At 71.0% G+C, this 41,057-nt stretch carries 31 protein-coding genes; 17 read left to right on the top strand and 14 right to left on the bottom strand.

The window, feature by feature from the left end; all coding sequences use genetic code 11:
* A partial coding sequence (locus tag NS331_RS09135) for a GGDEF domain-containing protein (protein ID WP_058641695.1) occupies positions 1-1,216 on the bottom strand: 1,216 nt, incomplete at its 3' end.
* A gap of 191 nt (positions 1,217-1,407) precedes the next feature.
* Between NS331_RS09135 and NS331_RS09130 the strand changes: the two genes are divergently transcribed.
* Positions 1,408-2,445 carry a homocysteine S-methyltransferase family protein gene (locus NS331_RS09130; protein ID WP_058641694.1) on the top strand — a complete coding sequence of 346 codons (1,038 nt, stop codon included), beginning with the start codon at positions 1,408-1,410 and terminating at the stop codon, positions 2,443-2,445.
* 304 nt (positions 2,446-2,749) lie between these two features.
* Here NS331_RS09130 and corA read toward each other — a convergent pair whose 3' ends face one another.
* Positions 2,750-3,736 carry a magnesium/cobalt transporter CorA gene (gene corA, locus NS331_RS09125; RefSeq protein ID WP_058641693.1) on the bottom strand — a complete coding sequence of 329 codons (987 nt, stop codon included), beginning with the start codon at positions 3,734-3,736 and terminating at the stop codon, positions 2,750-2,752.
* A gap of 249 nt (positions 3,737-3,985) precedes the next feature.
* Here corA and NS331_RS09120 point away from each other — a divergent pair, with 249 nt between their 5' ends.
* The 4 genes from NS331_RS09120 (at position 3,986) to hprK (ending at position 8,378) form a co-directional block, all read left to right on the top strand.
* A complete protein-coding gene (locus tag NS331_RS09120; RefSeq protein WP_082702352.1) occupies positions 3,986-6,106 on the top strand; it encodes an ATP-dependent helicase in 2,121 nt (706 codons plus the stop codon).
* 253 nt (positions 6,107-6,359) lie between these two features.
* Positions 6,360-6,689, top strand: a complete 330-nt coding sequence (gene hpf / locus NS331_RS09115; protein WP_058641692.1) for a ribosome hibernation-promoting factor, HPF/YfiA family — start codon at positions 6,360-6,362, stop codon at positions 6,687-6,689.
* A gap of 224 nt (positions 6,690-6,913) precedes the next feature.
* On the top strand, positions 6,914-7,381 hold the full coding sequence (locus NS331_RS09110; RefSeq protein WP_058641691.1) for a PTS sugar transporter subunit IIA: 468 nt from the start codon (positions 6,914-6,916) through the stop codon (positions 7,379-7,381).
* A 43-nt stretch (positions 7,382-7,424) separates the two neighbouring features.
* Positions 7,425-8,378 (top strand): HPr(Ser) kinase/phosphatase, encoded by a 954-nt coding sequence (gene hprK / locus NS331_RS09105; RefSeq protein WP_058641690.1) that lies wholly within the window; start codon positions 7,425-7,427, stop codon positions 8,376-8,378.
* 76 nt (positions 8,379-8,454) lie between these two features.
* On the opposite strand, the gene fur is transcribed toward hprK, so the two are convergent.
* Complete coding sequence (gene fur / locus NS331_RS09100) at positions 8,455-8,871, bottom strand: ferric iron uptake transcriptional regulator (protein ID WP_058641689.1); 417 nt, start codon at positions 8,869-8,871, stop codon at positions 8,455-8,457.
* Between the two features lie 113 nt (positions 8,872-8,984).
* On the opposite strand from fur, the gene NS331_RS09095 reads away from it, so the two are divergent.
* The 4 genes from NS331_RS09095 (at position 8,985) to NS331_RS09080 (ending at position 11,860) form a co-directional block, all read left to right on the top strand.
* Positions 8,985-9,542, top strand: a complete 558-nt coding sequence (locus NS331_RS09095; protein ID WP_058641688.1) for an outer membrane protein assembly factor BamE — start codon at positions 8,985-8,987, stop codon at positions 9,540-9,542.
* 213 nt (positions 9,543-9,755) lie between these two features.
* Positions 9,756-10,589: a 4-hydroxy-tetrahydrodipicolinate reductase gene (dapB, locus tag NS331_RS09090; protein WP_058641687.1), complete on the top strand. Its 834-nt coding sequence runs from the start codon at positions 9,756-9,758 to the stop codon at positions 10,587-10,589.
* Between the two features lie 31 nt (positions 10,590-10,620).
* A complete protein-coding gene (locus tag NS331_RS09085; RefSeq protein WP_058641686.1) occupies positions 10,621-11,319 on the top strand; it encodes a MotA/TolQ/ExbB proton channel family protein in 699 nt (232 codons plus the stop codon).
* Positions 11,320-11,398: 79 nt separating this feature from the next.
* Positions 11,399-11,860 (top strand): ExbD/TolR family protein, encoded by a 462-nt coding sequence (locus NS331_RS09080; protein ID WP_058641685.1) that lies wholly within the window; start codon positions 11,399-11,401, stop codon positions 11,858-11,860.
* A gap of 69 nt (positions 11,861-11,929) precedes the next feature.
* Here NS331_RS09080 and NS331_RS09075 read toward each other — a convergent pair whose 3' ends face one another.
* From NS331_RS09075 to glgB, 7 genes are read right to left on the bottom strand one after another with little or no spacing between them, the layout of a single operon-like run.
* Positions 11,930-14,398 carry a glycogen/starch/alpha-glucan phosphorylase gene (locus NS331_RS09075; protein WP_058641684.1) on the bottom strand — a complete coding sequence of 823 codons (2,469 nt, stop codon included), beginning with the start codon at positions 14,396-14,398 and terminating at the stop codon, positions 11,930-11,932.
* A 53-nt stretch (positions 14,399-14,451) separates the two neighbouring features.
* A complete protein-coding gene (gene glgA, locus NS331_RS09070; protein WP_058641683.1) occupies positions 14,452-15,927 on the bottom strand; it encodes a glycogen synthase GlgA in 1,476 nt (491 codons plus the stop codon).
* Complete coding sequence (gene glgC / locus NS331_RS09065; RefSeq protein ID WP_058641682.1) at positions 15,927-17,246, bottom strand: glucose-1-phosphate adenylyltransferase; 1,320 nt, start codon at positions 17,244-17,246, stop codon at positions 15,927-15,929. The genes glgA and glgC overlap by 1 nt, the downstream gene beginning before the upstream one ends.
* Before the next feature lie 56 nt (positions 17,247-17,302).
* On the bottom strand, positions 17,303-19,345 hold the full coding sequence (gene glgX / locus NS331_RS09060) for a glycogen debranching protein GlgX (protein ID WP_058641681.1): 2,043 nt from the start codon (positions 19,343-19,345) through the stop codon (positions 17,303-17,305).
* A gap of 8 nt (positions 19,346-19,353) precedes the next feature.
* Positions 19,354-19,539: a hypothetical protein gene (locus NS331_RS09055; protein WP_058641680.1), complete on the bottom strand. Its 186-nt coding sequence runs from the start codon at positions 19,537-19,539 to the stop codon at positions 19,354-19,356.
* Positions 19,536-20,057: an ATPase gene (locus tag NS331_RS09050; protein WP_058641679.1), complete on the bottom strand. Its 522-nt coding sequence runs from the start codon at positions 20,055-20,057 to the stop codon at positions 19,536-19,538. Before NS331_RS09050 ends, NS331_RS09055 begins: the two co-directional genes overlap by 4 nt.
* The gene (gene glgB, locus NS331_RS09045) at positions 20,050-22,182 is read right to left on the bottom strand and encodes a 1,4-alpha-glucan branching enzyme (protein ID WP_058641678.1); all 2,133 of its coding nucleotides are present in this window, start codon (positions 22,180-22,182) and stop codon (positions 20,050-20,052) included. The genes NS331_RS09050 and glgB overlap by 8 nt, the downstream gene beginning before the upstream one ends.
* A 210-nt stretch (positions 22,183-22,392) precedes the next feature.
* Between glgB and leuS the strand changes: the two genes are divergently transcribed.
* The 5 genes from leuS to NS331_RS09020 all read left to right on the top strand — a co-directional run bounded on the left by leuS (position 22,393) and on the right by NS331_RS09020 (position 28,612).
* Positions 22,393-25,026, top strand: a complete 2,634-nt coding sequence (gene leuS, locus NS331_RS09040) for a leucine--tRNA ligase (protein ID WP_058641677.1) — start codon at positions 22,393-22,395, stop codon at positions 25,024-25,026.
* Between the two features lie 89 nt (positions 25,027-25,115).
* Positions 25,116-25,586 carry an LPS-assembly lipoprotein LptE gene (locus tag NS331_RS09035; RefSeq protein WP_058641676.1) on the top strand — a complete coding sequence of 157 codons (471 nt, stop codon included), beginning with the start codon at positions 25,116-25,118 and terminating at the stop codon, positions 25,584-25,586.
* 10 nt (positions 25,587-25,596) lie between these two features.
* The gene (gene holA, locus NS331_RS09030; protein WP_058641675.1) at positions 25,597-26,643 is read left to right on the top strand and encodes a DNA polymerase III subunit delta; all 1,047 of its coding nucleotides are present in this window, start codon (positions 25,597-25,599) and stop codon (positions 26,641-26,643) included.
* Positions 26,634-27,398, top strand: coding sequence for a 5'-methylthioadenosine/adenosylhomocysteine nucleosidase (locus NS331_RS09025; RefSeq protein WP_082702349.1), 765 nt, complete (start codon positions 26,634-26,636; stop codon positions 27,396-27,398). Before holA ends, NS331_RS09025 begins: the two co-directional genes overlap by 10 nt.
* 305 nt (positions 27,399-27,703) lie before the next feature.
* Positions 27,704-28,612, top strand: coding sequence for a hypothetical protein (locus NS331_RS09020; RefSeq protein ID WP_058641674.1), 909 nt, complete (start codon positions 27,704-27,706; stop codon positions 28,610-28,612).
* Positions 28,613-28,688: 76 nt separating this feature from the next.
* On the opposite strand, the gene NS331_RS09015 is transcribed toward NS331_RS09020, so the two are convergent.
* Entirely contained in the window at positions 28,689-29,708 is a 1,020-nt protein-coding gene (locus tag NS331_RS09015; RefSeq protein ID WP_058641673.1) for an LLM class flavin-dependent oxidoreductase, read from the bottom strand.
* Between the two features lie 182 nt (positions 29,709-29,890).
* Between NS331_RS09015 and NS331_RS09010 the strand changes: the two genes are divergently transcribed.
* Entirely contained in the window at positions 29,891-32,131 is a 2,241-nt protein-coding gene (locus tag NS331_RS09010; RefSeq protein ID WP_058641672.1) for a TonB-dependent siderophore receptor, read from the top strand.
* Between the two features lie 970 nt (positions 32,132-33,101).
* Here NS331_RS09010 and glgX (NS331_RS09005) read toward each other — a convergent pair.
* On the bottom strand, positions 33,102-35,243 hold the full coding sequence (glgX, locus tag NS331_RS09005; RefSeq protein WP_058641671.1) for a glycogen debranching protein GlgX: 2,142 nt from the start codon (positions 35,241-35,243) through the stop codon (positions 33,102-33,104).
* A 208-nt stretch (positions 35,244-35,451) separates the two neighbouring features.
* Between glgX (NS331_RS09005) and NS331_RS09000 the strand changes: the two genes are divergently transcribed.
* Positions 35,452-36,351 (top strand): NUDIX hydrolase, encoded by a 900-nt coding sequence (locus NS331_RS09000; RefSeq protein ID WP_058641670.1) that lies wholly within the window; start codon positions 35,452-35,454, stop codon positions 36,349-36,351.
* A gap of 72 nt (positions 36,352-36,423) precedes the next feature.
* Here the strand turns inward: NS331_RS09000 and NS331_RS08995 are convergent, their stop codons facing one another.
* The gene (locus NS331_RS08995; RefSeq protein ID WP_058641669.1) at positions 36,424-37,191 is read right to left on the bottom strand and encodes a coniferyl-alcohol dehydrogenase; all 768 of its coding nucleotides are present in this window, start codon (positions 37,189-37,191) and stop codon (positions 36,424-36,426) included.
* A 37-nt stretch (positions 37,192-37,228) separates the two neighbouring features.
* Complete coding sequence (locus NS331_RS08990; RefSeq protein WP_058641668.1) at positions 37,229-38,710, bottom strand: aldehyde dehydrogenase family protein; 1,482 nt, start codon at positions 38,708-38,710, stop codon at positions 37,229-37,231.
* Positions 38,711-38,938: 228 nt separating this feature from the next.
* Between NS331_RS08990 and NS331_RS08985 the strand changes: the two genes are divergently transcribed.
* Positions 38,939-40,861, top strand: a complete 1,923-nt coding sequence (locus tag NS331_RS08985) for a sigma-54-dependent Fis family transcriptional regulator (protein WP_058641667.1) — start codon at positions 38,939-38,941, stop codon at positions 40,859-40,861.
* Positions 40,862-41,057: the final 196 nt, after the last annotated feature.

Below are 41,057 nucleotides of genomic sequence, written 5' to 3'. Positions count from 1 at the left end.
GCTCGGCGATGGCCTGCGCCTCGGCCGGCGACACGCCGGGCAGCACCACGGCGAACTCTTCCCCGCCCATGCGTCCCAGCCGGTCCTGCGGCCGCAGGGTTGCGGCGGTCACGCGGGCCAGGGCGCGCAGCACCTGGTCGCCCACGTGGTGGCCGTGCCGGTCGTTGATCTGCTTGAAGTGGTCCGCGTCGATCATCAGCACGGCCATGCCCCCGCCGTCGGCCACCGACTGCCGCAGGCCCAGGTGGCCCTGCTCCAGCAGCGCCTGGCGGGCCAGTGCGCCGGTCAGCCCGTCGTGCCGCACGGCATGGTCCAGCCGGCGCAGCGTTTCCGCGCCCGCCGCGTTGGCGCAGGCCACGGCCAGCGGCCCGAGCGCCAGCAGCGAGATGCCCACGCGCAGCGAGAGCACCTCGCCCGCATGCGACGGCGTGAAGTTCAGGTCCAGCAGCCCCAGGGCCACCGCCACCAGCAGCCAGCTGCAGACGATGGCCGACACCAGCGCGGAGGTGAACATCCGGTAGCTCATGGCACACCACAGCAGCCCGGGCAGCGGCAGCACCAGCGAGCCGGGCCCGCTCACCAGCAGGCGCAGGCCTTCGCCGGCCGCGAGCGCGCCCCAGGGTGCCAGGCGCAGGGCGAGCGGCAGCTTGCGCGGGGCGGGCGGCGGGTCGTCGGCATGCGGCGCGGCCAGCACCAGCGGCAGCAGCAGCAGGTAATTCATCAGCTGGGTGCTGAACCACATAGCCAGCACCTGCGTCCAGGGCGCGTCGAAGAACACCGGGCCGGCGCCGCTGCCGGCCAGGGCACCGATCGCGCTGCCGGCGCTGGACGCGAGCAGCAGGTACAGCGCCGACGTGGCGCGCTGCAGGCGGCGGTTGGGCTCGTCCAGGCGGTGCAGCAGCTGCCAGACCACCACGATGTCCACCAGGTTGGCCGCGTTGAGCCAGAGCGCCATGGCCCAGGACGCGCCGGTGGCCAGGTCGGCCGCGACGAAGCCCACGGCGCCCGCCGCCCAGGCCGCGGGGTGCCGGCCCAGCGCCGGGTAGCGCACCAGCAGGCCCGCCATCACCGCGTTGGCCGGCCAGAAGGCCGAGAGGTAGCCTGTCGGCCGCGCCAGGATGCCGAGCAGGCAGGCGACGAAGACCAGCAGCCCCACCCCGGCGCACTGCAGCGGCAGGGAAGGGGCGCGGGGCAGGGACAGGAATCGGGTGGCCATCGCGGTCGTCAGGAGTGGGGGGCGGGGCCACGCCCGCAACCCGCCAGTGTTGACGGAAATGGATGGTCCAGGTAACGATTTAACAATTTACTCACATTTGCACACATTTGCGTGCAGTGCCCCCGGGCCCTTCGGGTGCCGCGACCGCGGGGGGCCGCCGCCCGCCGGGACGGATTTCTACAATCGCGTGGATGAACCTGCCCGCCTACACCCGCGCCCGCCAACTGCCCGCCATCCTGGGCGAGCGCATCGCCATCCTCGACGGCGCGATGGGCACCATGATCCAGCGCTTCAAGCTGACCGAAGCGCAGTACCGGGGCGAGCGCTTCAAGGACTTCCACAAGGACGTGAAGGGCAACAACGAGCTGCTGTCCCTCACCCGGCCCGACGTCATCCGCGACATCCACGAAGGCTACCTGGCGGCCGGCGCCGACCTGATCGAGACCAACACCTTCGGCGCCACCACCATCGCGCAGGAGGACTACGACATGGCCGATCTGGCGCGCGAGATGAACCTGGCCAGCGCCCGCCTGGCGCGCGAGGCCTGCGACAAGTTCAGTACGCCCGACAAGCCGCGCTTCGTGGCCGGCGCCCTGGGCCCGACGCCGCGCACCGCCAGCATCAGCCCCGACGTGAACGACCCCGGCGCGCGCAACGTGGACTTCGAGACCCTGCGCGCCGCCTACTACGAACAGACCGCCGCGCTGGTCGAGGGCGGCTCGGACGTGCTGCTGGTCGAGACCATCTTCGACACCCTCAACGCCAAGGCCGCCCTCTTCGCCATCGACGAATACTTCGAGGCCAGCGGCGAATGCCTGCCGATCATCATCAGCGGCACCGTCACCGATGCCTCGGGCCGCATCCTGAGCGGCCAGACCGTCACCGCCTTCTGGCACAGCGTGCGCCATGCGCGGCCGCTGGCCGTGGGCCTGAACTGCGCCCTGGGCGCCGCGTTGATGCGGCCCTACGTGCAGGAACTGAACCGCGTGGCGACCGACACCTTCATCAGCTGCTACCCCAACGCCGGCCTGCCCAACCCCATGAGCGAGACCGGCTTCGACGAGACGCCCGAGGTCACCTCGCGCCTGGTGCACGAATTCGCCGCCGAGGGCCTGGTCAACATCGTCGGCGGCTGCTGCGGCACCACCCCCGACCACATCGCCGCCATCGGCGCGGCCGTCGGCCCCATCGCCCCGCGCGGCGTGCAGGGCGCGCGCTTCTATCGCTGAAATGAAACACCCCCCATGCCGCTTCGCGGCTCCCCCCTCTCTGGCGCCTTCGGCTTGGAGGGGGGCGCACCCCACGGCCTGGCAAAGCCAGTTCCGTGGGTGCCCTGGCATGGCCTGCTCCGCGGCCATTTGATTGCTGTTGCTGCGTCGGTTTCATGCGGCGCAGGCGACGCGCGGTGCCGTGGAAAGTGAAATCGCACGGCCGCGGAGCAGGCCATGCGGGAGCGCGCGCGGAACCGGCTTTGCCGGGCCGCTGCGTGCGCCCCCTTGAGGGGGAGGCGCCGCAGGCGCCACGGGGGTGGGCCTACTTCAACCAGCCGCGTTTGCGGAAGTACAGCATCGGGCCCACCGCACTGGCCACCATCAGCGCCAGCACGTACGGATAGCCCAAGGTCCACTCCAGCTCCGGCATGAACTTGAAGTTCATGCCGTAGATGCTGGCGATCAGCGTCGGCGGCAGCAGCGCCACGCTGGCCACCGAGAAGATCTTGATGATCTTGTTCTGGTTGATGTTGATGAAGCCGACCGTGGCGTCCATCAGGAAGTTGATCTTGTCGAACAGGAAGGCCGTGTGGCTGTCCAGCGACTCGATGTCGCGCAGGATCTGCCGCGCCTCCTCGAACTGGTCGGCGTTGAGCATGCGGCTGCGCATCATGAAGCTCACCGCGCGGCGGGTGTCCATCACGTTGCGGCGGATGCGGCCGTTCAGGTCTTCCTGGCGCGCGATCAGGCCCAGCACCTCGCCGGCGATCTCGTCGCTGACGTTGCCCTTGAGCACCAGGTTGCCGGCGGCTTCCAGTTCGTCGTAGATGCCTTCCAGCGTGTCGGCCGAGTATTCGGCGTCGGCATCGAAGAGCTTGAGCAGCACTTCCTTGGCGTCCTCGATCAGCCCCGGCGCCCGGCGCGCCCGCATGCGCAGCAGGCGGAACACCGGCACGTCCTCGTCGTGGATCGAGAACAGCACGCCGCGGCTCTTCAGTTCGGCGTTGTGCTGGTTGAGGATGAAGGCCACGCGCACGCTGCGCGGCTCGTCGGCGTCGGCGATCAAGAAGTCGCTGCGCACGTGCAGGTCGCCGTTGTCCTCTTCGTAGAAGCGGGCCGACTCCTCGATGTCCTCGTCGGTCACGTCCTCGGGAATCGACAGGCCGTAGTACTGCTTGACCCAGCGCTTCTCGTCCGGGCTGGGCGACTCCAGGTCGACCCAGATGGGCTGGAAGCGCGACAGTTCCTCCAGCGACTCGATTTCCTCCTGGACGAGGCGGCCGTTGGCGAGCGTGAAGATGTTGAGCATGGCGTGCTCCCCTGAAAGCGAAGGCGTGGCGGGAAAAAGGGCGACGGAAACGGGGATGGGGCGCTTTCAGCCGCCACCCGCGCACCGGCCGGCACGCGCGACGCGAAGGTCAGAAGGGGGCTGAAAGCTGCCGAGACGGGGAGGTGTCCAAGGTCGGTACTCCGGTGGCAAGCAGCGGGCGCGATTATGCACCGCAGCAGGGCATCCACCGGGCCGGTCTGGATGGACATCCAGTACATTCTTGGCTTCATGTCCACCCTTGTGAACGAAGCGTCCACGGTCGCCGCCGACACCGTGGCCGGGCGCCTGGAAGCGGCCCTGGCCGGCCTCAACGACGAGCAGCGCGCGGCCGTCCTGCACGGCGTCGGCGAGCGCGCGGCACCGGGCGGGCCCCTGCTGGTCATCGCCGGCGCCGGCGCCGGAAAGACCAGCACCCTGGCCCACCGCGTCGCCCACCTGCTGGCCGCCGGGGCCGATCCGCAGCGCATCCTGCTGCTCACCTTTTCGCGCCGCGCCGCGCAGGAACTGACCCGCCGCGCCGGCCTGGTCGCCGCCCGCGTGCTGGGGCTGGCGGAAGGCAGCCTGCCGGCGCTGCCCTGGGCCGGCACCTTCCATGGCGTCGGCGCCCGGCTGCTGCGCGACCATGCGGCCCAGCTGGGGCTGGACCCGGACTTCACCGTCCACGACCGCGGCGATGCCGAGGACCTGATGGGCTGGGTGCGCCATGCGCGCGGCCTGTCGCAGACGGCCCGGCGCTTTCCGCTCAAGGGCACCTGCCTGGCCATCTATTCGCGCGTGGTCAACACCCGGCTGCCGCTGGCCGAGGTGCTGCGGCAGTCCTTTCCCTGGTGCGCCGAATGGCAGGAACAGCTGCCGGCGCTGTTCGCCGACTACGTCGACGCCAAGGCCCAGCAGAACGCGCTGGACTTCGACGATCTGCTCCTCGCATGGGCCACGATGATGGAAGAGCCGGGCCTTGCCGCACAGGTGAGCGCCCGCTTCGACCATGTGCTGGTCGACGAATACCAGGACACCAACCGGCTGCAGGACGAGATCCTGCGCCGCCTCAAGCCCGACGGCCGCGGTGTGACCGCGGTGGGTGACGATGCCCAGGCCATCTACGGCTTCCGCGGCGCGACGGTGCGCAACATCCTGGACTTTCCGGCCGCCTTCGACCCGCCGGCGCGCGTGCTCATGCTGGAGCGCAACTACCGCAGCACGCCGCCCATCCTCGACGCCGCCAATGCCGTCATGGACCACGCCCAGGAGCGCCATGCCAAGCGCCTGTGGACCGACCGTCCCGGCGCCGGCCGGCCGCAGCTGGTGCTGGTGCCCGACGAGGCCCACCAGGCCACCTGGGTGGCCGACCGCGTGCTGGCCCACCGTGAAGGCGGCCTGGCGCTCAAGCGGCAGGCGGTGCTGTTCCGCACGGCCAGCCACAGCGCCGCGCTCGAGCTGGAACTGGTGCGCCGCAACATCCCTTTCGTGAAGTTCGGCGGCCTCAAATTCCTGGAGGCGGCGCACGTCAAGGACCTGCTGGCGCTGATGCGCTTCGTGCACAACCCGCGCAGCCGGTTGGCGGGCTTCCGCACGGTGCAGCTGATTCCCGGTGTCGGTCCCGCCACCGCCGGCCGGCTGATGGACGCGATGCAGGCCGCCGCCGACCCGGCCGCCGCGCTGGCCGCCTTCGTCCCGCCGCCGATGGTGCGCGAGGCTTGGCAGGACTTCGCCCGCGCCTGGCAGGCGCTCAAGGCCGGCAGCGAGGGCTGGCCGCAGGAACTCGCCACCGCCATCGACTGGTACGCCCCGCACCTGGAACGCCTGTACGAGGCCGCCCCGCTGCGGCTGGGCGACCTGCAGCAACTGGCCGAACTGGCACGCGGCTATGCCTCGCGCGAACGCTTCCTGACCGAGCTGACCCTGGACCCACCCGACGCCACCAGCGACCGGCCCGGCCCGCCGCTGCTCGACGAGGACTACCTGATCCTCTCCACCATCCATTCCGCCAAGGGCCAGGAATGGAATTCGGTGCACGTGCTCAACGTGGTCGACGGCTGCATGCCGGCCGACGTGGCGCAGGGCGCGCACGAGCTGGAGGAGGAGCGCCGCCTGCTCTACGTCGCCATGACCCGCGCCCGCGAACACCTGCACCTGCTGGTGCCGCAGCGCTTCCACGTGACGCAGCAGTCGCGCTTCGGCGACCGGCATCTGTACGCCGGCCGCACCCGCTTCATCCCCGATGCCGACCTGGTCCATTTCGACCGCGTGACCTGGCCGCCACCGCCGCCCGCCGTGCCCCATGTCCCTGCCCCGCCCGAGGTCTTGGACCTGCGACAGCGCCTGCGTGCAGCGTGGCGCACGGGCGCCTGAACACGCGCCGCGGCGCTATCGAAGATGCAGCGCGATGGGCCTTTGCTGACCGGGCTCAAGCATTCCGCCATTGCAATTCGATGACGCCACGCGCATAGTGAATTCAACGCGCCGACGCGCCTTCTCCCACAGCCCCACCTCCCGCCCGCCGACATTCCGCACCGCGTCACGCCACCCCTTGTGTTCCGCCGGCCGGCTGCTTCCACCTGAAGCGCAGGCCAATTCCCCAACCGTCAATTCCAGGAGGTCATTCATGAATTTGACGATCAGCGGCCATCACCTCGACGTCACGCCTTCGCTGCGCAGCTACGTCACCACCAAGCTCGACCGCATCACGCGGCATTTCGACCGCGTGGTGGATGTCAAGGTGATCCTCACCGTGGAGAAGCAGAAGGAAAAGGAACGCCGGCAACGCGCCGAATGCAGCATCCACGTGAAAGGCAACGACATGTTCGCCGAGTCCAGCCATGCCGACCTGTATGCGGCGGTGGACGAACTCATGGACAAGCTCGACCGCCAGGTCGTCCGCCACAAGGACCGTATCCAGGACTACAGCCATTCCTCGCCCAAGCGCCTGATGTGAGTGCGTCCCGCTGTCGCGCCCGCGACAGCGGCCTTGCACCGTGCGACGGGCCTGTGCCCCGTGAAGAAGCCGCCTCCGGGCGGCTTTTTCGTGCCCGTCCACTGGATGATCGATGGGCGGCCCTCATGCCGCGGGCTGCATGGTTCGTGCGCCAGGCGACCTTTTTCCATCACTGGTACAAGGGTTAGCCCGGGTGCATAATCGCGCCCCGATTCGCCCCCACCATGAACCGACTCGCATCCATCCTGCCGTCCGCTCAAGTGCTCGTGAGCGTCGACGCGACCAGCAAGAAGCGTGCTTTCGAGGAAGCGGGCCTCCTTTTCGAAAACCTGCATGGCCTGGGCCGGGCGTTGATCACCGACAGCCTGTTCGCCCGCGAACGGCTCGGCTCCACGGGGCTGGGCCACGGCGTCGCCATTCCCCATGGCCGCATCAAGGGCCTGAAGTCGCCCATGGCGGCGGTGTTCCAGCTGGCCCATCCCATCGGCTTCGATGCGCCGGACGAGCAGCCGGTGGCGCTGCTGATCTTCCTGCTGGTGCCCGAGACGGCCACGCAAAAGCACCTGGAGATCCTCTCCGAGATCGCCGAGATGCTGAGCGATGCGCCCCTGCGCGAGAAGATCAAGACCAGCAGCGACGCGGGCGAGCTGCATTCGCTGATCGCCGGCTGGCGTTCCGCGCAAGTCGTCTGAACCCTGGCTGCGGCCAGCGGAAGGGGACGGAGACAATGGGCGCATGAAGCCCACCGTGATCAGTGCCGATGCGATGTTCGAGGAATTCCGCGGCTCCCTGCGCTGGGAGTGGCTGGCGGGCCTGGGCGCGTCGGAGCGGCAGTTCGACCCCGAGGTCATCAGCAGCGCGCGTTCCGCCGCCGACCTGGTCGGCTACCTGAACTACATCCATCCCTACCGCGTGCAGATCATGGGCGCGCGCGAGATCGCCTACCTCACGCGCGGCACGGCCGAGGACTGCGCCCGGCGCGTGGCCCGCATCGTGACGCTGGAGCCGCCGATGCTCGTGCTGGCCGACGGCCAGGCCGCACCGGACGAGCTGCTGTCCATCTGCGAGCGGGCGCAACTGCCGCTCTTCGCCACGCGCGAGTCCTCGGCCTTCGTCATCGACGTGCTGCGGGCCTACCTGTCCAAGCATTTCGCCGAGCGCACCTCGATGCACGGCGTGTTCATGGACATCCTGGGCATGGGCGTGATGATCACCGGCGAATCGGGCCTGGGCAAAAGCGAGCTGGGCCTGGAGCTGATCTCGCGCGGCAACGGCCTGGTGGCGGACGACGCGGTGGACCTGTTCCGCATCAACCAGACCACCATCGAGGGCCGCTGCCCCGACCTGCTGCAGAACCTGCTGGAGGTGCGCGGCATCGGCCTGCTGGACATCAAGGCCATCTTCGGCGAGACGGCGGTGCGCCGGAAGATGCGGCTCAAGCTCATCGTGCACCTGGTGCGCCGCGACTCCTTCGAGCGCGACTACGAACGCCTGCCGGCCGAGCCGCTCACCCAGGACGTGCTGGGCGTGCCCATCCGCAAGGTGGTCATCCAGGTCGTCGCCGGCCGCAACATCGCCGTGCTGGTCGAGGCCGCCGTGCGCAACTCCATCCTGCAGTTGCGCGGCATCGACACCTATGCCGACTTCGTGGCGCGCCACCACAAGGCGATGGAGAACGGCGGGACGTGAGCCGCGGCGCGGCCGGCCGGCCGGCGCGCGACGATCCACGGGAGGAAATGGACGTCCGGAGGGCGGTCGCCGGCGGCTATTTGTTCCTGCAATCCGAACACACGCCGTAGAGCGACATGGCATGGTCCTGCATATCCCAGCCCTTGTCCTTGGCGATCATCTGCTGGCGGCGCTCGATCTCGGCGTCGTAGAACTCCTCGACCTTGCCGCAGATCGTGCACACCAGATGGTCGTGGTGCGTGCCTTCGTTGAGTTCGTAGACGGCCTTGCCGCTCTCGAAGTGGCTGCGCTCCAGGATGCCGGCCTGCTCGAACTGCGTCAGCACGCGGTAGACCGTGGCCAGGCCGATGTCCGATCGTTCGTTGAGCAGCACGCGGAACACGTCTTCGGCCGTCATGTGGCGCTGGCCGCCGCTCTGGAAGATCTCCAGGATCTTCAGGCGCGGGAGGGTGGCCTTGAGGCCGGTGCTCTTCAGTTCTTCGATGTTGCCCATGGTGCTTCCCTGCGAGGCCGGCCGGGGATGTCCGCACTGCCGGTGGGTGGCCGCCGCGCCCGCCGAGGGCCCGCCGCTACAATGACCGGATCATATCGCCACGCTTTTTCCCCATGCCTGGACCCCTTCTCAGCGCCAGCACCCTTCGTCTGGCGGCCGTCCTGCTGGTCGGTGTCGGCATCGCCGGCTGCAGCAGCACCAGCGAGCGCATGCGCGGCGCGCTCAACGCCATCACGCCCTACAAGGTGGAGGTGGTGCAGGGCAACTTCATCTCCAAGGAGCAGGTCGAGGCGCTCAAGACCGGCATGTCGCGCCAGCAGGTGCGCGAGATCCTGGGCACGCCGCTGCTGACCGACGTGTTCCATGCCAACCGCTGGGACTACGTGTTCACCATCCGCCGCCAGGGCGTGGAGCCGCAGCAGCGCCGCCTGACGGTGTTCTTCGACGGCGACACGCTGGCGCGCTTCAGTGGCGATCCCATGCCGTCGGAGCAGGAATTCGTCGCCCAGCTCGACACCCGCAAACGTTCGGGCAAGGTGCCGGAACTGCAGGCGTCGGAAGACCAGCTCAAGAAATTCAGCCCCGGCCCGGCCGCGCCCGCGCGCAACCAGGCCGTGCCGTCCGCCACCCAGCCGCTGCCGCCGAGCTATCCGCCGCTCGAGTCGCGCTGAGCGCTTCGCAGCTGCCTGCGCGACCGCGTGCCTGCGCATCCGCCGGGCAGGCGGCGAAGCCGCTGGAGGGTGGGTAAAGGCAGGCCGCTCGCTTCCCTGGGCCGTCGCCGGGCCAGCATCCGCGCTGCCCGGCGGCGTGCATCCTCCAGGCGGGCCGGCGTTGCGGGCGCCGCCCTCGTTCCGTCCCATTTCCCGTCCCGAAAGCGATTGCGCATGACCGCCGACTCTTCCACGCCGTCCTCCGCCCCCCACCGCATCGCCATCGCCGGTGCCTCCGGCCGCATGGGCCAGATGCTGATCGAGGCCGTGCGCGCCGCGGACGACTGCCAGCTGGCGGGCGCCCTGGACCGTGAGGGCAGCCCCACCCTTGGCCGGGACGCCGGCGCCTCGCTGGGCTATGCGTCGGGCGTGCCCGTCACCGCCGACCTGCGCAGCGGCCTGGCCGGCGCGCAGGTGCTGATCGACTTCACCCGGCCCGAAGGCACCCTGGCCCACCTGGCCGTCTGCCGCGAACTGGGCGTGCAGGCCGTGATCGGCACCACCGGCTTCAGCGAAGCGCAGAAGGCCGAGATCGCCGAGATTGCGAAAGACATCGCCATCGTCCTGGCGCCCAACATGAGCGTGGGTGTGAACGTCACCTTCAAGCTGCTGGAGATGGCGGCCAAGGCGCTGGCCACCGGCTACGACATCGAGGTCATCGAGGCCCACCACCGCCACAAGGTCGACGCGCCCTCGGGCACCGCGCTCAAGATGGGCGAGGTGCTGGCCGAGGCGCTGGGCCGCGATCTGAAGGACTGCGCCGTCTACGCCCGCGAAGGCGTCACCGGCGAGCGCGACCCGTCGACCATCGGCTTCGCCACCATCCGCGGCGGCGACATCGTGGGCGACCACACGGTGCTGTTCGCCGGCACCGGCGAGCGCATCGAGATCTCGCACAAGTCCAGCAGCCGCGCCGGCTATGCCCAGGGCAGCCTCCGTGCGGTGCGCTTCCTGGCCGGCCGCAAGACCGGCCTGTTCGACATGTTCGACGTGCTCGGCCTGCGCTGAGCGCCTGCCACGCACCGCACGGGCCGCGACGATGGGCGCCCTTTCCCTGCTGACCCAGGCCGACGCCGTCGGCCGCATGGTGGCCCTGCTGCTGCTGGCGATGTCGGTGGCCAGCTGGGTCACGCTGCTGTGGAAGGCCTGGGCGCTGCGCGGCGGGGCGGGTGGCATCGCGCGGGCCGTCGCCGCGTTCTGGCAGTCGCCGGACGTGGGCGAGGGCGTGGCCCGCATGGCGGGCGCCGATCCGCGCCGGCATGCGCTGCCCCTGGCGCAGGCGCTGCAGACGCTGCCCGCGCGCACCCTGCCGGACACGTTGCAGGCGCTGGGCCAGCCCCAGGCGCCGCTCACCCGCGCCTTGCGCGACGCCCTGCAGGCCGTGCTTCGGCGCCTGCAGGCGGGCCAGATTCTGCTGGCCACCATCGGCGCCACGGCGCCCTTCGTCGGCCTGCTGGGCACGGTGTGGGGCATCCACGGCGCGCTGGTCAGCATCGCTGGCCAAGCGGGCGGCTTCACCATCGACAAGGTGGCGGGCCCCGTGGGCGAGGCGCTGATCATGACGGCCTTCGGCCTGGCCGTCGCCCTGCCCGCCGTGGCGGCCTACAACGTGTTCGGCCGCCGCATCGGCCACATGGAGGCGGAACTGGAAGGCTTCGCGCACGACCTGCTGGCGGTGTTCGCGCCCGAGGCGCCTGCGTCGCTGCCGCCGGCACGGCCGATGCCGGTAACGGCCTGAGCGCCGGCGCCGCACGCCTTCCGGTTCACGCCGCCCGGACCGCCTTTTCCATTCGCCACATCCCAGGACGCCGCCCACCATGGCCTTCGGCCGCAGCACCGACCGCCTGAACCCGCGCACCGGCCCCGCCGCGCGGCCCATGGCCGACATCAACGTCACGCCGCTGGTGGACGTGATGCTGGTGCTGCTGGTGACCTTCATCGTCACGGCCCCGCTGATGGCCAGTTCGATCCGCCTCGACCTGCCGGCGGCCGGCGCCGCCGCGCCGGTCGAGCCGCCGCGCGCCATCACCGTGGCGCTGGACGGACAGGGCCGCCTGTTCGTGGACGACCAGCCGGTGGCCGACGCCCAGGCGCTGGCGCAGCGCCTGCGCACCGCGGCGGCCGGCGTGCCGGACATCGAGCTTCAGCTGCGCGCCGACCGCAGCCGGCCCTACGGCGAGATCGTCACGCTGATGGACGCGGCGCGTGAGGCCGGCATCCAGCGGATCGGCTTTGTGGCCGAGCCGACGGCTGATCGCGCCGCTGCGCCGCCGCGCTGACCGGCGCAGCGGCGGCGGGCAGAAGGATCGCGGACCTGGGCCCGGCGCTGCCGTGCCCAGCGGCCAGGGTCAGCCGGCCTTGCCCAGCATCACCGGCCTCGTGCGCCAGATCTCGTGCGCGTACTCGGCGATGGTGCGGTCCGACGAGAACACGCCCATGCCCGCCACGTTGAGGATGGCCTTGCGCGTCCAGGCCTCGGGGTCGCGGTAGAGCGCGTCCACCTCGGCCTGCTTGGCCACGTAGGCGGCGTAGTCGGCCAGCAGCAGGTAGTGGTCGCCCCAGTTCACCAGGGTGTCGAACAGCGACTGGTAGCGGCCCGGCTCGCCGGGCGAGAAGGCGCCGGACTGGATCGCGTCGAGCACGCGCCGGAGTTCGGCATCGCCCTCGTAGAAGCTGCGCGGCTGGTAGCCCTTGGCGCGGATCTCGGCCACCTGCGGCGTGGTGTTGCCGAAGATGAAGATGTTGTCGTCGCCCACGGCATCCTTCATCTCCACGTTGGCGCCATCGAGCGTGCCGATGGTCAGCGCGCCGTTGAGGGCGAACTTCATGTTGCCGGTGCCCGAGGCCTCGGTGCCGGCGGTGGAGATCTGCTCCGACAGGTCGGCCGCCGGCATGATGATCTCGGCCAGGCTCACCGAATAGTTGGGCAGGAACACCACCTTCAGCAGCTTGCCCACGCGCTCGTCGGCGTTGATGACCGCTGCCACGTCGTTGATGAGCCGGATCACCTGCTTGGCCGTGACGTAGGCCGAGGCCGCCTTGCCCGCGAACACGACGACGCGCGGCACGTGGTGGCCGTGCGGATCGTCCAGGATGCGGTGGTAGCGCGTGATGACGTGCAGCACGTTCAGCAGCTGGCGCTTGTACTCGTGGATGCGCTTGACCTGCACGTCGAACATGGCGTCGGTGTCCACCACCAGGCCCATGTGCTGCTCGATCCAGTTGGCCAGGCGCAGCTTGTTCTCGCGCTTGGCATGGCGGAAGGCGCGCACGAAAGTGGGCTGGTCAGCCATGGGCTTGAGGGCCTCCAGCTGCGCCAGGTCGCGCCGCCAGCCGCGGCCGATGCGCTTGTCCAGCAGCGCGGCCAGCGGCGGGTTGGCCTGGCCCAGCCAGCGCCGCGGCGTCACGCCGTTGGTCTTGTTGTTGAAGCGCTCGGGGAAGAGCCGCGCGAAGTCCGCGAAGATGGACTGCGTCATCAGCTCGGAATGCAGGGCCGACACGCCGTTGACCGAATGGCTGGCCAGCACCGCCAGGTAGGCCATGCGCACGCGGCGCTCGCCGGATTCGTCCACCAGCGACAGGCGGCGCATCAGGTCGGTGTCGGGGCCCACCTGCGCGGCCACCTCGCCCAGGAAGCGGGCGTTGATGTCGAAGATGATCTGCAGGTGGCGCGGCAGCACGCGGCCGAGCATCTCCACCGGCCAGGTCTCCAGCGCCTCGTGCATCAGCGTGTGGTTGGTGTAGCTGAAGACCTTCTGCGTCTGGGCCCAGGCTTCGTCCCAGTTCACGTCGTACTCGTCCACCAGCACGCGCATCAGTTCGGGCACGGCCAGCACCGGATGGGTGTCGTTGAGGTGGATGCTGACCTTCTCGTGCAGCTGGCCGAAGCCCTCGTGCGTGCGCAGGTAGCGGCGCACCAGGTCCTGCACGCTGGCGCTGCAGAAGAAGTATTCCTGGTGCAGGCGCAGCTCCTTGCCCGAGAGCGTGGAGTCGTCGGGATAGAGCACGCGCGAGACGTTCTCGGAGTGGTTCTTGCTCTCCACCGCCTCGAAGTAGTTGCCGCGGTTGAAGGCCGACAGGTCGATCTCTTCGGTGGCGCGGGCCGACCACAGGCGCAGCGTGTTGGTGGCCTGCGTGCCGTAGCCGGGAATGATGGTGTCGTAGGCCATGGCCAGCACGTCGTGCGTGCCCACCCACTTGGCGGCGCCGTAGGCCTGGCGGCCTTCGACATGGCCGCCGAAGCGCACCCGGTACTTGACCTCGGGCCGCTGGAATTCCCAGGGGTTGCCGCGCGTGAGCCAGTAGTCGGGCGTCTCCACCTGCTGGCCGTCGATGATGCGCTGGCGGAACATGCCGTATTCGTAGCGGATGCCGTAGCCCATGCCCGGCACGCCCAGCGTGGCCATGGAGTCCAGGAAGCAGGCCGCGAGCCGGCCCAGGCCGCCGTTGCCCAGCGCCGCGTCGGGCTCGCGCTCGCCCAGGGCCGCCACGTCGATGTCGAAGTCGGCCAGGGCCGCCTTGACGGTGTCGTACAGGTCCACCGCCAGCAGGGCGTTGGTGAAGGTGCGGCCGATGAGGAATTCCATCGACAGGTAGTACACGCGCTTGACGTCCTGCGCATAGCTGGCGCGGGTGGTGGCCATCCAGCGCTCGACCAGCAGGTCGCGCACCGCCAGGGCGGTGGCATGCAGCCAGTCGTCCTGGCTGGCGGCGAAGGGATCCTTGCCCACGGCGTACATGAGCTTGGTGGCCACGGAGCGCTTGAAGGCGGCGACATCGCGATCGGGATGGTCGTATTCGAAGGTGGCGGGTGTCATGGCGTTCTTGGAGGCTTGTCGTGGAATGGAAGCCGGGGGCGGGCGAAGGTTCCCTAGGCGGCCAGCGCCTGCTGGTAGACGGCCAGGTAGCCGGCGGCGGCGGTGTCCCAGTCGGCGGGGCGGCGCATGGCGGTGGCGCGCACCCGGCGCCAGTCGGCCGGCCGGCCGTACAGGGCGAAGGCGCGGCGCAGGGCGCGGGCATAGGCGTCGTCGTCGAAGCGCTCGAAGACGAAGCCGGTGGCGCTGCCGTCGGCCAGGTTCTCCAGGGCGCAGTCGACCACGGTGTCGGCCAGGCCGCCCACGCGGTGCACCAGCGGCAGCGCGCCGTAGCGCAGGCCGTACATCTGCGTCAGGCCGCAGGGTTCGAAGCGCGAAGGCACCAGCACCACGTCGGCGCCGCCGAAGAGCCGGTGGGCCAGCGGCTCGTCGTAGCCGATGCGCGCGGCGATGCGCCGGGGCTGCGCGGCGGCGCGCTCGCGGAAGGCCTGTTCCATCCAGCCGTCGCCGCTGCCCAGCACGGCCAGCTGGCCGCCGTGTTCGAGCAGCGCGTCGATGCCGCCGAGCACCAGGTGCAGGCCCTTCTGCTCGGTCAGGCGGCTGACGACGATGAACAGCGGCGCCCGCTCGTCCACCGCCAGGCCCAGCTCGTGCTGCAGCGCCGCCTTGCAGCGGGCCTTGCCGGCCATGCGGCGACCCTCGGGCATGGAAAAGCGCTGGGCCAGATGGGTGTCGGTGGCGGGGCTCCACACCGTCTCGTCCACCGCGTTGAGGATGCCGTGCAGCGCACCGCTGCGCGCGCGCAGCAGGCCGTCCAGGCCGAAGCCCTGCTCGGGCGTCTGGATTTCCTGCGCGTAGCTGGGGCTGACGGTGGTGATGCGGTCGGCATAGAACAGGCCGGCCTTCATGAAGGACACGTCGCCGTGGTATTCCAGCCCCTCGACCTGGAAGGCCTCGGGCGGCAGGCCCAGTTCGGCGAAGGCCCAGCCGCCGAACTGGCCCTGGTAGGCCAGGTTGTGGATGGTGAAGACGCTGCGCACGTCCCCGGCCTGGCCGCGCTGGCGCGCGAAGGCCAGGTAGGCGGGCGCCAGGCCGGCATGCCAGTCGTGGGCATGCAGCACGTCGGGGCGCCAGTGCGGGTCCAGCCCCTGCGCCAGCAGCGCGGCGGCCCAGCCCAGCATGGCGAAACGCCGGTGGTTGTCGGCGTAGGGCAGCTTGCCCGGGCCTTCGTACGGGTTGCCGGGCCGGTCGTACAGGCCGGGCGAATCGATCAGGTAGGTGGGCAGCAGCCGGCCGGCGCCGCCGTCGATGTAGCCGAAGCGCAGCAGCCCGGGCTCGCCCCAGGGTGCGTGGAAGGGAGCGACGGGCCGGGCGTCGGCGACGCCGGCGGCGATGGCCGGAAAGGCGGGCAGCAGCACCCGGGCGTCGGCGCCGGCGGCGGCCAGGGCCAGCGGCAGGGCGCCGGTCACGTCGGCCAGGCCGCCGGTCTTGAGCAGCGGGAACAGTTCCGCGCTCACTTGCAGGATGCGCATCAGGCCGAGCCACCCTTTCCGTAGCTGGGCAGGTTGGTCGTCGGCTGCTGCAGGCCGAGGCGGCGCAGCATCTCGCGCGTGATCAGCACCACGCCGCCAGCCGTGCGCTCGAAGCGCTCGGCATCGGCCACCGGGTCCTCGCCCACCACCAGGCCCTCGGGCAGCACGCAGGCGCGGTCGATCACCACCTTGCGCAGCTTGCAGCCGCGGCCGATGGTCACGTCGGGCAGGATCACCGCCTCCTGGATGTTGCAGAAGGAATGCACGCGCACGCCGGAGAAGAGCACCGAGTCGCGCACCCCCGAGCCCGAGACGATGCAGCCGCCCGAGACGATGATGTTCACCGCCTGCCCGGGATTGCCGTCGCGGTCGGGCACGAACTTGGCAGGCGGCAGTTGGCGCTGGTAGGTCCATATGGGCCAGTCGTCGTCGTAGATGTCCAGCTCGGGCGTGATGGAGGCCAGGTCGAGATTGGCCGACCAGAACGCATCAATCGTGCCTACGTCGCGCCAGTAGGGCACCACGTCCTTCGTGCGGCTGACGCAGGACATGCCGAAGGGGTGCGCCAGCGCCCGGCCCTCGGCCACGGCGCGCGGGATGATGTTCTTGCCGAAGTCGTGCTCGGAGTCGGGGTTGTCGGCGTCTTCCTCGAGCAGGCGGTAGAGGTAGTCGGCGTCGAAGACGTAGATGCCCATGCTGGCCAGCGCCACCTCGGGCTTGCCGGGCATGGGCGGCGGATCGGCCGGCTTTTCGATGAAGGCGGTGACGCGGCGCGCCTCGTCCACGGCCATGACGCCGAAGGCGGTGGCCTCTTCGCGCGGCACCTCGATGCAGCCGACGGTGCAGCCGCCGCCGTTGGCCACGTGGTCGCGCAGCATCAGCGAGTAGTCCATCTTGTAGATGTGGTCGCCGGCCAGCACGACCACGTAGTCGTGGCGGTGGGAGCGCGAGCGGATGATGTCCGCGTTCTGGTAGACGGCGTCGGCGGTGCCGCGGTACCAGTGGTCCTCGCTCACGCGCTGCTGGGCGGGCAGCACTTCGACCATTTCGCCGAATTCGGCGCGCAGGAAGTTCCAGCCGCTCTGCAGGTGGCGCATGAGCGAATGGGACTTGTACTGCGTGACCACCGCCACCCGGCGGATGCCGGAGTTGATGCAGTTGGACAGCGCGAAATCGATGATGCGGAACTTGCCGCCGAAGAAGACGGCCGGCTTGGCGCGCCGGTCGGTCAGCTGCTTGAGGCGCGATCCGCGGCCGCCGGCCAGGACCAGGGCGATGCTGCGGCGCACCAGTTGATGGGTTTCGAGGGAATGGTCCACTCTGGGGTGTCTCCTGCGCGAGCGCGTGTCGTGTTGTGTGAAAAGAGAAAACGGGGTCAGTCCCGCGGACCCGCCACCCAGAGGCTGCCGGGTGGCAGGGTCTCGCGGCCGGCCAGCGGGCGGGGCTGCGTGGCGCCCTCGTCCTCGCTGGCCAGGTGCAGATGCCAGTCGCCAGGGGGTAGCACGAACGGTGCCGGGGCCTCGCCGGCGTTGGCCAGCAGCAGCCAGTCGCCTTTGCCGGCCTCGCCGCCGAAGCGGATGGCGAGCGCATGCGCATCGCCGCGGGCCCAGTCGGCGGGGGTCATGGCCTGGCCCTCGGGCGCCAGCCAGTCGATGCCTCGCTCGCCGGCGGCCGGCGTGGGCGGCCACCAGCGGGCGCGGCGCAGCGGCGCGGCGCGGCGGCGCAGGGCAGCCAGGCGGGCGGTGAAGTCGATCAGCGCCTCGTCGGCGCCGGCCCAGTCGATCCAGGTGGTCGCGTTGTCCTGGCAGTAGGCGTTGTTGTTGCCGCGCTGGGTGTGGCCCAGCTCGTCGCCGGCCAGCAGCATGGGCGTGCCCTGCGAACACATCAGCGCCGCGAGCAGCACGCGGGCGAAGCGGCGGCGGCGGGCCAGCACGTCCGCGCCCTGCGTGTCGCCTTCCACGCCCTGGTTGTGGCTCAGGTTGTGGGCATGGCCGTCGCGGTTGTGCTCGCCGTTGGCCTCGTTGTGGCGCTGGTCGTAGCTGAGCAGGTCGCGCAGGTTGAAGCCGTCGTGCGCGGTGATGAAGTTGACGCTGGCCGTGGGCGCGCGGCCGTCGTGGGCGAATTCGCCGCTGGAGCCGGTGAGCCGGTGGGCGAAGTCGCCCCGGCCCACCGCGCGGTGCAGCCAGAAGGCGCGCTGCGTGTCGCGGAAGCGGTCGTTCCATTCCAGCCAGCCGGGTGGGAAGGCGCCCAGCTGGTAGCCACCGGGGCCGATGTCCCAGGGTTCGGCGATCAGCAGGGCCTGCGACAGCACCGGGTCCTGCAGGCAGGCGGCCAGGAAGGGCGCGCGGGCATCGAAGCCGCCGCCCGGCCCGCGGCCGAGCACCGGGCCCAGGTCGAAGCGGAAGCCGTCGACGCCGAGTTCGGTGACCCAGTGGCGCAGGGCGTCCATGGCCAGCTGCACCACGCGCGGCTCGGAGAAGTCCAGGCAGTTGCCGCAGCCGGTCCAGTTCTCGTAGAAGGCCGGATCGTCGGCGCGCAGGCGGTAGTAGAGGGCGTTGTCGATGCCGCGCAGCGACAGCGTGGGGCCCAGCTCGTCGGTCTCGGCGCTGTGGTTGAACACGACGTCGATCACCAGTTCCATGCCGCGCGCATGCACCGCCTCGGCCAGCGCCCGGAATTCGGCCATGGGGCTGCCGCCGTCGCTGGCGTAGCGGGCCTCGGGCGCGAACCAGCCGATGGGGCTGTAGCCCCAGTAGTTGGCCAGGCCCAGCGTCTGCAGCCGCGCCTCGTCGGCGCGGTGCTGCACCGGCATGAGGCTCAGGCTGGTGACGCCTAGGCGCTGCAGGTGGTCGAGGACGGCCGGCTCGGCCAGGCCGGCATAGCGGCCCCGGTGCGCCGGCGGCACATCGGGGTGCCGCATGGTGTGGCCCTTGGGATGCAGCTCGTAGAGCACCCGGTCGGCCGCCGCGATGCGCGGGCGTGGCGTGGCGAGCGGCGGCATCGGCGCCGTCACCCGGGCCTTGAGCGCGACCGCGGCGTTGTCGCGCGGGTCGCGCGCGTCGGGCTGGCCGGGGACGTGGCCGAGGGAAACGTCCTCCCCCCGGTAGCGGCCGACCACCTCGCGGGCATACGGGTCCAGCAGCAGCTTGGCAGGGTTGAAGCGATGGCCGTCGTGCGGTGACCAGGGGCCATGCACCCGCCAGCCGTAGACCAGGCCGGCCCGCGCACCGGGCAGCAGGCCGTGCCACACGCCGTCGGTGCAGTGCGCGAGGCGCAGCCGCTGCTGCTCCTGGCGGCCTGCGGCGTCGAAGAGGCACAGCTCGACCGCCTCGGCCCGCGGCGCGACCAGGGCGAAGTTGACGCCGCCGCCGGGCAGCAGCGTGGCGCCGAGGGGATGGGGGAGGCCTTGGCCCAGCATGCGGCCGTTCAACGTTCGCGCGACGGCTGCAGGGCCGGCCCGGCGACGCGCACCATCTTGCGGTCGCGCACGATGACGATGGCGGTGCCGGTGCGCGCAGCAGTCTCGCGCGCGGCAGCGGCCGCCCGGCGCAAGGCGGCCAGAGACGCGGGAAGGTCGCGGTCCCGGGCTTGGGAAATGGGTCTGGCGCTCACGGTGCTTCTCCCCAGTCGATCAGCATGGGCTCTTCGCCCGAGTTGTCATACAGCGCCCAGGCGTCGACCGCCTGTCGGTAGCGCTGCTCGAAATTGTCGCGGCCGGCGTGGAAGCGGCGCCGGACCACGTCGTCGGGAATGTGGTGCCCGCCCTGGCGTACGCGCTCCGCCACGCGGGCCACGGCCAGTTCGGGATCGGGCAGGGCCAGGAAGAACAGGCTGACGTGGTAGCCGGCGCGCCGCCACGCCCCGATGTGACGGAGATAGGCCAGGCCGGACAGGGTGGTCTCGAATGCAAAGCTTTCGCGCCGCCGGGTACAGGCGTCCAGCTCGTCCAGCATCAGCCGGCCTGCGCGCAGCGCTGCGGCCTCTGGCGCGAACGGCGACAGGCCGGCGGCGATCAGGTCGGCGTTGATGAAGCGCAGCACCTGGGCTTCCTGCGGCAGGAAGGCGCGCGCGAACGTCGTCTTTCCGGCGCCGTTGGGGCCCGCGATGATGACGATCTTGGGTTCAGCCATGCGGCACCCACCAGCTCACCGCCAGCGGCGGCACGGTGATCGCGATCTGCTGCGCCTGGCCGTGCAGGGGTTCGGGCACGGTGTTGGACAGGGCATTGGCCAGGCCGCTGCCGCCATACAGCTCGCTGTCGGTGCTGAGCACCTCGCGCCAGGCGCCTGGCCGGGGCACGCCCAGGCGGTAGTCGGGCCGTGCCACCGGCTGGAAGTTGGCCACCGCCAGCAGCAGGGCGCCGTCGGCGGCGCGGCGGGCGAAGGCGAAGACGGACTGTTCGGTGTCGTCGGCCACCAGCCATTCGACGCCGTGGGGCGCGCCGTCCTGCTCGAACAGCGCAGGGAAGTGGCGGTACAGGCGATTGAGGTCGCGCAGCAGGCGCTGGATGGCGGGGTCGGACAGGCGTTCGGGGTTTGGGCGGTCGAGGTCGGGCGCGCTGTCGTGCCGTGCCCATTCCTCGCCCAGGGGCAGCAGCTTCTTGCCCGGACAGGCCCACTGCCAGCCCAGCAGCAGCCGCAGTCCGGCGAGCGGTTGTGCCTCGCTGCCGGGCAGCCGGTCGATGGGCGCGCTCCTGCCCCGCGCCACCGCCTCGTGCGGCAGGGCGAGCACGGCCCGCCCGGCATGGGCCTCGGACAGGCCGGCGACGATCCGCCAGTGCAGTTCGCCGCGTTGCGCCGGTTCGGCCTGCAGCAGGGCGAGCGTGTCGCGCGTCCAGGCTGCGTTCCATGGGTGGTAGAGGCCCGGCCCGCCCTCTGCGGCCTGTCGGGTCGCCGGCGAGGCGGGGAGCGAGGGTCCGGCGAAGAGCACGGCGCCCGGGCGCTCGACCGCCACCCGCTCGCCGAGCTGCCGCAGGAAGTCGAGGACGTGCGGCTCGCCATGCGCGGCGTGGTCGCCCTGCGATCCGCCGTGCGGCAGGCCGTCCTCGGTTGGAGGAACAGCCCCCTCGCCCAGCACGCGCAGGCCGTCGATGCCGAAGCGTTCCAGCCAGTACAGCGCATTCCCGGCCAGGTGGTTGCGCACCTCGGGCCGGCGCCAGTCGAAGGCGTGGGTGCCCTGGGCGAGGTGCACGTCCGGGTGCGGATCCGTGCGCTCGTACAGGGCCGTGCCGTCGAAGCGCGCGAGGCCGTGCACGTCGGCCGGAAAGCGGCCTGGCCACCAGTCCAGGACCACGCCCAGCCCGGCCGCATGGGCGGCCTGCACGAAGGCGCGCAGGTCTTCCGCCGTGCCGAGGCAGGCCGGCGGCGCGTACAGGCCCACGGCCGCGTCGTGCGCCATCGTCAGCACGAGGTGGGTGAAACCGAGCGCGGCGGCGTGCGGCACCAGCGTGTCGGCCAGCGTGCGGGCCCCCGGCCCGTCGGCGCCGGCCTGGGGGCACCCGGCATCCAGCGGCACCTCGCACAGGCTGAGCGGCGCGTCCGGCCGGTTGGCCGCCGCACGCCCGGGCGCCATCGGCACCGGCGCGGCCAGCAGGCTCACCACGCTGGCGGGCGTCTTGCCGGGCCGCGCGCGGGTGGCGAAGCCGTACGGGTCGGCCTTGCAGTGCACCCGGCCGTCGGCACCGAGCATCTCGTAGAGGTAGGCATCGCCCGCCTGCACGTGCGGCACGAACATCTCCCACACGCCGCATTCGGGCCGCCGGCGCAACAGGTGGCGCCGGCCGTCCCAGTTGTTGAAGTCGCCCACCACCGACACCCGCCGCGCGTGCGGTGCCCAGACGGCGAAGGCCGTGCCGGCGACGCCGTCGAGCACACGCGGATGGGCGCCCAGCACCTCGAAGGGCCGGCAGTGCGTGCCCTCGGCCAGCAGCCACAGGTCCAGGTCGGACAGCAGGGGTTCGAAGCGGTAGGGATCGTGCAGGCGCGAGGCATGGCCGTCGTCCCACACCACGTGCAGCACGTAGCCCAGCTGCGCGGGCGCCGCCGGCACCAGGGCCGCGAAGACGTCCGAGCCGCCCTGGCGCTGCAGCACCGCCAGCGGGTCGCCGGAGGCCGCATGCAAAACCGCCACCTGCCGCGCGCCGGGCAGCAGCGCCGCCACCCGCAGTCCCTCGGGAAAGCGGTGCGGGCCGAGCACGGCGAAGGCGTCGCCATGCTCGGCCCGCATCAGGGCCTGGATCTCGCCGTCGGACAGCATGCGGGAAAGGGTGTGGCGTGGGAAGGGGCCGGGGTTCCCAAATGTAGCCAATGGCCCGCGCGCGCCGTGTCATCCGGATGGCCGTGTTGGCGGGCCGCGGCCTTCGGCGCGGTGGCGGACGGCCGTGGTGGCGCAGCCCTGCGTCGCGCGCCGAGCCCTGATAATCGCCGGTCCCCGGCCCGCCCTGCGCCGGGCGCCTGCGCCAAGCCCATGAATCCCACCACCTACCAACCGAGTGAAGTCGAGTCCGCCGCCCAGGCCGACTGGACCGCCGCCGACGTCTACCGCGTGACCGAAGTCGCGGGCAAGAAGAAGTACTACGCCTGCTCCATGCTGCCGTATCCCAGCGGCAAGCTGCACATGGGCCACGTGCGCAACTACACCATCAACGACATGCTGGCGCGCTATCTGCGCATGTCGGGCTACAACGTGCTCATGCCCATGGGCTGGGACGCCTTCGGCCTGCCGGCCGAGAACGCGGCGCTCAAGAACGGTGTGCCGCCGGCCAAGTGGACGTACGAGAACATCGCGTACATGAAGGGCCAGCTGCAGGCCATGGGCCTGGCCATCGACTGGAGCCGCGAGGTCGCCACCTGCGATCCCAGCTACTACAGGTGGAACCAGTGGCTGTTCCTCAAGATGCTCGAGAAGGGCATCGCCTACCGCAAGACCCAGGTCGTCAACTGGGACCCGGTGGACCAGACCGTGCTGGCCAACGAGCAGGTGATCGACGGCCGCGGCTGGCGCACCGGCGCGCCGGTGGAAAAGCGCGAGATCCCCGGCTACTACCTCAAGATCACCGACTACGCCGAAGAGCTGCTCGACCACGTGCAGCACAAGCTGCCCGGCTGGCCCGAGCGCGTGCGGCTGATGCAGGAGAACTGGATCGGCAAGAGCAGCGGCGTGCGCTTCGCCTTCACGCACGACATCCGCGGCGCGGACGGCGCCCCGATCCAGGACGGGCGCATGTACGTCTTCACGACGCGCGCCGACACCATCATGGGCGTGACCTTCTGCGCCGTGGCGCCGGAGCATCCGCTGGCCGCGCACGCCGCCGCCAGCAATCCCGAGATCGCTGCCTTCATCGCCGAATGCAAGGCCGGCGGCGTGACCGAGGCCGAGCTCGCCACGCAGGAGAAGAAGGGCGTGCCCACGGGCCTGACCGTGACGCACCCGATCACCGACGAGCAGGTGCCGGTCTGGGTCGGCAACTACGTGCTGATGAGCTACGGCGACGGCGCCGTCATGGGCGTGCCGGCGCACGACGAGCGCGATTTCGCCTTCGCCAACAAGTACGGCATTCCGATCGTGCAGGTGGTGCTGGTGGACGACGAGCCGCACTTCGACTTCCACAAGTGGCAGGACTGGTACGGCGACAAGGAACGCGGCGTCACCATCAATTCCGACAACTTCAGCGGCATGCGCCACCACGAGGCGGTGGACGCCGTGGCCCGCGTGCTGGAAGACAAGGGCCTGGGCGCCAAGAAGACCACCTGGCGCCTGCGCGACTGGGGCATCAGCCGCCAGCGCTACTGGGGCACGCCGATCCCCATCATCCACTGCCCCGACTGCGGCCCGGTGCCGGTGCCCGAGCAGGACCTGCCCGTGGTGCTGCCCACCGACTGCGTGCCCGACGGCAGCGGCAATCCGCTCAACAAGCGCGAGGACTTCCTGGCCTGCAGCTGCCCCACCTGCGGCAAGCCGGCGCGGCGCGAGACGGACACGATGGACACCTTCGTGGACAGCTCGTGGTACTTCATGCGCTACTGCGACCCGCGCAACGACCAGGCCATGGTGGCGGACGGTGCGCAGTACTGGATGCCGATGGACCAGTACATCGGTGGCATCGAGCATGCCATCCTGCACCTGCTGTACGCGCGCTTCTGGACCAAGGTGATGCGCGACCTGGGCCTGGTGACGATCGACGAGCCTTTCACCCGCCTGCTCACGCAGGGCATGGTGCTCAACCACATCTACTTCCAGCGCAACGCCAAGGGCGGCAAGGACTACTTCCCGCCCACCGAGGTCACGCCCACGCTGGACGCCCAGGGCCGCATCACCGGCGGCACCACCGCCGACGGCACGGTGGTCGAGTACGGCGGCGTCGGCAAGATGGGCAAGAGCGAGCGCAACGGCGTCGATCCGCAGGAGCTGATCGAGAAGTACGGCGCCGACACCGCCCGCCTGTACACCATGTTCACTGCCCCGCCCGAGGCCACGCTGGAGTGGAACGACGCGGCGGTGGAGGGCAGCTTCCGCTTCCTGCGCCGGGTGTGGAACTTCGGTCAGGCGCTGGCCGCGATGCCCGCCGCCGCGGCTGACGGCGCCACCTTCGGCAAGGCGGCCAAGGCCCTGCGCCGCGAGGTGCACACCGTGCTGCGCCAGGTGGACTACGACTACCAGCGCATGCAGTACAACACCGTCGTCTCCGGCGCGATGAAGCTGCTCAACGCGCTCGAAGGCTTCAAGGCCGAAGGCGAAGAAGGCGGCGCGGCCGCGCTGCGCGAGGGCTTCGGCATCCTGCTGCGCGTGCTCTATCCCGTCACGCCGCACCTGACGCACCAGCTGTGGAAGCAGCTGGGCTATGCGGCTATGCAGGGCGTGCTGCTCGACGCGCCCTGGCCCGTGGTGGACGAAGGCGCGCTGGCGCAGGACGAGGTCGAACTCATGCTGCAGATCAACGGCAAGCTGCGCGGCGCCGTGGTGGTGCCGGCCGGTGCCGACAAGGCCGAGATCGAGGCCCTGGCCGTGGCCAGCGAGGCCTTCACCAAGCATGCGAACGGCCAGGCCATCAAGCGCGTGATCGTGGTGCCCGGCCGGCTGGTCAACGTGGTGGTGGCATGAGGGCGGGCGCGCGCCTTTCCGGTCGGCGCCCGGGCGCGGCGGCGGGGCCCTCGCGCCGCGGCCTGCTGCTGGGCGCTGGCGTTCTGCCCATGGCGGCCCTGCTGGCCGGCTGCGGCTTCCGGCTGCGGGGCGCGGCGCAGTTCCCTTTCCGCTCCATCGCCGTGACCGGCGTGCCCGGCGTGGCGGCCGAGCTGCGCCGCGCGCTGCGCGGCCAGGGCGACCTGAAGGTGCTGGCCAACACCGACCCGGTGACCGAGGCCGAGGCCGTGTGCGAACTCAGCGACGAGGCGCGCACCAGCGCCATCCTGTCGACCAACTCCACCGGCCAGGCGCGCGACCTGTCGATCTCGCTGCAGATCAGCTACCGCCTGCGCACCAAGGACGGCCGCGAGCTCATCCCCAAGACGCCGCTCAGCCTGTCGCGCGACATCAGCTACAACGAGAACACCGTGCTGGCCAAGGAAGCGGAGCAGAACTTCCTGTACCGCGACATGATGCAGGACATGGCCCAGCAGCTGGTGCGCCGCCTGGCCGCGGCCAAGCCGCCGGCCGCGTCCTGATTCCGCTGCGATGCAACTGGCCGCCGCCCAGCTCGACGCGCACCTGGCCAAGGGCCTGCGCACCCTCTACACCGTGCACGGCGACGAGCCGCTGCTGGTGCAGGAGGCGGCCGATGCCATCCGCGCCGCGGGCCGCGCCGCCGGCTACACCGAGCGCAGCAGCTTCACCGTGGCCGGCGCGCATTTCGACTGGAGCGGCGTGCTGGCCGCCGGCGGCTCGCTCAGCCTCTTCGCCGACCGGCAGCTGATCGAGATCCGCATCCCTTCGGGCAAGCCCGGCAAGGACGGCAGCACCGCCCTGCAGCAGATCGCCGAGAACGCGGCGGCCAGCGACGGCACGCTGACGCTGGTCTTCCTGCCGCGGCTGGACAAGATGACCAAGAGCGGCGCCTGGTTCGGCGCCCTCGACGCCCACGGCGTGACCCTGCAGGTGGAGCCGGTGGAGCGCGGCGCCCTGCCGCAGTGGATCGCGCAGCGCCTGGCGCGCCAGGGCCAGCGCGTGAAGGCCGGCGAGGAGGGCCAGCGCACGCTGCAGTTCTTCGCCGACCGGGTGGAGGGCAACCTGCTCGCCGCCCACCAGGAGATCCAGAAGCTCGCCCTGCTGCACCCGCCAGGCGAGCTGGGCTGGGAGCAGGTCGAGGCCGCCGTCAACAACGTGGCCCGCTACGACGTGTTCAAGCTGTCCGACGCCGTGCTCTCGGGCAACGCGACGCGCGTGGCCCGCATGCTCGGCGGCCTGCAGGCCGAGGGCGAGGCGGCGGTGCTGGTGCACTACACGCTGGCCGAGGACATCCGCGCCCTCAAGCGCGTGCGCGACGCCATGGACGCGGGTCGCCCGCTGCCCATGGCCCTGCGCGAGAACCGCATCTGGGGCCCGCGCGAGCGCGCCTTCGAGCGCGTGCTGCCGCGCCTCACCCCGCGCGCGCTGGCGCGCCTGCTGCGCGCCGCGCACGTCACCGACGGCATCGTCAAGGGCCTCAAGCAGCCCGACTGGCCCGCCGACCCCTGGCAGGCGCTGCAGCGGCTGGGCCTGATGACCGCGAAGCTGTGCGCCTGAGCGCGGCCCCCATCGCCATCGTCGGCGCGATGCACGAGGAACTGGCGGCGCTGCTGGCCGCCATGCCCGACGCGCAGCCCGAGACCGTCGCCGGCCGCCCGTTCTGGCGCGGGCACCTGGAAGGCCGCCCCGTCGTGGCCGTGCTCTCGCGCATCGGCAAGGTGGCGGCCGCGACCACGGCGGCCGTGCTGCTGGACCGCTACGGCGCCCCTGCCGTGCTCTTCACCGGTGTGGCGGGCGGCCTGGGCGCGGGCGTGTCGGTGGGCGACGTGGTGGTGGCGCGCGAGCTGCTGCAGCACGACATGGACGCCTCGCCGCTCTTCCCGCGGCACCAGGTGCCGCTCACCGGCCTGACGCGCTTCGCCGCCGATGCCCCGCTGTCCGAGGCGCTGGCCGGCGCCGCCGCCGAGGTGCTGGCCGACCTGCCGGCCCATCTGCCGCCCGAGGCGCGGGCCGAATTCGCGCTGGCCGGCGCGCGCCTGCACCGCGGCCTGGTCCTGAGCGGCGACCGCTTCGTCGCCACCGCCGCCGAAAGCGCCGCGCTGCGCGCCGAACTGCCCGACGCGCTGGCGGTGGAGATGGAAGGCGCCGCCGTCGCCCAGGTCTGCCACGACTGGGGCGTGCCCTTCGCGGCGGTGCGCACCATCTCCGACCGGGCCGACGATGCCGCCCACACCGACTTCGGCCGCTTCGTGGCGCGGGTGGCGAGCCCCTTCAGCGCGGCCATCGTGCGGCGCTGCCTGACGCGACTCTGACCTCGGCCTGCACTGCGGCCTGCCGGGCCGAAAGGCCACTCTGGAGCGGGTCTTCCGCGTTTGCGCCAGAACGTCACTTGTCCTACAGCCACGAAGGACCGGCGCCACTTGGCCGTGCGGTCCAGGACGATAGGCTGCCCGTGCAGGGCGTGGCCATTTCATCGGTCGTCCATCCCGACCGGCACGGCCGTCCCGCGTGGGGCGCAAATGGCGCACTGCCGGTGCGTCACCCCGCGCCTCCTGCAACCGTCGGTCCTTCACCTTTCTCTTTTTCGTCGTCGTCTTCCCTTCAAGGAACAGGCACCATGTCCAGCCTTTCGTCCTCCTCCCTGTACCGTTCCTGGCTGCGCGCCGCGCGCATGCCGCTGGCCCTGGCCGCCGGTTCGGCCCTGCTGCCGCTGTCGGCCCTGGCCCAGAGCGCCAGCCCCATGGCCACCGACCCGGCCCTCGGCACCACCGTCTCGCCCGCGCTCGACCGCGTGAGCCTGTCCGTCGGCGCCTACTATGCCGAGCCCAAGGTCAGCGCCACGGTGGGCAACAACTTCGCCTCCTTCAACACCGGCGATGTCCGGGCCGACCGCAAGGCGCTGCCGCGCATCGCCGGCGAGTTCCTGATCGGCGACAACCACGGCATCTCCTTCGAAGCCTTCCGCTACAGCCAGAACTATTCGGACTACGGCAGCACCGCCTACACCGCCGGCCCCTTCGGCGTCACGGGCACGGCAGGCCTGAACCTGAATTTCGATCTGGACGTGGCTCGCCTGGGCTATCGCTACTGGTTCGGCTCGGGCAACACCGTGTTCGGCGTCGGCGCCGGCATCGGCTATTACAAGGTCAAGCTCGAGACCAACGCCTTCGCGGCGGCCAGCGCCAACCTGCCCAGCCTGGGCTTCTACAGCAACAACGGCCGCTTCAGCCGCCAGGACAGCGATGACGCCGTGGCGCCCATGCTGGAGATCGGCGTGCGCCATGCCATTTCGCCCGACCTGCGCCTGTTCTTCGACGCCTCCGGCATCCGCAAGGGCGGCAGCAGCGGGGTGCACGGCAGCATCTACAACGCGCAGCTGGGCGCCGAATGGTTCCCGTGGCGCAACGTCGGCGTGTCGCTGGCCTATGCGGTCACCGACGTGGACCTGAAGCGCGACGAGCCCGGCCTGCAGGGTCTGCGCGTGAAGTTCCAGGGCCCGGTGGCGGCGGTCAAGGCGCGCTTCTAAACACAAGCGTCACGAGCGGCCCGCGGGCCGCTCGGCCATTTGGCCGCTTCGGCCATTCGACAGCTCGGCCGCGCGCTCAGGCGGTCGCCGCGACCTTCAGCTCGCGCGCCGCCTCGGCGGCGATCTCGTACGAACGCAGCCGCGCGGCGTGGTCGTAGATGCCGCTCGCGACGATCACTTCCTGCACCCCGGTGCGGTCGATGAAGTCCTGCAGCCCGGCACGCACCGTTTCCTTGGTGCCGATGGCGGCGCAGGAGAGCACGCTGTCCAGCAGCATGTTCTCTGCCGGGCCGATGCGCTCGCGGTAGCCGGCGACCGGCGGCGGCAGGCGGCCCGGCCGGCCGCTGCGCAGGTTGACGAAGGACTGCTGCCAGGAGCTGGCCAGCAGGTGGGCCTGGGCCTCGTCGTCGGCGGCGAAGATGTTGAAGCCGGCCATCGCGTAGGGCTTGGCCAACTGGGCCGAGGGCTTGAAGGTCTCGCGGTAGATGCGCAGCGCCGGCAGCAACTGCTGCGGCGCGAAGTGCGAGGCGAAGGCATAGGGCAGGCCCAGGTGCGCCGCCAGCTGCGCGCCGAAGGTGCTGCTGCCCAGGATCCATACCGGCACCTGCAGCCCGCGGCCCGGCACCGCCAGCACGGGCTGGCGCGGCTCGGGGCTCATGAAATCCATCAACTCCACCACGTCCTGCGGGAACTGGTCCGCATCGCTCGCCAGGTCGCGGCGCAGGGCGCGCGCGGTGCGCTGGTCCGAGCCCGGCGCGCGGCCCAGGCCCAGGTCGATGCGGCCGGGGTAGAGCGACGCCAGCGTGCCGAACTGCTCGGCGATGACCAGCGGCGAATGGTTGGGCAGCATCACGCCGCCGGCGCCGATGCGGATCGACCGTGTGCCGGCGCCGATGTAGGCCAGCAGCGTGGACGTGGCCGCGCTGGCGATGCCGGGCATGCCGTGGTGCTCGGCCAGCCAGTAGCGGCGAAAGCCCAGCGCCTCGCCATGCTGGGCGAGCGAGAGGGAGTGGCGGAAGGACTGTCCCGCATCGCCGTCGTCGCGGATCGGGGACAGGTCGAGGATGGACAGGGGCAGCGGCTGCGGATCGGACATGCGGCCATGATGAACCGATCGCATTGGTCCTGCCGGCGTGGGCTTTTCGCCACGCCCGCGGCCCGGGCGCGCTGCGACAGCTGCTTACAATCGCCTGACTTTGTCGACATAGCAAGCTGTGCGCCCCGCTGGGGGAAAGCGCTGCCAGCCAGCCCTTTCATCCCTGCTCCAGGAGCATCAGCATGCCTGCCTCCCGCCGGTCGCGCTCGGCCGTCCCTTCCTCCCTTCCCGCCCTTCGTCCGCTGGCCCTGGCCGTGTTCGCGCTGGGCGCGCTGCCCGTGTGGGCGCAGACCGGCGCGGCCAGCGAGCCGGCCCCGGCCGTCCGGGCCGACGCCGCCGACGGGGCCGCGGCGCCGCGCCCCGCCCAACGGTCGCTGGACGCCGTCACCGTGGAGGGTGCCCGCGAGAGCGCCACCACGCGCCTGCCGCTCACTGCGCGGGAGACGCCGCAGTCCGTCACCACCGTCAACCGCGAGCAGATCGAGCGCCAGTCGCTCACCAGCATCGACGCGGTGCTGCGCAACGTGAACGGCGTGGCCGTGAGCTTCTACGACACGCAGCGGCCGCTGTACTTCGCGCGCGGCTTCCAGATCACCGACTTCCAGATCGACGGCCTGCCGGCGTACAGCAACAACACCAACCAGGAGTTCGACACCGCGCTGTACGAGCGCATCGACGTCGTGCGCGGCGCCAACGGCATCCTGACCGGCGTGGGCACGCCCTCGGCCACGGTCAACCTGATCCGCAAGCGGCCGCAGCGGCAGTTCGCGGGCTCGGTGTCCCTGTCCGCCGGCTCGTGGGACTTCCGCCGTGCCGAGCTGGACCTCAACGTGCCGCTCAATGCCGACGGCAGCGTGCGCAGCCGCTTCGTCATCGCGCCGCAGAAGAGGGAGTCCTTCCGCGACCGCTATTCGGAAGACAAGACGGCCATGCTGGCCGTGGTGGAGGCCGACGTCGGCAGCAACACCGTCGTCGCGCTCGGCTACCAGCGCCAGAAGAACGACCCCAAGGCGCCGATCTGGGGCACCATCCCGCGCTTCGCGCTGGACGGCGGCAAGATCGACCTGCCCATCTCCACCAGCTTCTCGCCGTCGTGGACGCGCTGGAGCCGCGAGTCCGAGACGGTCTATGCCACGCTGGAGCACCAGTTCAACGACGACTGGAGCCTGCGCGCGAGCGTCGCGCGCACCGAGGGCGAGACCTTCAGCCTGCGCACCTACGGCTACGGCCGCACCACGCTCTCGCCACCTTTCATCAACCGCCTGACCGGCGCCGGCATGACGCTGTACGGCGCGGTGGGCGGCGGCAGCGAGACGCAGAACGCCATCGACACCTACCTGTCGGGCAAGCTGCACATCGGCGGCCGCGCGCACGACGTGGTGCTGGGCATCTCGGACTACCACACGGTGGGCCGCACCGACGGCTACACCTCGCTCTCCGGCTGGCGCTACGACATCCCGAACATCTACACCTGGAACGGCTACGCGCCCCAGCCCTACTACAACAAGACCGGCGCCTGGAGCGAGCAGACCACCGACCAGACCGGCCTGTATGCCTCCGGCCGCTGGCGTCTGACGGATGCGCTGTCGCTGATGACCGGCGTGCGCCTGACGAACTGGGAGCGCTCGACCAGCAACTTCAACACGGCCGGCCGGTACGTCAGCACCACCGGCGTGCAGAAGGTGGACCGCAAGAGCACGCCCTTCGTCGGCCTGATGTACGACGTGACGCCCGATGCCTCGCTCTACGCCAGCTACGGCCGCATCTTCAACCCGCAGAACTACCGCGATGCCAGCAACAACCCGCTGCCGCCGGTGACGGGCAGCAATGCCGAGATCGGCATTAAAGGCAACCTGCTGGATGGGCGCCTGACGGGGAACTTCGCGATCTACGAGACGAAGCAGGACAACTTCGGCGTGCGCGACACCAGCGTGCCGGCGGGCACGCTGCCCGATGGCAGTTCGGCCTACCGCGCGGTGGACGGCACGCGCTCGTATGGCTTCGAGGCCGAGCTGGCCGGTTTCGTCACGCCGCGCTGGCGCGTCAGCGCGGGCCTGACGCGCACGAAGGTGGAGCGCAACGCGAGCGACCTGATCTATGCGAATTTCCCGGAATACCTGCTGCAGCTGTCCACCGACTACCAGCTGAGCGGTGCGCTCGCGCCGCTGTCGGTGGGCGGCGGCCTGCAGTGGCAGACCAAGATCGAGGGCTTCAACATTCCGCACCCGATCCTGGGCACGGTGACGGTGACCGATCCGCCGGTGGCCGTGCTGAACCTGCGGGCGACGTGGAAGTTCAACGAGCGCCTGAGCGCGACCCTGAACATCAACAACGCGACGAACAAGAAGTACTGGGCCAACCTGGATTACGCCAACTATGCGGATCCGCGCAACGTGATGCTGACGTTGCGGGCGAAGTTCTGAGGCTTCGGTGTTTGGTGGGCGTTGAGGTCGTAGGCCCGTGTCTTGCGCTCAACGCCCACCGAGCGGGGCAGTGCACTGGCTGAGCTTTGGGTGCCCTGGGACTTCCTGCGGTTGCGTGACTTTTGCGCGGTGGTCCGGCCCTGGCGCCGGTGAGGTCGCGTCGGTGCGCCACAGGGGCGGTCGGCGCTGCGCGCCGACTTCCCTGCGGTGCTCGGACGGACGGGCCGCGGCAGAACTCGCTACGCGCTGACGCGCTGCGCTCAGACAACTGCCGCGAGTCAGTTCACGAAGCGGGCCTGTCCTTCGGCAGGCCCGCAGCCCGTCCGCCCTGCGCGCCTCGGCGCCCCAGAGGCGCACCGCCGTGCCCTCACCGGCACCAGGGCCTGCGGTGGGGGTGATCGGCGCGCATGTGCGTCGTGCACCTGAGCCCCTCTCCCCTCGCGGGAGAGGGGTTGGGGAGAGGGGGTGGTCAAACCACCACTGCGCTTCTTGGGTGACACCGCGCCCCCTCTCCCCAGCCCTCTCCCGCGAGGGGAGAGGGAGCAATACCGCGCAGGCACGAGCCCGGATGCACAACGCCAGTGCCCCCGCGTCGGCACCGGGCCCAGGGCGCGCGGGCGATTTCGGGGTCGGCGAGGCGCGCAGGATGGACGGGCTGCAGGCCTGCCGAAGGACAGGCCTGCTTCGTGAACTGACTCGCGGCAGTTGTCTGAGCGCAGCGCGTCAGCGCGTAGCGAGTTCTGCCGCGCAGCCCGTCCATCCGAGCACCGCAGCGCAGTCGGCCCGCAGGGCCGACCGACCCCGTATGAGCCCGCGTGCCCTGGGCCCGGTGCCGGCGCGCGCCCCCTGCGCCCATGCCGCCAACCGCCGGGCATGCACAGCGCCAAAAACGCGCCAGCAGCCCCCATCCACGCGAAGGCCCGCACGCAAGGCCCAGCTAGGCACCAGCGTGCAGACAAAGGTCAGCCGTTCAAGCCGCCACCAGCACGATCATCGACCGCGCCGTCACGGTATAGGTCTGTCCCGCCTCGAACGAAGGACCGACCTGGTCCACGGCCGCGTGCGGGTCCACGTCATGCGCCGTGTCCACCGCCAGCGTCCATTGCGTGCCTTCACCATGCTGCGGCAGCTTGAAGTCCAGCGCGTCCTCCCAGGCGTTGAAGACCAGCAACACGCTGCGGTCCAGGCTGCGGCGGGCGATGGCGGTGGCGCGGGCGTGGCCTTCGAGCAGCATGCCGAAGCAGCGTGTGCGGGAATCTTCCCAGTGGGCGGACTCCATTTCGGTGCCGTCGCAGGACAGCCAGGTCACGTCCTTGACCTGCAGCTCCTCGTCGAAGGCGCCCGTCAGGAAGCGGTTGCGCCGCAGCACCGGCAGCGTCTGGCGCAGGTGCGTCAGCCGCTTGAAGAAGGCGATGAGCGAACGGCCCCGGTCGTCGATGCCCTCCCAGTCAAACCAGGAGATCTCGTTGTCCTGGCAGTAGGCGTTGTTGTTGCCCTGCTGCGTGCGGCCGAACTCGTCGCCGGCCAGCACCATGGGCGTGCCCTGCGACAGCAGCAGCGTGGCCAGCATGTTGCGCTGCTGGCGGGCACGCAGCGTGAGCACGGCCTCGTCGTCGGTCGGCCCCTCGGCGCCGCAGTTCCAGCTGCGGTTGTCGGAGTGGCCGTCGCGGTTGCCTTCGCCGTTGGCGTCGTTGTGCTTGTCGTTGTAGCTGGCCCAGTCGGCCAGTGTGAAGCCGTCGTGCGCCGTCAGGAAGTTGACGCTCGCCCAAGGCCGGCGGCCACGCTTGTTGAAGCGGTCGGCGCTCGCGGTGATGCAGCCGGCCAGCGCGGGCACCATGGCCTCGTCGCCCTTCCAGAAGGCGCGCACCGTGTCGCGGAAGCGGTCGTTCCACTCGGCCCAGCCGGGCGGGAAGCCGCCCACCTGGTAGCCGCCTGGGCCGCAGTCCCAGGGCTCGGCGATCAGCTTGACGCTGCTGAGCACCGGGTCCTGACGGCAGCTGTCGAGGAAGCCGTGGCCCTCGTCGAAGCCGTAGGGCTCGCGCGCCAGGATGGTCGCCAGGTCGAAGCGGAAGCCGTCGACGTGCATCTCGGTGACCCAGTAGCGCAGGCTGTCCGTCACCATCTGCAGCACGCGCGGATGGCTCAGGTTGAGCGTGTTGCCGGTGCCGGTGTCGTTGATGTAGTAGCGCGGGCCGGGGCCGCCGTCGCCGCCGGGCATCAGCCGGTAGTAGCTGGCGTTGTCGATGCCCTTGAAGCTCAGCGTCGGGCCCAGTTCGTTGCCTTCGGGCGTGTGGTTGTAGACCACGTCCATGATCACTTCCAGGCCCTGGCCGTGCAGCAGGTCGACCATGCCCTTGAATTCGTCGATGGACGGCTCGCTCAGGTAGCGCGGCTCCAGCGCGAAGAAGCCGATGGTGTCGTAGCCCCAGTAGTTGCGCAGGTCCTTCTCCTCGAGGAAGGACTGGGTGAGGAAGCGCTGCACCGGCAGCAGTTCCACGCTGGTCACGCCCAGCTCGCGCATGTGGCGCATCACCTCGTCGTTGGCCAAGCCGGCGAAGGTGCCGCGCAGGTGCTCGGGCACGGCCGGGTGGCGCATGGTGTGGCCGCGCACGTGGGTCTCGTAGACGATGGTGCGTTCCCACGGCACGCGCGGCGCGCGCGGCTGCTTCCATTCGAAGCGCGAGTCGACCACCACGCACTTGGGCACGAAGGGCGCGCTGTCGCGCTCGTCGAAGCTCAGGTCGCCGTCCTCGTGGCCGACGGTGTAGCCGAAGATCTCGGGCGCCCACTTGAGCTCGCCCATGTGCGCCTTGGCGTAAGGGTCGAGCAGCAGCTTGTTGGGGTTGAAGCGATGGCCGTTCTCGGGCTCGTAAGGGCCGTGCACGCGCAGGCCGTAGCGGGCGCCGGGGGCCAGGCCGGGCACGAAGCCGTGCCAGACCTCGTCGGTGTACTCGGGCAGGGTGACGCGGCCGGTTTCGTTCTGCCCGGCCTCGTCGTAGATGCAGACCTCCACGCGGGTGGCGTGGGCGGAGAAGACGGCGAAATTGACGCCGTCGCCGGTGAACGTGGCGCCCAGGGGATGGGGCAGGCCTTCCCGGACTTCGAGGGACATGGTGGGGGCTCCTTCAAGAATTGCGGCTGAGCCCGGGCGGTTTGCCCCCACAGGGGAAGGGCCGGCGACCGCCGGCCTGGTGCGCTCCTGGGCAAGGCCAGCAAGTTAGCTGCGGTGCAGCATGTCGCCTGTAGGACGCCACAAGCAGGCACGGCCGGCACAATGGCTGCTGCCGCCCGGCCGACGGAGCGTGCGCAGGAGACACCCGATGCCCCAGACCCCCCATCCCGCCGCCGTGCCCATCGAAGCCGCCGCCAGCGTGCTGCTGCTGCGCGACGGGCCCGGGGGGCTGGAGGTCTTCATGGTGCAGCGGCACGACCGCTCCTCCGTGCTCGGCGGGGCCTGGGTGTTTCCAGGCGGCAAGGTGGACCTGGCCGATGCGCATCCCGAAGTGGCCCCCGATGCCGACCCGGCCGCCCTGGCGCTGCGCCTGGCCGAGCCCGACCTGCCGCAGTCGGTGGCCCTGGCGCTGCACGTGGCGGCCCTGCGCGAGGTGTTCGAAGAATGCGGCGTGCTGTTCGCGCACGGCGCCAGCGGCGCCACGCCCGGGGCCTGGGTGGCGCGGGTGCATGCGCTGTGCGACGAAGGCCGGCGGCTGGACGCGGCCATGGTCGAGGCGGGGCTGGAGCCGCAGTTGCTGGCGCTGCATCCGTTCTCGCGCTGGATCACGCCGGAGCGCTCGGTGTCCTTCCAGGGCCGGCGCTTCGACACCCGCTTCTTCATCGCCGCCCTGCCCCAGGGCCAGACCGCCGCGCACGACGACCACGAGGCCGTGGCCAGCGCCTGGCTGGCGCCGCGCGAGGCGCTGCAGCAGTACTGGGACGGCCGCATCGCCCTGGCGCCGCCGCAGATCATGAGCCTGGTGCATCTGGCGCATGCGAGTGCTCAGGGCGACCTGGCGGGCCTCATGGAAGCCACCCGCGAGCGCGGCCCCTACTGCGTGCGGCCGCATGTGATGGACATGCCCGACGGCGGCAAGGCCATGGCCTATCCGGGGGACCCGGCGCATGAGGTGCCCGAGCGCGCCATGCCCGGGCCGCTTCGGCTGTTCGTCAGGGGGCCGGGGCGCTTCGAGCCCGAGGGTGGGTTCGACGGCTTCTGGGCCTGAGAAGGCGCGTTTGGGGCCACTGAGCGGCGCGAGCGGTGCCGCATCGCCCAGCACGCCGGCCGGCGCGCGTCCTCAGATGTACGTCGAGGCCAGGCCCCCGTCCACCGGCAGGTTGATGCCGCTCACCCAGCGTGCCGCATCGCTGCACAGGAAGGCCACCACCGGCGCCACCTCGTCGCTGAAGGCGGGTCGCTTCATGCGGTGGGCGTCCTTCTGCACCCGTTCCTCGCCCAGCATCTGCACGAAGTCGCCCAGGATCGGCGTCATCACCGGGCCGGGGGCGACGCAATTCATGCGGATGCCGCGCGCCAGAAAGGTCTTCTGCGACTGGGTGTAGGTCCACACGATCAGCGCTTCCTTGAAGTACTGGTAGCAGCGCTCCTGCGACACCGCGTGTGCGGCCAGCCAGGCCTGGCCGGCCGCGAAGCCGGCGGTCTCGGCCAGGGCACGGTGGGCCTCGAGCCGCTGCGGCCATTCGGCGCCCAGGATGGAGGCGATGTTCACCACGCTGCCGCCCTCGGGCATGCGCGGCAGCAGGGCCTCGGTCAGGTGGCGCAGGCCCAGGTAGTTGACCCGGGCCACCAGGTCGACCGGCGCCGTGCCCGGCACACCGGCGATGTTGCACAGCGCGTCCACCTGCGCCGGCAGCTGTGCCACGGCGGCGTCGATGGCCTCGGGCGTGGAGAGGTCGGCCTGCACGAAGCCGTCCAGCGTAAGGGCTGGCACATGCCGGTCGATGCCGATCACGCGGCCGCCCTGCAGGCGCACCAGCTTGGCGGTGTCGCTGCCGATGCCGGAGCTGACGCCGGTGACGACGAAGGTCTTGCCGTGGAAGTTCATGGTTCGGGTCTCCAGGGTTCTCGAAGTGCCGTGGCGCTCAGAAGGGAAAGGCTGGGGGCGCGGCCTTGACCGTCACCCACTGCCAGCGCGTGTATTCGTCGATGTCCGCCGGACCGCCCACGGCGCTGCCGTTGCCGCCCAGGCCCGGCCCGCCGAAGGGGTTGGTGCACTCGTCGTTCACCGTCTGGTCGTTGATGTGCAGCATGCCGGCGTTGAGTCGCTCGCCCAGGGCCAGGGCGCGCGCCACGTCGCGGCCGATCACCGCCGCAGCCAGGCCGCCTTCGCTGCGGTTGGCCAGCGCCACCGCCTCGTCGTCGCTGCCGAAGGTCACCAGGTTCACCAGCGGCCCGAAGGGCTCCTCGTCGAAGCTGCGCATGCCCGGCCGCACGCCCGACAGCACCGTGGGCCGGTAGCACAGGCCCTCGTGCGTGCCGCCGGCTTCCAGCGTGGCGCCCTGGCGCACCGTGTCCTGCACGATGGCGTCGAAGCGGGCCAGCTGCTTGGCGTCGATCATCGGGCCCAGCGCCACCTGGCCGCTGGCGCCATCGCCCACGGGCAGATGCTGCGCCTTGGCCACCAGGCGCGCCTGCAGGGCCGCGGCGATGGATTCGTGCACCAGCACCCGGTTGCTGGCCATGCAGATCTGCCCCTGGTGGAACCAGGCGCCGAAGGCCACGGCGCTTGCCGCCGCATCCAGGTCGGCATCGTCCAGCACCACCAGGTTGTTGGCGCCGCCGAGCTCCAGCGACACCTTCTTCAGGTGGCGACCGGCCAACTCGCCGATACGCCGGCCCACGGCGGGCGAGCCGGTGAAGGCGATCATCGGCACCCGGGCGTCGGTCACCAGTGCCTCGCCGGCCACGCCGTCGCCGGGCAGCACCTGCAGCAGGCCGGGGGGCAGACCGGCCTCCTCGAACACGCGGGCCATCAGGTAGCCGCCCGCCGCGGGCGTGCGCGGATCGGGCTTGAGCACCACGGCATTGCCAAGCGCCAGCGCGGCGGCCACCGAGCGCAGGCCCAGGATCAGCGGGAAGTTGAAGGGCGAGATCACGCCCACCACGCCATGCGGCACCCGCCGTGCCAGCGACAGGCGGCCGGGCGTGCTGGGCAGCACCTGCCCCTGGGCCTGCATCGGCAGGCCGGCGGCGATGCGGCACAGCACGATGGCCTCGCGCACCTCGTGCTGGCCCTTGGGCAGGATGGCGCCCGTCTCGCGCGCCACGGCCAGCGCCAGTTCGTCGAAGTGCTGCTCGAAGGCCTGCGCCGCCGCCAGGAGGATGGCGGCGCGCTCGCGGGCGCCGGTGGCGGCCCAGGCGGGCTGCGCGGCCTGGGCGCGGCCGATGGCGGCCTGCATGTCGGCGACGCTGGCCAGGCCGGTCCGCCACAGGGGGCGGCCGGTGGCGGGTTCGATGACGTCCTGGCTCGACGCCAGCGGCGTGGACCAGCCGCCGTCGAAGGCCTGGCCGTCCCAGCAGCTCGGGCGGGCCCAGGCGAGGTGGGCATGTTCGGAAGAACCCATGGATGTGTCTCCTTGAAGGACAGGAAGAAGCGGGACGAACGGCCCCGCGGCACCGGCCATGGCGCAACGCGCGTACCAGCGCGGCGAAAGACACCCTCGCATTCCCCGCTGGCGTCCTCCCGCCATCGAGGGAAGAATCAGGACTTTCCCTGAGCTCCCGTTGCGGGCTCGTGCAGCCTTGCGGACGCGGCACGAAGCTATGCTGGCATTCATTCCTGAATGTTCCCGATGAATGAGGGCAAACAAAAACGCACGCCGGCGCCAGCCCGCATTTCCCTGGCGGCGCTGAACCAGGCCGGTTCGGGCACGGCCGGCGGTCCTGGCTGGCGCATCGATCTGCGCGAGGTGGACGCGGCCAGCCATCCCACCGTGGCCGACCTGAGCGAGTGCCTCTTCTTCTCTCCCGGCGACGGCCGCATCTGGCTGCAGGACCAGCGCATGGTGCTGATGCACGCGCAGGCGCTGGGCTCGCTGCGGCGCGAGTTGATCGAGACCATCGGCCTGGATGCCGCACGCGGCGTGCTCACCCGCACCGGCTACCTCTCCGGCGTGCGCGACGCGGAGCTCGTGCGCCGCCAATGGCCCGACGCCGATCCGGGCGTCGCTGCGGTCGCCGGCACCCGGCTGCATGCGCTGGAGGGCATGGTCAAGGTCGAAGTGGTGCATGTGCGCTACGACGCCGACACCGGCCGCTACGACGGCGAATTCCTGTGGCACAACGCCAGCGAGGACGACGAACACATCGCCGCCTACGGCATCACCGGCGCACCGGCGTGCTGGATGCAGACCGGCTATGCGACCGGCTATGTCAGCACGCTGTTCGGACGCCTGGTCCTCTTCCGCGAGGTGGGCTGCCGCTCGGCGGGCGATGCGCAATGCCGCGTCGTCGGTCGCTCGGTCGAGCACTGGGCCGAGGACGTGCAGGACGATCTGCGCTACCTGCAACTGGGTGGCACACAGGCGGGGGCCGGCGCGGCGGGCCCTGTGGCGGATCCCTTCGTGCCCGAGGCGGCTGCCCCGCGCGCTGCTGCGCTGGAGGAGGGCGCCAGCGCCACGGGGAGCCAGCCGGCTGGCCCGGCGCAGGGCGCGCAGCCGTCCTCCACCGCGGCCGAAGCCCCCGTGGGGGCTGCGGGGGCCGAGTCCGCCCTCGTGGGCGCCTCATCCGCCTTCAACGCGGCCATCCACATGGTGCGGCGCGTGGCGCCGACGCAGGCCACCGTGCTCTTCACCGGTGAGTCGGGCGTAGGCAAGGAGATGTTCGCCCGCGCCCTGCATCGGGCCAGCCCGCGTGCCGGGCGGTCCTACGTGGCCGTCAACTGCGCGGCGCTGCCCGAGACGCTGATCGAGGCCGAACTCTTCGGCGTCGAGCGCGGCGCCTACACCGGCGCTGGCGCCTCGCGCCCGGGCCGCTTCGAGCGGGCCGACAGGGGCACGCTTTTCCTCGACGAGATCGGCACCCTGAGCCCGACCGCGCAGGGCAAGCTGCTGCGCGCGCTGCAGGAGGGTGAGATCGAGCGCGTGGGAGGCACCCGCACGCTGGCGCTGGATGTGCGTGTGGTCGCGGCCACCAATGTGGACCTGCGCGAGGCCGTGCGCGCGGGCCAGTTCCGCGCCGACCTGTTCTACCGCCTCAATGTCTTTCCCATCCACCTGCCACCCCTGCGCCAGCGGCGCGACGACATCCCGTTGCTGATGCAGCACTTCCTGGCGCACTACCGCGAGCGCCATCGGCGCGATGTGCCTGGCTTCACCCAGCGTGCGGTGAAGGCGCTGTTCAACTACGGCTGGCCCGGCAACATCCGCGAACTGCAGAACCTGATCGAGCGGGCGGTCATCATGGTCAACGACGGCGAGCCGGTGGACGTGCACCACCTCTTCCGTGGGGGCGAGACGCTGGCGGACGGTGTGCTGTCGCTGGCCGCGGGCGACGCGCCGTCCGGTTCGCGGCTGACCGGCGGCTGGCCGACCCCCTCCGCGCCGGCCGAGCCCGGAGGCACGCTGCCCCAGGCAGAGGCCGCACTGATGGCCGACGCGCTGCGCCGCACCGGGGGCAACGCGGCGGCCGCGGCGCGGCTGCTGGGCATCACGCGGGCGACGCTGTTGTACCGCGCGAGCCGGCACGGCCTGGCCGTGGGGCGCGCCGCTCGCTGAGCCATCGCGCCCGGGTGCATGGCGCGCGCGGCGCCATGCGCAGGGCAAAACAAAAAGCCCGCGTCCTTGCGATACGCGGGCTTGGTGTGCTGCCGGCCGGGGGCGGGCCGGCAGGGGGATGACTCAGAACGGGATGTCGTCGTCCATGTCGTCGAAGCCCGTGGGCGCGCGCGAGGGCGCGCCCACGGGCTTCGAC

The sequence above is a fragment of the Pseudacidovorax intermedius genome (assembly GCF_001476815.1).
Lineage (GTDB): Bacteria > Pseudomonadota > Gammaproteobacteria > Burkholderiales > Burkholderiaceae_C > Xenophilus > Xenophilus intermedius_A.
The sequence above is the reverse complement of the archived record's forward strand: the minus strand, read 5'-3'. Positions and strand labels throughout refer to the sequence as shown.

Bases quoted from the DNA above. Each gene is read 5' to 3' on its own strand.
- NS331_RS09095 (WP_058641688.1), top strand. From the start codon at position 8,985: ATGCCTGGACCCCTTCTCAGCGCCAGCACCCTTCGTCTGGCGGCCGTC.
- glgX (WP_058641681.1), bottom strand. From the start codon at position 19,345: ATGCTGGGCCAAGGCCTCCCCCATCCCCTCGGCGCCACGCTGCTGCCC.
- NS331_RS09080 (WP_058641685.1), top strand. From the start codon at position 11,399: ATGGCCTTCGGCCGCAGCACCGACCGCCTGAACCCGCGCACCGGCCCC.
- NS331_RS08995 (WP_058641669.1), bottom strand. From the start codon at position 37,191: ATGAACTTCCACGGCAAGACCTTCGTCGTCACCGGCGTCAGCTCCGGC.
- dapB (WP_058641687.1), top strand. From the start codon at position 9,756: ATGACCGCCGACTCTTCCACGCCGTCCTCCGCCCCCCACCGCATCGCC.
- NS331_RS09130 (WP_058641694.1), top strand. From the start codon at position 1,408: ATGAACCTGCCCGCCTACACCCGCGCCCGCCAACTGCCCGCCATCCTG.
- glgB (WP_058641678.1), bottom strand. From the start codon at position 22,182: ATGCTGTCCGACGGCGAGATCCAGGCCCTGATGCGGGCCGAGCATGGC.
- NS331_RS08990 (WP_058641668.1), bottom strand. From the start codon at position 38,710: ATGGGTTCTTCCGAACATGCCCACCTCGCCTGGGCCCGCCCGAGCTGC.
- NS331_RS09000 (WP_058641670.1), top strand. From the start codon at position 35,452: ATGCCCCAGACCCCCCATCCCGCCGCCGTGCCCATCGAAGCCGCCGCC.
- leuS (WP_058641677.1), top strand. From the start codon at position 22,393: ATGAATCCCACCACCTACCAACCGAGTGAAGTCGAGTCCGCCGCCCAG.
- NS331_RS09085 (WP_058641686.1), top strand. From the start codon at position 10,621: ATGGGCGCCCTTTCCCTGCTGACCCAGGCCGACGCCGTCGGCCGCATG.
- glgA (WP_058641683.1), bottom strand. From the start codon at position 15,927: ATGCGCATCCTGCAAGTGAGCGCGGAACTGTTCCCGCTGCTCAAGACC.
- NS331_RS08985 (WP_058641667.1), top strand. From the start codon at position 38,939: ATGAATGAGGGCAAACAAAAACGCACGCCGGCGCCAGCCCGCATTTCC.
- fur (WP_058641689.1), bottom strand. From the start codon at position 8,871: ATGGGCAACATCGAAGAACTGAAGAGCACCGGCCTCAAGGCCACCCTC.
- glgX (WP_058641671.1), bottom strand. From the start codon at position 35,243: ATGTCCCTCGAAGTCCGGGAAGGCCTGCCCCATCCCCTGGGCGCCACG.
- corA (WP_058641693.1), bottom strand. From the start codon at position 3,736: ATGCTCAACATCTTCACGCTCGCCAACGGCCGCCTCGTCCAGGAGGAA.
- NS331_RS09075 (WP_058641684.1), bottom strand. From the start codon at position 14,398: ATGACACCCGCCACCTTCGAATACGACCATCCCGATCGCGATGTCGCC.
- holA (WP_058641675.1), top strand. From the start codon at position 25,597: ATGCAACTGGCCGCCGCCCAGCTCGACGCGCACCTGGCCAAGGGCCTG.
- hpf (WP_058641692.1), top strand. From the start codon at position 6,360: ATGAATTTGACGATCAGCGGCCATCACCTCGACGTCACGCCTTCGCTG.
- NS331_RS09120 (WP_082702352.1), top strand. From the start codon at position 3,986: ATGTCCACCCTTGTGAACGAAGCGTCCACGGTCGCCGCCGACACCGTG.
- NS331_RS09015 (WP_058641673.1), bottom strand. From the start codon at position 29,708: ATGTCCGATCCGCAGCCGCTGCCCCTGTCCATCCTCGACCTGTCCCCG.
- NS331_RS09010 (WP_058641672.1), top strand. From the start codon at position 29,891: ATGCCTGCCTCCCGCCGGTCGCGCTCGGCCGTCCCTTCCTCCCTTCCC.
- hprK (WP_058641690.1), top strand. From the start codon at position 7,425: ATGAAGCCCACCGTGATCAGTGCCGATGCGATGTTCGAGGAATTCCGC.
- NS331_RS09020 (WP_058641674.1), top strand. From the start codon at position 27,704: ATGTCCAGCCTTTCGTCCTCCTCCCTGTACCGTTCCTGGCTGCGCGCC.
- NS331_RS09110 (WP_058641691.1), top strand. From the start codon at position 6,914: ATGAACCGACTCGCATCCATCCTGCCGTCCGCTCAAGTGCTCGTGAGC.
- NS331_RS09035 (WP_058641676.1), top strand. From the start codon at position 25,116: ATGGCGGCCCTGCTGGCCGGCTGCGGCTTCCGGCTGCGGGGCGCGGCG.
- NS331_RS09050 (WP_058641679.1), bottom strand. From the start codon at position 20,057: ATGGCTGAACCCAAGATCGTCATCATCGCGGGCCCCAACGGCGCCGGA.